This window comes from Rhizobium sp. CECT 9324 (assembly GCF_918741265.1).
Lineage (GTDB): Bacteria > Pseudomonadota > Alphaproteobacteria > Rhizobiales > Rhizobiaceae > Allorhizobium.
Genome location: NZ_CAKKMZ010000002.1, coordinates 1 through 57,236, shown reverse-complemented (window position 1 = coordinate 57,236; position 57,236 = coordinate 1). Strand labels below are relative to the sequence as shown.

At 60.1% G+C, this 57,236-nt stretch carries 55 protein-coding genes (1 of these 55 running past the window's edge); 27 read left to right on the top strand and 28 right to left on the bottom strand.

Annotated features, from left to right (window positions below; genetic code table 11):
- On the bottom strand, positions 1 to 591 hold the 5' portion of the coding sequence (locus LQ231_RS20220; RefSeq protein WP_230173539.1) for a creatininase family protein. It extends 207 nt beyond the left edge of the window; the window shows 591 of its 798 coding nt (coding positions 1-591); its start codon is at positions 589 to 591; its stop codon lies beyond the left edge, outside the window.
- 479 nt (positions 592 to 1,070) lie between these two features.
- On the opposite strand from LQ231_RS20220, the gene LQ231_RS20215 reads away from it, so the two are divergent.
- The 5 genes from LQ231_RS20215 (at position 1,071) to rpiB (ending at position 5,142) form a co-directional block, all read left to right on the top strand.
- On the top strand, positions 1,071 to 1,823 hold the full coding sequence (locus tag LQ231_RS20215; RefSeq protein ID WP_230173538.1) for a FadR/GntR family transcriptional regulator: 753 nt from the start codon (positions 1,071 to 1,073) through the stop codon (positions 1,821 to 1,823).
- Between the two features lie 36 nt (positions 1,824 to 1,859).
- Positions 1,860 to 2,852 (top strand): TRAP transporter substrate-binding protein, encoded by a 993-nt coding sequence (locus LQ231_RS20210; protein WP_230173537.1) that lies wholly within the window; start codon positions 1,860 to 1,862, stop codon positions 2,850 to 2,852.
- Between the two features lie 73 nt (positions 2,853 to 2,925).
- Positions 2,926 to 3,393: a TRAP transporter small permease gene (locus LQ231_RS20205; protein ID WP_113139682.1), complete on the top strand. Its 468-nt coding sequence runs from the start codon at positions 2,926 to 2,928 to the stop codon at positions 3,391 to 3,393.
- Positions 3,394 to 3,402: 9 nt separating this feature from the next.
- Entirely contained in the window at positions 3,403 to 4,680 is a 1,278-nt protein-coding gene (locus tag LQ231_RS20200) for a TRAP transporter large permease (protein ID WP_230173536.1), read from the top strand.
- A gap of 15 nt (positions 4,681 to 4,695) precedes the next feature.
- On the top strand, positions 4,696 to 5,142 hold the full coding sequence (gene rpiB / locus LQ231_RS20195) for a ribose 5-phosphate isomerase B (RefSeq protein ID WP_230173535.1): 447 nt from the start codon (positions 4,696 to 4,698) through the stop codon (positions 5,140 to 5,142).
- Positions 5,143 to 5,583: 441 nt separating this feature from the next.
- Here the strand turns inward: rpiB and LQ231_RS20190 are convergent, their stop codons facing one another.
- The 7 genes from LQ231_RS20190 to LQ231_RS20160 form a co-directional block, all read right to left on the bottom strand.
- Positions 5,584 to 7,092, bottom strand: coding sequence for a sugar ABC transporter ATP-binding protein (locus LQ231_RS20190; RefSeq protein WP_230173534.1), 1,509 nt, complete (start codon positions 7,090 to 7,092; stop codon positions 5,584 to 5,586).
- Positions 7,089 to 8,141 carry a hypothetical protein gene (locus LQ231_RS20185; protein ID WP_230173533.1) on the bottom strand — a complete coding sequence of 351 codons (1,053 nt, stop codon included), beginning with the start codon at positions 8,139 to 8,141 and terminating at the stop codon, positions 7,089 to 7,091. Before LQ231_RS20185 ends, LQ231_RS20190 begins: the two co-directional genes overlap by 4 nt.
- Entirely contained in the window at positions 8,138 to 10,267 is a 2,130-nt protein-coding gene (locus LQ231_RS20180) for an SMP-30/gluconolactonase/LRE family protein (RefSeq protein WP_230173532.1), read from the bottom strand. The genes LQ231_RS20185 and LQ231_RS20180 overlap by 4 nt, the downstream gene beginning before the upstream one ends.
- Before the next feature lie 72 nt (positions 10,268 to 10,339).
- Complete coding sequence (locus tag LQ231_RS20175) at positions 10,340 to 11,323, bottom strand: sugar ABC transporter substrate-binding protein (RefSeq protein ID WP_230173531.1); 984 nt, start codon at positions 11,321 to 11,323, stop codon at positions 10,340 to 10,342.
- Between the two features lie 30 nt (positions 11,324 to 11,353).
- Complete coding sequence (locus LQ231_RS20170; RefSeq protein ID WP_230173530.1) at positions 11,354 to 12,313, bottom strand: ABC transporter permease; 960 nt, start codon at positions 12,311 to 12,313, stop codon at positions 11,354 to 11,356.
- 40 nt (positions 12,314 to 12,353) lie between these two features.
- On the bottom strand, positions 12,354 to 13,304 hold the full coding sequence (locus LQ231_RS20165; RefSeq protein WP_290371378.1) for a 3-keto-5-aminohexanoate cleavage protein: 951 nt from the start codon (positions 13,302 to 13,304) through the stop codon (positions 12,354 to 12,356).
- Between the two features lie 16 nt (positions 13,305 to 13,320).
- Positions 13,321 to 14,112 carry an SDR family oxidoreductase gene (locus tag LQ231_RS20160; protein WP_230173528.1) on the bottom strand — a complete coding sequence of 264 codons (792 nt, stop codon included), beginning with the start codon at positions 14,110 to 14,112 and terminating at the stop codon, positions 13,321 to 13,323.
- 330 nt (positions 14,113 to 14,442) lie between these two features.
- On the opposite strand from LQ231_RS20160, the gene LQ231_RS20155 reads away from it, so the two are divergent.
- From LQ231_RS20155 to LQ231_RS20115, 9 genes are all read left to right on the top strand, one after another.
- Positions 14,443 to 16,035, top strand: coding sequence for an AMP-binding protein (locus LQ231_RS20155; RefSeq protein WP_230173526.1), 1,593 nt, complete (start codon positions 14,443 to 14,445; stop codon positions 16,033 to 16,035).
- Positions 16,036 to 16,060: 25 nt separating this feature from the next.
- The gene (locus LQ231_RS20150) at positions 16,061 to 17,248 is read left to right on the top strand and encodes an acetyl-CoA C-acyltransferase (protein WP_230173524.1); all 1,188 of its coding nucleotides are present in this window, start codon (positions 16,061 to 16,063) and stop codon (positions 17,246 to 17,248) included.
- Between the two features lie 221 nt (positions 17,249 to 17,469).
- Positions 17,470 to 18,183, top strand: coding sequence for a TetR/AcrR family transcriptional regulator (locus LQ231_RS20145; RefSeq protein ID WP_230173522.1), 714 nt, complete (start codon positions 17,470 to 17,472; stop codon positions 18,181 to 18,183).
- 111 nt (positions 18,184 to 18,294) lie between these two features.
- Positions 18,295 to 19,188: an SDR family NAD(P)-dependent oxidoreductase gene (locus LQ231_RS20140; protein ID WP_230173520.1), complete on the top strand. Its 894-nt coding sequence runs from the start codon at positions 18,295 to 18,297 to the stop codon at positions 19,186 to 19,188.
- 118 nt (positions 19,189 to 19,306) lie between these two features.
- Positions 19,307 to 20,557, top strand: coding sequence for a branched-chain amino acid ABC transporter substrate-binding protein (locus tag LQ231_RS20135; protein ID WP_230173518.1), 1,251 nt, complete (start codon positions 19,307 to 19,309; stop codon positions 20,555 to 20,557).
- 102 nt (positions 20,558 to 20,659) lie between these two features.
- The gene (locus LQ231_RS20130; RefSeq protein ID WP_230173516.1) at positions 20,660 to 21,610 is read left to right on the top strand and encodes a branched-chain amino acid ABC transporter permease; all 951 of its coding nucleotides are present in this window, start codon (positions 20,660 to 20,662) and stop codon (positions 21,608 to 21,610) included.
- A gap of 2 nt (positions 21,611 to 21,612) precedes the next feature.
- Positions 21,613 to 22,896 (top strand): branched-chain amino acid ABC transporter permease, encoded by a 1,284-nt coding sequence (locus LQ231_RS20125; RefSeq protein WP_230173514.1) that lies wholly within the window; start codon positions 21,613 to 21,615, stop codon positions 22,894 to 22,896.
- Positions 22,896 to 23,657 carry an ABC transporter ATP-binding protein gene (locus LQ231_RS20120; RefSeq protein ID WP_230174984.1) on the top strand — a complete coding sequence of 254 codons (762 nt, stop codon included), beginning with the start codon at positions 22,896 to 22,898 and terminating at the stop codon, positions 23,655 to 23,657. Before LQ231_RS20125 ends, LQ231_RS20120 begins: the two co-directional genes overlap by 1 nt.
- Complete coding sequence (locus LQ231_RS20115) at positions 23,657 to 24,352, top strand: ABC transporter ATP-binding protein (RefSeq protein ID WP_230174982.1); 696 nt, start codon at positions 23,657 to 23,659, stop codon at positions 24,350 to 24,352. The genes LQ231_RS20120 and LQ231_RS20115 overlap by 1 nt, the downstream gene beginning before the upstream one ends.
- Before the next feature lie 276 nt (positions 24,353 to 24,628).
- Here the strand turns inward: LQ231_RS20115 and LQ231_RS20110 are convergent, their stop codons facing one another.
- From LQ231_RS20110 to LQ231_RS20080, 7 genes are read right to left on the bottom strand one after another with little or no spacing between them, the layout of a single operon-like run.
- Complete coding sequence (locus tag LQ231_RS20110; RefSeq protein ID WP_230173512.1) at positions 24,629 to 25,447, bottom strand: bifunctional allantoicase/(S)-ureidoglycine aminohydrolase; 819 nt, start codon at positions 25,445 to 25,447, stop codon at positions 24,629 to 24,631.
- Positions 25,444 to 26,106: a flavin reductase family protein gene (locus tag LQ231_RS20105; protein WP_230173510.1), complete on the bottom strand. Its 663-nt coding sequence runs from the start codon at positions 26,104 to 26,106 to the stop codon at positions 25,444 to 25,446. The genes LQ231_RS20110 and LQ231_RS20105 overlap by 4 nt, the downstream gene beginning before the upstream one ends.
- A 1-nt stretch (position 26,107) precedes the next feature.
- The gene (locus tag LQ231_RS20100) at positions 26,108 to 27,532 is read right to left on the bottom strand and encodes a Xaa-Pro peptidase family protein (RefSeq protein ID WP_230173507.1); all 1,425 of its coding nucleotides are present in this window, start codon (positions 27,530 to 27,532) and stop codon (positions 26,108 to 26,110) included.
- 33 nt (positions 27,533 to 27,565) lie between these two features.
- Positions 27,566 to 28,387 (bottom strand): ABC transporter permease, encoded by an 822-nt coding sequence (locus LQ231_RS20095; protein WP_230173505.1) that lies wholly within the window; start codon positions 28,385 to 28,387, stop codon positions 27,566 to 27,568.
- Positions 28,380 to 29,207 carry an ABC transporter permease gene (locus LQ231_RS20090; RefSeq protein WP_230173503.1) on the bottom strand — a complete coding sequence of 276 codons (828 nt, stop codon included), beginning with the start codon at positions 29,205 to 29,207 and terminating at the stop codon, positions 28,380 to 28,382. Before LQ231_RS20090 ends, LQ231_RS20095 begins: the two co-directional genes overlap by 8 nt.
- A 10-nt stretch (positions 29,208 to 29,217) precedes the next feature.
- The gene (locus tag LQ231_RS20085; RefSeq protein WP_230174980.1) at positions 29,218 to 30,258 is read right to left on the bottom strand and encodes an extracellular solute-binding protein; all 1,041 of its coding nucleotides are present in this window, start codon (positions 30,256 to 30,258) and stop codon (positions 29,218 to 29,220) included.
- 20 nt (positions 30,259 to 30,278) lie between these two features.
- Complete coding sequence (locus LQ231_RS20080) at positions 30,279 to 31,394, bottom strand: ABC transporter ATP-binding protein (protein WP_230173501.1); 1,116 nt, start codon at positions 31,392 to 31,394, stop codon at positions 30,279 to 30,281.
- A 628-nt stretch (positions 31,395 to 32,022) separates the two neighbouring features.
- Here LQ231_RS20080 and LQ231_RS20075 point away from each other — a divergent pair.
- The 4 genes from LQ231_RS20075 (at position 32,023) to LQ231_RS20060 (ending at position 35,939) form a co-directional block, all read left to right on the top strand.
- On the top strand, positions 32,023 to 32,955 hold the full coding sequence (locus tag LQ231_RS20075) for an ABC transporter substrate-binding protein (protein ID WP_230173499.1): 933 nt from the start codon (positions 32,023 to 32,025) through the stop codon (positions 32,953 to 32,955).
- Positions 32,956 to 32,958: 3 nt separating this feature from the next.
- On the top strand, positions 32,959 to 33,831 hold the full coding sequence (locus LQ231_RS20070; protein ID WP_230173498.1) for an amino acid ABC transporter permease: 873 nt from the start codon (positions 32,959 to 32,961) through the stop codon (positions 33,829 to 33,831).
- Between the two features lie 79 nt (positions 33,832 to 33,910).
- Complete coding sequence (locus LQ231_RS20065; RefSeq protein ID WP_230173497.1) at positions 33,911 to 35,041, top strand: sugar phosphate isomerase/epimerase family protein; 1,131 nt, start codon at positions 33,911 to 33,913, stop codon at positions 35,039 to 35,041.
- Between the two features lie 145 nt (positions 35,042 to 35,186).
- Entirely contained in the window at positions 35,187 to 35,939 is a 753-nt protein-coding gene (locus LQ231_RS20060; RefSeq protein WP_230173496.1) for a GntR family transcriptional regulator, read from the top strand.
- Positions 35,940 to 36,560: 621 nt separating this feature from the next.
- Here the strand turns inward: LQ231_RS20060 and LQ231_RS20055 are convergent.
- The 10 genes from LQ231_RS20055 to LQ231_RS20010 all read right to left on the bottom strand — a co-directional run bounded on the left by LQ231_RS20055 (position 36,561) and on the right by LQ231_RS20010 (position 46,104).
- Entirely contained in the window at positions 36,561 to 37,496 is a 936-nt protein-coding gene (locus LQ231_RS20055; protein ID WP_230173495.1) for an ABC transporter ATP-binding protein, read from the bottom strand.
- A 21-nt stretch (positions 37,497 to 37,517) separates the two neighbouring features.
- On the bottom strand, positions 37,518 to 38,156 hold the full coding sequence (locus tag LQ231_RS20050) for an ABC transporter permease (protein ID WP_230173494.1): 639 nt from the start codon (positions 38,154 to 38,156) through the stop codon (positions 37,518 to 37,520).
- Complete coding sequence (locus tag LQ231_RS20045; protein ID WP_230173493.1) at positions 38,156 to 38,785, bottom strand: ABC transporter permease; 630 nt, start codon at positions 38,783 to 38,785, stop codon at positions 38,156 to 38,158. The genes LQ231_RS20050 and LQ231_RS20045 overlap by 1 nt, the downstream gene beginning before the upstream one ends.
- Positions 38,786 to 38,864: 79 nt before the next feature.
- The gene (locus LQ231_RS20040; protein ID WP_230173492.1) at positions 38,865 to 39,680 is read right to left on the bottom strand and encodes a PhnD/SsuA/transferrin family substrate-binding protein; all 816 of its coding nucleotides are present in this window, start codon (positions 39,678 to 39,680) and stop codon (positions 38,865 to 38,867) included.
- A 6-nt stretch (positions 39,681 to 39,686) separates the two neighbouring features.
- Positions 39,687 to 40,691: an ornithine cyclodeaminase family protein gene (locus LQ231_RS20035; protein ID WP_230173491.1), complete on the bottom strand. Its 1,005-nt coding sequence runs from the start codon at positions 40,689 to 40,691 to the stop codon at positions 39,687 to 39,689.
- 185 nt (positions 40,692 to 40,876) lie between these two features.
- The gene (locus LQ231_RS20030; RefSeq protein WP_230173489.1) at positions 40,877 to 41,764 is read right to left on the bottom strand and encodes a glycine betaine ABC transporter substrate-binding protein; all 888 of its coding nucleotides are present in this window, start codon (positions 41,762 to 41,764) and stop codon (positions 40,877 to 40,879) included.
- Between the two features lie 88 nt (positions 41,765 to 41,852).
- Positions 41,853 to 43,397 (bottom strand): histidine ammonia-lyase, encoded by a 1,545-nt coding sequence (hutH, locus tag LQ231_RS20025; RefSeq protein ID WP_230173487.1) that lies wholly within the window; start codon positions 43,395 to 43,397, stop codon positions 41,853 to 41,855.
- Positions 43,394 to 43,573 carry a hypothetical protein gene (locus tag LQ231_RS20020; protein WP_230173485.1) on the bottom strand — a complete coding sequence of 60 codons (180 nt, stop codon included), beginning with the start codon at positions 43,571 to 43,573 and terminating at the stop codon, positions 43,394 to 43,396. Before LQ231_RS20020 ends, hutH begins: the two co-directional genes overlap by 4 nt.
- Before the next feature lie 255 nt (positions 43,574 to 43,828).
- The gene (locus tag LQ231_RS20015) at positions 43,829 to 45,031 is read right to left on the bottom strand and encodes a LysR family transcriptional regulator (RefSeq protein ID WP_230173483.1); all 1,203 of its coding nucleotides are present in this window, start codon (positions 45,029 to 45,031) and stop codon (positions 43,829 to 43,831) included.
- A gap of 62 nt (positions 45,032 to 45,093) precedes the next feature.
- Positions 45,094 to 46,104: a putative sulfate exporter family transporter gene (locus LQ231_RS20010; RefSeq protein ID WP_230173481.1), complete on the bottom strand. Its 1,011-nt coding sequence runs from the start codon at positions 46,102 to 46,104 to the stop codon at positions 45,094 to 45,096.
- Positions 46,105 to 46,205: 101 nt separating this feature from the next.
- Between LQ231_RS20010 and LQ231_RS20005 the strand changes: the two genes are divergently transcribed.
- Complete coding sequence (locus LQ231_RS20005; RefSeq protein ID WP_230173480.1) at positions 46,206 to 47,111, top strand: LysR family transcriptional regulator; 906 nt, start codon at positions 46,206 to 46,208, stop codon at positions 47,109 to 47,111.
- A 77-nt stretch (positions 47,112 to 47,188) separates the two neighbouring features.
- Here the strand turns inward: LQ231_RS20005 and vapC are convergent, their stop codons facing one another.
- Positions 47,189 to 47,590, bottom strand: coding sequence for a tRNA(fMet)-specific endonuclease VapC (gene vapC / locus LQ231_RS20000; RefSeq protein WP_230173479.1), 402 nt, complete (start codon positions 47,588 to 47,590; stop codon positions 47,189 to 47,191).
- Complete coding sequence (vapB, locus tag LQ231_RS19995) at positions 47,590 to 47,820, bottom strand: type II toxin-antitoxin system VapB family antitoxin (protein WP_230173478.1); 231 nt, start codon at positions 47,818 to 47,820, stop codon at positions 47,590 to 47,592. The genes vapC and vapB overlap by 1 nt, the downstream gene beginning before the upstream one ends.
- 90 nt (positions 47,821 to 47,910) lie before the next feature.
- Between vapB and LQ231_RS19990 the strand changes: the two genes are divergently transcribed.
- The 5 genes from LQ231_RS19990 to LQ231_RS19975 all read left to right on the top strand — a co-directional run bounded on the left by LQ231_RS19990 (position 47,911) and on the right by LQ231_RS19975 (position 53,067).
- Positions 47,911 to 49,959, top strand: a complete 2,049-nt coding sequence (locus tag LQ231_RS19990) for a chloride channel protein (RefSeq protein ID WP_230173477.1) — start codon at positions 47,911 to 47,913, stop codon at positions 49,957 to 49,959.
- Between the two features lie 245 nt (positions 49,960 to 50,204).
- Complete coding sequence (locus LQ231_RS19985) at positions 50,205 to 50,897, top strand: sigma-70 family RNA polymerase sigma factor (protein ID WP_230173476.1); 693 nt, start codon at positions 50,205 to 50,207, stop codon at positions 50,895 to 50,897.
- A gap of 66 nt (positions 50,898 to 50,963) precedes the next feature.
- On the top strand, positions 50,964 to 51,215 hold the full coding sequence (locus LQ231_RS27310; RefSeq protein ID WP_356636973.1) for a zf-HC2 domain-containing protein: 252 nt from the start codon (positions 50,964 to 50,966) through the stop codon (positions 51,213 to 51,215).
- Positions 51,212 to 52,528: a tetratricopeptide repeat protein gene (locus tag LQ231_RS19980; RefSeq protein WP_230173475.1), complete on the top strand. Its 1,317-nt coding sequence runs from the start codon at positions 51,212 to 51,214 to the stop codon at positions 52,526 to 52,528. Before LQ231_RS27310 ends, LQ231_RS19980 begins: the two co-directional genes overlap by 4 nt.
- Before the next feature lie 53 nt (positions 52,529 to 52,581).
- Entirely contained in the window at positions 52,582 to 53,067 is a 486-nt protein-coding gene (locus LQ231_RS19975) for a hypothetical protein (RefSeq protein WP_230174979.1), read from the top strand.
- Positions 53,068 to 53,129: 62 nt separating this feature from the next.
- Here LQ231_RS19975 and LQ231_RS19970 read toward each other — a convergent pair whose 3' ends face one another.
- On the bottom strand, positions 53,130 to 53,930 hold the full coding sequence (locus LQ231_RS19970; RefSeq protein ID WP_230173473.1) for a poly(3-hydroxybutyrate) depolymerase: 801 nt from the start codon (positions 53,928 to 53,930) through the stop codon (positions 53,130 to 53,132).
- A 100-nt stretch (positions 53,931 to 54,030) separates the two neighbouring features.
- Between LQ231_RS19970 and LQ231_RS19965 the strand changes: the two genes are divergently transcribed.
- The 3 genes from LQ231_RS19965 to LQ231_RS19955 all read left to right on the top strand — a co-directional run.
- Positions 54,031 to 55,665: a thiamine pyrophosphate-binding protein gene (locus tag LQ231_RS19965; protein WP_230173471.1), complete on the top strand. Its 1,635-nt coding sequence runs from the start codon at positions 54,031 to 54,033 to the stop codon at positions 55,663 to 55,665.
- 25 nt (positions 55,666 to 55,690) lie between these two features.
- On the top strand, positions 55,691 to 56,803 hold the full coding sequence (locus tag LQ231_RS19960) for an OpgC domain-containing protein (RefSeq protein ID WP_230173470.1): 1,113 nt from the start codon (positions 55,691 to 55,693) through the stop codon (positions 56,801 to 56,803).
- Between the two features lie 30 nt (positions 56,804 to 56,833).
- A partial coding sequence (locus LQ231_RS19955; RefSeq protein WP_230173469.1) for a CoA transferase occupies positions 56,834 to 57,236 on the top strand: 403 nt, incomplete at its 3' end.

The window sequence follows — 57,236 nt, the reverse complement described above, 5'->3', positions numbered from 1 at the left end:
CATCCATTCTGCTTTGGAGGCGAAGTTTTCGGCTTTGTCCATATGAACCAGATCCGGGCGGAAATGCAGCATCATGGACGTTTCCATGTCGCCGCCGTGGATGCCGAACTTCTGCTCGTGTTCGCTGATCAGGCCTTCCGGGCTGCCGAAACGTGACCACTGGGTAGCAACAACCGCCATGGAAAAGCGCACCCTCAATTCGCGGGCGACGATATTCATGATGTCGAGGTTGCCGCCGTGAGAGTTGACGATCACCATCTTTCGCACGCCTGCTTCGGCGACCTTGGCACCGATCGCTGTCCAGGTCGGAATGAGGAGCTCTGCGCCAAGCGACAGGGTCCCGGGTCCGTAGATATGCTCGTTGGCTTTGCCAATCTCCTGCGTCGGGAGGACGAGCACATCCAGGGTTTCAGGCAGCTTGTTTCGTACCTCTGCCAGCATGCCGTTGGCGATGGTGACGTCGGTGGAGATCGGCAGATGCGGACCGTGTTGCTCGGTCGAGGCGATCGGCAGGATGGCAATGGTTCGGTCGACCGGCAACTGGGCAAAGTCGGCAGTGTTCAACTCGTTCCAGAAAAAGGGTCTTCCCATGGCCTCGTCTCCTTTTTTATCACCGTAGGCGAGGAATACGAGAATAGTATGCGCAACGAAAAGCATCAATTTGCGTCCGGCACGATGCCTTTTTGCGTTCGGATTTTATCGATGTCGGTGGCATCAGCATCGCGATGGCGGCAAGCAGGCACGCCAGGAATACGCGATATGCAAGGAAAGCCACGGAAAAATAACCGCAGGAGCCTCCGTCTCGCGAGCAGACGAGAGAAGCGCGAACGGATGCGCCAGACCGGGCGTGTGCCTTGATACGATCCAACCGGCGCAGGTGAAGTCACCTTCTCAAGATGAGGTTTCTTAACGGCTGTACATTGGCGCCTGGGATCCAGGAATTCGCGTTGGGAGTACCGAGGATACTGCCCATAAATTCGACGCGCGCTACGCCTGCCCGTTAAACAAAGCCGAGCTACTTGACCTTTGCTAAACTGGTGTAGTAGTGGTCATACCAGTGGAGGCCAGTTGTGAATTCAGTCGTAGTCGATGAAGAGGCAGAAGTTGCAGGCACGGAAAAGGTGCTCGCGTTCTTTCGTGAGCAACTGCTGGCCGGAGTATTGAAAGAGGGAGATCGGCTTCTCGGAGAACGGGAACTCTCACTTACGCTGGGTGTGTCGCGACCTGTGCTGCGCGAGGCGCTACGCTCACTGGCAAACCTCGGTTTTCTCGACATCCGACATGGCAAGGGCGCATATGTGCGCAAGGCGGACATGGCCGTTCTCGGCGACTTCCTGACTTTCTGTCTGGCTCAGCAGCCCGATATGATGGACGACATCATGCAGGCACGTATCGCCATAGAATGCCAGGCGATCCGACTTGCCTGCCTTCGCGCAACCGACGGTGATCTCTCTCGTATCGGAAGCCTGCTTGCGCACCTGATGGATACGCTGGGCGACGCCGAAGAAGGAGGCGCGGCCGATTTTGCCTTCCATCTGGCACTCGTCGAAGCCAGCCGAAGTCCAGCCCTTATCACGATCTACCAGTCCATTGCGACATTGCTCAAACGCAGTCACGTCAATCGGCGCGTGGAGACACACGATACCAGTGGAATCCACGATTATCTCGTGGAGGCCCATCGCGAAATCTATCTCTGCCTTTTGTCGCGCGATCCCGATGCGTCGGAAGACAAGCTTAGACAGCATTTTGCCATCGGCGACGAGCTCCGACGCAAGAGCTACATCGCCGCGTTCACGAAGAAGGATCTGCCGAAAGAGGAGTGACGCAGATCAGTCTTTTATCCAAGGAGGAGGAAGAACATGCTTAACTTACTGAAGCTCGGTGCCGCGACCCTGGTCGCGCTGGGGACATCGCTTGCGGCGGGCACTGCGTCAGCGGCCGATTTACGCTACGCGCATGTCGGCGCGGAAGGCGATATCCAGACCGTCTACGCCGCGCAAGCCGCAGAGGGGATCAAAACCGCGACCAACGGCAGCGTCGCGGTCACTGTCTATCCAGCCAGCCAGCTTGGCGGTGTTGCCGAGATGGTTGATGGCGTTCGCATGGGGTCGATCTCCATGGGGCATCATGACTTCGCCTCGCTTGCCCGCTTGGTCCCGGAGGTCGCAGTCTTTAACGCGCCATTCATCTACCGCGACGGGGCACATGCACTGGCTGCAACCGATCCGCAAACATCGCCGGCCCTTCAGGCGGTCAATGAGAAATTGATCGCACAAGGTGTGCGCATCATCGGCCGCATCTATCGCGGCGACCGGCATATCTCGTCCAACTTCGCGGTGAAGACGCCAGCCGATCTCGCTGGCAAGCCGTTCCGTGCCGTGCCGCTCGAACTGTGGGTCTCCATGGTGAAGGGTTTTGGAGCCATTCCAACCCCCGTCGAAGTCGCTGAACTTCCCACCGCACTTATGACTGGCGTTGTCGTCGGCCAGGAAAACCCGTTGACGATGATCGCGTCCAACAACCTCAACGAGGTGCAGTCGCATCTGGCCATGACGGGTCACATGCGGGCGGTGCTTGCAGTCTTCGTCAATGAGGAAATCTGGCAGGGCATGAGCGAAGAACAGCGTTCGGCGATTACCAAGGTGCTTGATGACGAAGCCAAGAAATCGCTTCAGATGGCAACAGAGTCCGAAGCTAAGCTTGTTGAGGATCTCAAGGGCCGTGGAATGACTGTCATCACGGAGGCTGAGGGACTTGATATTGGCGCTTTCCGTGAAAAGGTAAGTGCTCAGGTGAAACAGGATTTTCCTGACTTCGATCCGCTGATGGCCCAGATCGAGGCCATTAAGTAACGATCGAAAATGCAGGGGCGGCATAACGGCGCCCCTGCGACAGATCCCTTTTCCCGTCAACGGAGTTTGCAAGATGCGTCTCCCTGAACGCGTCCTGACGGCAATCGTCGCCCTGTTTGTCGCCGGACTTGTACTCGTGCCTACTGCGCAGATCGTCATGCGCAACCTCTTTACCCTTCCGTTTATCGGCGCCGAGGAATTGACGCGCTTTTTGCTGATCTGTCTTGTGTTCTGCGCCTACCCTCTCGTCGTGCAGAACGGCGAAAATATTGTCATGGGAGAAATCAAGGCTGCCCTGCCCGCCCGCCTACGCGCCATCATCAATGTCAGCATTTCGCTATCCGGCATCGCTGTGACCGGCTTTATCGGATGGGTGACGGCAATGAACGTCTCCAGAAACCTTGCAAATGCCACGCCCACACTCGGCATTCCATTCTGGATCTTCCTGGGAGCGGCACTGTTCGGCTTCACCGGTGCTGCCGTCGTTCATCTGATCCATCTGCGCAAACCGCCGCAGGCGGATAAAAACATCGCAGTCTGAGGAGCACCCATGGGTTTTCTGGTCGTCATCGCCTTTCTAGGGCTTTTCATCCTCGGTTTTCCGGTCGTCTATGCCATCCTGTTGCCATCCATTGCCTATGTGCTGATAGAAGGCCTGCCCCTTGGATTGCTGGCGCAGCGGATTACCTACGCGCTGGATTCATTTCCCCTCGTTGCCGTGCCTCTGTTCATTTTCGTCGGCAACCTGATGAACCTTTCCGGCATCACGGACCGGATTTTCCGCTTCGCCTATACCCTGGTTGGCCGGATCCCCGGTGGCCTGGCGCAGGTAAACGTCTTTGGCAGCCTGGTATTTTCAGGCATGTCTGGTGCCGCGCTTGCCGATATCGGCGGCCTTGGTCGCATCGAGATCGACGCGATGAAGAAGCGTGGATTCAACCCTGCCTTCGCGGGTGCCGTCACCGCAGCCTCCGCCACGCTGGGGCCGATCTTTCCGCCCTCAATTCCACTGATCGTCTATGGATCGGTGACCAGCGTTTCGATCGTCCAGCTTCTGGTCGCAGGCATTATGCCGGCCATTGTCTGCACAATCCTGTTGATGCTGACCGTCCTGATCGTGGCCATTCGGCATGGCCATCCCCGCGCGGAGCGCTGGCCAACACTCGGTGAAATCGCCGCCACCTTTATGCCCGCCCTTCCCGCGATGGTGGCGCCGATCCTGATGGTCGGAGGAATGATCGCCGGCGCGTTCACTCCAACGGAAGCAGCTGCGATGACGGCCGTGTACGTGATCTTCATCAGCTCCGTCGTTTACCGCGAGTTGACCCTCGCTCATCTTTGGCACTCAGCCGTGCTAACGGCCCGTAGTTCCAGCGCCATCCTCATCATCGTTGCGTCTGCGGCTCTGTTCGGATGGATTCTGGCCGTTGAGCAGGTCCCCCAGACCTTCGCATCGGCACTACTGGGTCTGTCGGACGATCCATTGATGCTGCTGATCATTGCCAATCTGATCTTCTTCGTCGCTGGCATGTTTCTCGATTCGACAACAGCCACCCTGCTCCTGGTTCCAATCATCGCCCCACCGCTGGTACTGGCCGGTGTCGATCCGGTTCAGCTCGGCATTGTCGCAGTTTTCAACTTGATGCTGGGTCTGTTGACACCACCCATGGGACTGTCGCTCTTTCTCGTGTCTGACATTGCCAAAGTGTCAGTCCGCCAACTGCTAAGGGCTCTTCTTCCCTTCTATATACCGCTTCTGTCCACACTGATGATCCTGACCTTTGCAAAGGATTTCACACTGTGGCTGCCTCGCATGATTGCTCAATAACTGGAGAAACCAACAATGCGCATCGTCATCGGTTCTGACCACGCCGGCTTTCCTCTCAAGTCCACGATTGTGGACCATATCAAGTCACTGGGCCACGACGTGGTGGATGTGGGTTCCTACAATCCTGATCCCGTCGATTTTCCCGACGTGGCAAAAAATGTAACGGCTTCGATAATAGCAGGAACTGCCGAGCGCGGCTTGCTGGTCTGCGGTACTGGCGTCGGTGCATCGATCGCTGCAAACAAGGTCAAGGGCATCCGCGCGGCCGTTTGCCATGACGTTCATTCTGCCCATCAGTCGGTGGAACACGACGATGTAAACGTTATGTGCATCGGCGCTCAGATCGTCGGTGCATGGCTTGCAACCGATCTCGTCGATGCGTATCTCAAGGCGGAATTTTCATCTGATGAAGACTTCCGGCGCCGTGTTCGCAAGCTCGCCGAGATGGACGATCAGCGCTAAATTGAGCCAGGTCGACGCGGTCACATTCGTCGTTTTCCGCAACGATTGCCACCCACTCATGGGCTAACAGGAAACGCTGACCGCTCGCCACCCGGCGGACGTGCCCAGGTCGTTCGTCGTTCATGATGTCTATGGCCAAGACACCGTGAATATTGTCGCCTGTTGAGCCAGACCCGCTACCGTATCCCTGACAGGCACAACACTGATTTAAAGGATGTGCAATGGTGACCTAACGCAGCCGCTGATGAGGCTCTCCATCGGGCAACGCACGCTGGCCACCGCCGGGCTATCGCTGCGCAAGATCCCATTGAAGTAACTGCGCTTCCTAAGATGAAAATACTGGTCCGCATAAAGTGAAATCGCAGTCGTCCGATAGAGTGCAGATTACCGCATGATCAATTGATGGAACCGCCCCCACCACCTTCCGCCATTGCCCGCACATCAGTGGATTGCCGCGTTCAAAATTGCAGTCGCGGTCGCGTCCTCCCGGGAAAATTCCGCTGCGATCGTGCCCCCTTTGGCAACCAGGATGCGATCGGAAAGATCGAGTATCTCCGGCAGATATGACGAGATCAGGATGACGCCCGCGCCTCCCTCGGCAAAATCGCGGATTATCTTTCGGATTTCCGCGATCGCGCCGACATCGACGCCGCGCGTTGGCTCATCAAAGATGACCAACCGCGGCTTCTGAGCAAGCGACTTGGCGATGACGACCTTCTGCTGGTTACCGCCGGAGAGATGCAGAACGGACTGGTTCTCGCCGATGCTGCGGATCGAAAGTCGCTCCGACCAGATTCGGGTGAGATCCCGCAGCTTGCCAAGTGGAACGACAAATTTACCGCGACCGAATTTGGCAAGCCAGCCAAGCTCGATGTTCTGGCGGATGCTCATGGTCTCAAAGAAGCCATCCAGCTTGCGGTCTTCGCTGACATAGGCAATGCCGTCGGCGATGGCCTGGGCCGGCAGCGTGTAGCGGACCTCGCGGCCATCCAGCCAGATCCTGCCGCCGCCGAAATTGCGCTTGGTATGACCCATGACGACCTTGGCCATCTCGCTTCGGCCCGAGCCGATCAAGCCGGCTATGCCGGTAATTTCACCCGGGAAGACCGAGAAGGACATGTTGTTCACCATGCTACCCATCCTGAGGTTTTCGACACGCAGCACCGGCAGAGCGGAACCCGGGCGTTGCCGGGACGATGACGGAGGCCCGGGAATATCCAACAGATCCTCGCCGACCATGTGGTGAATGAGCCGCGGCCGGTCGAAATCGGTCGCAGGCCCCGAGGCGACCAACCGTCCGTTGCGCAGTACCGATATCCGGTCGGCATGGGTCAGTGCTTCCTCAAGGGCGTGGGAAATGAAGATCATCGCCACGCCGCGCTTCTTCAAGGAGCCCATCAGTTCGAACAGATGTTCGGTTTCCTCAGGCGTTAGGGCGGCCGTCGGCTCGTCGAGAATGATGATGCGTGCATCGTTGAGCACGGCACGGGCAATTTCGACCATCTGGCGCTTGGCGGCCGACAGTGAGCCCGCCAATTGGGTGGGGTCCACATTGAAATTAAGCCGTTGCAACACTTGCCGTGCAGCGTTGCGAACCTTGCGGACGGAATTGAAGGTGCGCTCGCGGCCAAGGACAATGTTTTGGGCGACCGTCAGTTGCGGAACGAGGCTGGTTTCCTGGTAGACCATCGAAATGCCGCGACGGCTGGCATCCTTGGGTGCAGAGAAATTTACCGCCTCGCCATCGACCCAAAGCTGCCCATCCGACGGCGTGACGACGCCGGCAATCAGCTTGCAAAGGGTCGATTTTCCCGCGCCGTTTTCGCCGGCGAGCGCATGGATCTCACCTGGATATAATTCAAAGCTGACGCCATCCAGGGCGGCGATACCGCCATACCGTTTGGTTGCATTTTCCAGAAAGACAATGGGTTTTGGCTGAAGATCCGTCATGTCAGAGGCCCCAGGTTGAGGATTTCGCCGCTCGCCTGGCTGACTGCGATCACGTCGCCGTTCCAGATGACTGCATCGCTGATGGCGTGCCGACGACCATTGGCACGCGATTGCATCGAGCCCATCGGCATAAAGTTCTCATCCAGCGTGATCAGCAGTCCGTAGGAAAACGAGGGCGCCCAAGGTTTGATCTCGCCAAACAGACGTGTTGCCCCGAGTTCGATGGGGAAATCATGGCTGAAATCCGGGCTGGCGCGCGGAGAGATCCAGTGCCTCGGATCGATCGTTTCCTTCATTTCCTCGACAAAGCTGCGCTCCGTCCGCAGAAATTCGATCAGCGGGTCACGCCTCGACAAACAGGCGAGCAGATAGCCCTGCTGCGTTTTGCGGAGACGGCCGAGATAGGCCGGAAAGCCGCCGCGATGGACCTGGCCGGATACATCGACAACACGAGCGGTATCAAGCTCGGTCAGAGCGATTTCCCCGCGTCCATCCCGGCAGATGCCCATTGGGCAACTGAGGTTACGGGCGATGACCCGCGTGGCGCCGTCCCTGGCATATCCGGTGACAGTGCCTGCCTGTCCAGCCTCCCACGGTGCCATGGCCAAGGCCTCTTGGGCGCTGGCATAGCCATTCCTGACGACAGCGATTTCGTCTTCAGAGAGGAACATGCAATCGCTGACTGCACCGGCACCGGATCCGGGTCCACCCGCTGGAGCCGGCCATGCCAGCGGCTGGCCCCGTCGGTCATGAACCCGAACCTCGCCGCTTTCCAAGCCGACTGCGACAAGTCCGCCCGGGCTTGTCGCAAGCGCCGTGACGGTTTGGTCCAACGCGATCCAGGGGCTCGTAGCATCTGCCCAGCGATCGGCCACCAAGACCGACGTTCCCGAGGAGATCAGCAGACGCCCATCAGTTGAAACCACCAGCGCATCGGGTCGGGCGACGGCAATGGCAAGGGCCTCGTCGAGGCGACTGTTGGGGCCGAGAATGCCCTCCAGCGTCATCGCCGGAGGCTCCGAGACACGCGATTTGAAGAAAAAACTCATGATTTGCCCCAATAGCTTTCAGGCCCATTCCAGTCCGGATTGGCGTGACCAAGCACCAGCCGGCCGATCTTGTTGTTGGTAACACCGCCCAGATAGAGAGCGCCCTCATGCTCACGCATGGAGGTAATCATGTAGAGCGGCCCGCTCGCCTCATCCCAGAGTGCATCGACAACCCGGCCGGTGCCGTCGATCTTCAGCACACCGCCAATGTTGAGATTGCCGAACAGCCAGTTGGTCGGGGGCACAAGCTTGGTCATGCGCCGCCGAAGTCCGGGGTGTTTCATGGCAAGGTCGATCACCGGATTGCGCATGCCGGCCAGCGCGATCCAGTAGCCGCCATCGGATGCGCGGTTGATGTTGTCGGGATAGCCTGGCAGTCCGTCGAGAAAGACCCTCGGCCCAGCCTTCATATCGGTGAGGTCGAATGCGAGGATGGCGCAGTCCCAGGTGCTGGCGACGAGGAGATGACGGCCATCATGCGTGAGGCAGACGCCATTGGGGAAGACCAGGTTGTCGCACACGGTGCGCGTCTTTCCGGTCGACGGATCATAGCTCAGCAGACGTCCGTTGGGACGCCCCTCCAGGAGGTCGAGACCCCAGTTCTCGATATCGTAACGTTTCGTAGCGTCCGTGAAGTAGACGACACCATCCGGTGCGATATCGAGGTCGTCGGCCATGCGGATGACTGTATCGTCCTGGACGCTGAACAGCGAGCGCTCGGTCTGGTCCGTCAGCAGTTCGACCGTGCCGTCCATGCCGACGCGAACGAGGCCCATGCCGGCGACACAGGCGACAATCCTGCCGTCGCGGTCAAAGGCGAGGCCAAGCGGTCGGCCGCCAATCTTGGCGAGCGGCTCGGCGCGCGCGCCGCCACCCGCCGCCAACCGCATGATATAGCCGTCGCGCGTGCCACAGTAGAGATTGCCGTTCCGGTCGAGGATGACGTCTTCCGGACCGTCCACTTCGCCAACGGCCAGAAGCGTTGCATGGGTAAGCTTTGGCGCAATTTCATGGGGCATCAGGCCGGCCATGCCCTTGACCGCTTCAACGCTCAGTCTCACCGGATCGAGATAGGCGGAGGCGAGCAGGCGGTGACGGTTTTTGCGGAACCGCACATCGATTGCGAGGATCGTTACCAAGATTGCGCCCATGCAGAACTGGACAAAATCCCCGCGCAGGCCAGCATTGATAAGGGCGTTGTTCAGGATGTAAACGGTCAGAAAGCCGATCAGCACCGAAACGACGGCGCCCCGGCCTGGCACGAAACCTCCCAGTCCGACAACGAGGGCTGTCAGCGCGAAGAATTCCATGCCGATACCGGTGTCGGAGCCAATGCTATTCTGGCGGGCGGCGAAAAGGAAGCCGGCCATTCCGACGATCAGGCCGGCCAGAACATAGGCGAGGAAAATGGTTAGCTTGACATGGATACCGCCATGACGGGCGGCCTTGCGATTGCCGCCGACCGCCAGCACATGCCAGCCGAAACGCAGCTGGCGAAACATTACGAAAATGGCGACAGCGACAACAAGCAGTACCCAGAAGCCGACCGGCATGGTCAGCAGTTTTTCAAAGCCGATGAAGTCCCAGGCATCGTCGATGCGGGCGCTTGTCGATATTTCCACCAGGCTGGCCTGCGAGGCGAGCGTGTAGAGGCCGCGTACGGTGATCATCGTGCCGAGCGTCGTCAACAGCGCGCCACAGCCGACGATGCCGGCGAGCAGCCCGTTGACGGCACCGATCACAGCGCCGCAGACGAGACTGAGCCCGAGAACCGCCGGCACGGGCAGTCCCAGGATGTGAAAGCCATACAACGCCACGAAGGCCGACATGGCGAAGTTCGAGCCGACCGAAAGGTCAATGCCTCCGACGGCCACGACGACCAGAAGCGCCAGCACGATCAGGCCGCCGTCTGCTGCATACTGGGCGAGATTGCGCAGGTTCGATGCGACGAAGTAGTCCTGGGTACTGAGCAGGACGCCGATGAGGACGCACACAAACGCTGAAAAGGGTATCGCGCTCTCGACCCATCCCTTTGACAAGAGGTCAGAGATGATCCGCCGGGACGAGAGCACGACAAGCGGCACCTGTCGCTTCGGCAACCGTTTGAAATCGATCGTTGCAGTCATTACAGGGTCCGTGACTATGGAGGATGCGGGATGGGCCGGCCCTGAATGGGGCCGGTCGGTTGGTCAGATGCGTTACATCTTCCAGCACAGGTCGGGCGAATAACCCTCGCCGGCCTTGATGATCTTCATCGGCGACTCGATCGACAGCATGGCGCCAGGGCCATTCGCGCCCTGCAGAAGCAGGTCGATGATCGTGCCTGCATCACGCCCCTGACCGTCGGCGTCATAGCTCCAAATGCGATCAAGCACCTTCTCCTCTACCGCCTTGCAGGCGACCGAATCACCACCGCCGGTCGCATAGACGAGCACTTTGTCCTCAAGTCCGGCATCCTTGACTGCATTGCCGGCACCCATTGTGTGCACGTCCCAATGGCCGAAGATGGCGCAGAGGTCTGCATGCTGCTGCAGGACAGTTGCGGTGATCTGGCGGGCCTTTTCCGGCTCCCAGTCGGAGGCCTGGTTGGAGACAACCGAAATTTCCGGATGTTGCTCGAAAACCTTGAAGGCGGCCTCGTTCATGATGACGCTGTCGGCGGCGGTCAATTGTCCGGGTATGATTGCCACCTTGCCGGACTTGCCGCTGTCCTTGCCGCATTCCTTGACGATATCTTCTGCAATTTCCCGGCCGATCCGCTCCCAATTGGCCCCGACGAAGGCTGCCGACGGTTGATTGGACTGCAGGTTGATCTGCAAAACCTTGATGCCGTCAGCTTCGGCCTGCTTGATTTGACGTGACAACAGTTGCACGGTCGGATTGTGCACGACGAGCAGATCCGGCTTTTCGCTGATGGCCTTGGCGAGCAATTCGGCCATCACGCCGGTGTTGAAGGCCGCGTCTCGAACGTCGATCGTATAGCCATAGATTGCCGCATGTTCCTTCATGCGGCGAACCCATCCCTCGGTCAGCGATACGCCCATCGAAATCGGCACGAAGATGACCTTCTTGCCGGCGATGCTGCTCTCGGCCTGGGCCAATCCGCCGCTTGCCAGCGCAGCACAGGCGCCAATCAGCATCGCCGACAGGCTCCTGCGAAATGTGTGTCCCAATTTTTTCAACTTAGTCTCCTCCTTGGTTGAATGGTATTGTCAGAGATCTCCGACGGTATCCGTCTCCGTGTCGCGGGGGTTGAGATACCGGTCAGCAACGATGGCCGTGATCAGGACGAGGCCTTTCAGCACGTCCTGTGTCTGGGTCGAAAAATCGAGAAGCGTCATGGCATTGCGCAGCACCGCGATCAGCGCGACACCGATCAGGATGCTGCTCACCCCGCCGCGCCCTCCGCGCAGCGGTATACCGCCGAGGACGACGACGAGGATGACTTCGAACAGCAGGCTGCCATTGGTGACTGTGCGAAAATCGACAGTGCCACTGGCCGAGGCGACCACCAGCCCCGCAATCAACGCCGTCAGCGCGGCGAAGACATAGATCATCAGCGTCGTGGTGCGGACCGGCAGTCCGGTCAGGCGCGCTGCCTGGAAATTGTCACCCATCGCATAGATCGTGCGTCCGGGAATGGAGTAACGCAGCAGCAGCCATGTGGTGGCCAGCGTCATGGCCATCAGCATCACCGGCACCGTCAGGCCGGGCAACACACTGGCCGACAGGAACGCCACGGCGGGATTGCTCTTGGGCAGCAGAAGCAGGTATTCGCCGCGAAGGATGCCGAAACGAAAGAACCCGGTGATCAGCATCGCGGACGCAAGCGTGGCCAGTATCGCCGGGATTTCGGCATAGGCTGTCAGCCAACCGTTGACGAGCCCGACCAGCGCCATGACGAACACGGTCAGCGCAAACGCACCCGGGCCGCTCAGTCCGACATTGATCAGAATGCTGAAGGTGGCGGCGCCCGCGACCATCTGAGCAATCAAGGACAGATCGAGGCCGCGCGAGATGATGACGACGGCCATGCCGCAGCTGAGAATCACCAGGGAGGCGGAGTTGGAAAGGACCACGCGCAGATTGCCGAGCGTGGCAAAGCCATCGATCGTCGCGGCAAAGACAAGGACCAACAGCACGGTCGCCACCAGCACGACCGTGCCAAGCATATTTGTCCTGTTCGTGCCGCGTCCGACTAACATACGCAGATCAACCATTGAAACTCACCTTGTCAGCACCTTTGGTGGTAAGAATCGCGCGTGCCTCTTCGGGCGTAGCAATTTCCAGCGACAGTTCTTCTAAAATCCGCCGGATCTTGAGAACCTGTGCCGCGCAGGATGGCGCAAGCACGCCGGGACCGAGGAACAGACTGTCCTCCAGCCCGACGCGCACATGCCCACCCATGATTGCGCCCATGGTGATCAACGACATCTGATGGCGACCGGCACCCAGCACGGAGAATTCGTAGTTCTGTCGCCCGAACAGCCGATCGGCTGTCGAGCGCATCAGCATCAGGTTTTCCGGATCGGCATTGAGGCCGCCAAGTATACCCAGCACACATTGCAGAAAGATCGGCCCGCGCACGAGACCCTCGTCAACAAAATGGGCGAGGTTATAGAGATGGCCAACGTCATAGCATTCGAACTCGAAACGCGTGCCGTGCTCGTCGCCCAGGAGGCGCAGGATATGGCCGATATCTGCGAATGTATTGCGGAAGATCAGCGCCTCGGAACCTTCGACATAGGGCTGTTCCCAGGCATGCTTCCAGCTGGTGATGCCGCGGGCCGCGCGATGGAAGGAAAAATTCATCGAGCCCATGTTCAGCGAGCAGAGCTCCGGCTTTGCCGCCATGGGGTAGGCCAGCCGCTCTTCGAGCGTCATGCGGGTGCTGCCGCCGGTGGTGATATTGATGATGGCATCGGTCGCCTCGGCAATGCGCGGTACGAACCGATCAAAGATCGCCGGGCTCGGAGTCGGGCTGCCATCTACGGGATTGCGCGCATGCAGATGCAACACGGCGGCACCGGCCTGCGCCGCTTCGATCGCCTGCTCGGCAATCTGGTCGGGCGTGACCGGCAGATACTCGGACATCGTCGGCGTGTGAACCGACCCCGTGACGGCGCAGGTGATGATGACCTTGTTCTTTCCGCTCGCTCTCACTGCTTTTCCCTTCCGTTCACAGATACTCAACATTGCCGTCGACGCTGATGGCCTGACCGCTGATGTTGCGCGCCAGTGGCGATGACAGAAACAATGCGAGGTTGGCCACATCCTCGGCATCGACCATGCGGCGCAAGGAAATGCGTTCGAGATAGGCCTGGCGCATCTGCTCAATGCCGATGCCGAGAATGATGGCACGTTCTGCGATAACGTCTTCCATGCGAGGGCCACTGACGACGCCGGGGAGGATCGCGTTAACGCGGATTCCATCGGGTCCAAGTTCCGGCGCGAGCGATTTTACCATTCCGACAATCGCCCATTTCGTGGCTGCATATGGCGCGCGATACGGATAGCCGAGCCGTCCTGCGACCGAGCTCAGCGCAAGGATTGACGGTGTCGGGGATGCTTTCAGCAGAGGCACGCAACGTTTGGCAAAATAGAAATGGGACTTCAGATTGACGTCGATCGTCCGGTCAACGTCTTCATCTGCATAGGCGGCCACAGGTCCCGTCGGGCCGGCAATGCCAACATTGCTGATCAGAACGTCGAGCCCGTCCCATTTGCCACCGACATCCGTGATGGCCCGGTCGACATCAGCTGCATTCGATGCGTCGCCGACGCTCGCGGATAGTCGTGTGTCCTCAGACAAGGCGCGCTGAATGGCCGCCTCGTCGATGTCCGTGATATGAACGAGGCTGCCCGCCTCTGCGAACGCGCCGGCGATTGCGCGGCCGATACCGCTTGCGCCGGCAGTCACCAGGACACGCAAGTCGCACACGTCCATGACGCGCCGCTCGTCGCTCTTCATAAGGCTTTCCCCCTCTTGCGGTCTCCCCACCGCATCGTCCTCGTCAACGAGGTCTTTACTCCGTCACGCTGCGGCAACAACGCCCCTCCAGGCTTGCAGCGCTCCGACCAGACACATGGTTGCACACTTTTCACTCACCCACAAGAGAGTGAATATTGACTTGGCGACTGACCTGGCTCATCTATCGTCAGAATGGCCGCATCATGGGAAGGCGGTCGGGAAGGAATTCATGTATCCCCTCATTGGCAAGTTTCATCCGCTCGGGCCGGACCTTTGCAACGCATATGCAATTCCGTCGCGGCGTACCGCCTTCATCGTCGGAGCCAGATGATGACCGACGGCAGAATGCAGTCTTTTTCGCTGACACTCGACAAGTTTCTCGTTCACGGCGCCAAATGGCATGACAAGGCAGACGTGGTCACTGCACAGGAAAATGGCGAGGTGCAGCGGGTCACCTATGGAGCGCTGATGAACCGCGCCCGACACCTTTCCGCCTTGCTGCAGAGACGCTCAATCCAAGCTGGTGATCGCGTCGCGACCCTTGCATGGAACACGGCAGCGCATGTCGAGGCATGGTATGGCATCATGGGCATGGGGGCGGTATGCCACACACTCAACCCGCGCCTTGCTACCGCAGACATTGCCGCCATGCTGCGGCAATCGCAGGCGCGCATCCTGATCGCAAGCGCCGATCTTCTGGGTCTCGCCGAGGCGGTGGCGGATGCTGCCCCTGACGTCACCACAATCCTGACGATCGATGGGGACACACCGCACGATGCCGGCAAGGGCCGGATCCGACCCGAGGCCCTGGAGCCGCAACTCTTCGACAATGACGGCGCTTCGGTCGAGTGGGGCTGTTTTGACGAGATCGCGCCAAGCGGTCTTTGTTTTACCTCGGGAACGACGGGAGCGCCCAAGGGAGTCACCTATACACATCGGTCCAGCTATCTTCATACCCTGAGGCTGCTGCAGGCAGATGTCTGCGCCATCAGTGTCAGGGACACGATCCTGGCGTGTGTGCCGATGTTCCATGCCAATGCCTGGGGACTACCGTTTGCAGCACCCGCTGTCGGCGCAAGGCTTGTGCTTCCCGGTCGCCGTGCCGATGGCCAGAGCCTCGCCAGGTTGATCAACCAGGAGGGTGTCACCCTTGCAGTTGGGGTGCCGACGGTCTGGCTCGGCCTGGTCGAACACCTGGAGACCCACGGCGGAGAGGTTCCGTCCCTGCAACGCATCCTGGTCGGCGGCGCGCCCCTTCCCCCCGCGTTGATGGAGCGGATCGAAGCCCGTCTCGGCGTCATCATCCAGACGAGCTGGGGCATGACGGAGCTCTCGCCCTCTGGCACGGTTGCCCATCCCCATGCCGAGCGGCGCGATGCTGCCCTCTCCGGCAAACCGGCGATCGGCCTGGATCTGCTGCTGACCGACACCGAGGGACATCCGCTGCCTGAACAACGCAATGTCGAGGGTCACCTGCGCGTACGCGGCGCCGCCGTGGTCGAACGCTATTTCGGCCAGGACACGGCCGCCACCGACGCCGATGGCTGGTTTGTCACCGGCGACCTTGCCCGCATCGATACCGACGGACAGTTGATCATCACCGGTCGATCCAAGGACCTCATCAAGTCCGGCGGGGAATGGATCAATCCGGCCGAAATCGAAGCCATTGTCGGCGCCTTGCCGCAGGTGTCGCTCGCTGCCGTCATCGGCTGCATGGATTTGAAATGGGGGGAACGTCCTCTACTACTGGTTGAGATGCGCCGCGACGAGGATGCCTCGGACGCGGAACTGCTCGCCTCGCTGAAGGGACGCGTCGCGTCCTGGTGGATCCCGGACCGCGTCGTCCGCTTGAGCGCCATGCCGCGGGCAGCGACCGGCAAGATCGACAAGATGCAATTGAGAAATCAGTATGGCAACGCCTGAGGGCCGGGCCACGGGGAGCGAGATCATGAGAGAAGCCGTCATCGTCAGCACAGCCCGCACAGGCATAGGCAAGGCCTATCGCGGTGCATTGAATGCCACCAAATCGCCCAGCCTGACCGGCCACGTTCTCGAAAAGGCGATCCAGCGGGCGGGCATCGAGAGCAGCGAGATTGAAGATTTCGTTCTCGGCACGGTGCTGTCGGCGGGTACCGCCGGGATGAACCTTGCCCGCAACGGCTTGTTTGCTGCGGGCTGCCCGGCATCTGTTTCCGGCCAGACCATGGATCGCCAATGCGCCTCTGGCCTGATGGCGATTGCGACGGCTGCCAAGCAGGTCATTGTCGACGGCATGGACGTGGTCGCGGCCGGTGGTCAGGAAAACATCTCCGCCGTGCAGGATAGCTATTTCTCCTGGGGGCTGAAGGAAGCCGACCCGGCGGTCATCGCCCGGGTTCCCCACGCCTATATGCCGATGCTACAGACGGCGGAATTCGTCGCGCGGAAATACGGCATCAGTCGCGAGGCGCAGGATGCCTATGCGCTGCAGTCACAGCAGCGCACCGCAGCAGCTCAGGCTGCCGGACGTTTCGATGCCGAGATCGTCCCATTCTCCACCACCATGCTGGTGAAGGACAAGGTCACGGGAGACAGTGCCGAGCGCGCCGTGAACCTCGACCGCGATGAAGGCAACCGGCCAGAGACGACGGCCGATGGTCTGGCCGGCCTCAAGCCGGCCGTCGAGGGTGGCGTCATCACCGCGGGCAATGCCAGCCAGTTGTCCGACGGGGCCTCGGCGTCGATCCTGATGGATGCGAAACTGGCGGAGCGACGCGGCCTCGAGCCGCTCGGCATCTATCGCGGCATGGCTGTCGCCGGCTGCGCGCCGGAGGAAATGGGCATCGGCCCGATCTACGCCATTCCGAAGCTGCTCAAGCGGCACGGACTGAAGGTGCGCGACATCGGTTTGTGGGAGCTGAACGAAGCCTTTGCCGTACAGGCTCTCTACTGCCGCGACTTTCTGGAAATCGACCCGGATATCTACAACGTCAACGGCGGCGGCATCTCGATCGGTCATCCCTACGGCATGACCGGTGCACGGCTCGTCGGCCATGCGCTGATCGAGGGCCGGCGACGCGGTGTGCGCTACGTGGTGGTCAGCATGTGTGTCGGCGGGGGCATGGGCGCTGCCGGACTGTTCGAGGTCAACTCCTGACGGACACGAGCCCTGCACGGCGGACAATGTGCGGTGGAGATTGACCTGCCCGATCCACCGCGCCATTAATCGACGCGGACAAATCGCGCACGCGGTCACGCCTGCCCGCAGGATGGCCCGGTCCTGGCCAGGGCACGCGAGGCGAAGTCCCGCAGGGGCTGGGCCCAGCCTTTGTCCGATCGTCATTGCCCACCCGGCAGTCCTAGCAGAGAGGTCTTTTCTTGCCCGTTGAACGCAAACCCACGCCGAAGAAGTCCGTCCGGGCCGAACGGCGCGCTGAAATGATCGAGCAGATCCTCGACACGGCAGAGAGCCTGTTTTCCAGGCACGGGCTTCACGGCGTCACCCTCAAGGATGTCGCCAAGAGCATCGGCGTGCACCACACGCTGATCAACTACTATTTCGATGACAAGAAACAGCTCTTCGACGCCGTCTTTTCCCGCCGTGCCTCGGTAACCAGCGAACGACGCATGATGATGCTCGACGCATACGATGCGAACACGAAAGGCAAGCCGACCGTTGAGGGTGCTCTGCGCGCCTTCCTCGATACTGACCTGGATCTCTACATTGAAGGCGGCGAGAACTGGAAGAATTATGCGGCTTTGGGCGCCCAGGTCGCCAACACGCCCGAATGGGGGGCGGAGATGATGGACAAGCATTTCGACCCCGTGGTGCTTCGCCTGATCGGCATTCTCAAAAAAGCTCTGCCGGACTGTGCGGAGGAGGACATCTTCTGGGGCTATCACTTTGTCACTGGCGCACTGATGCTGACCCTCGCGCGCACGGGCCGCATCGATAAGCTTTCAGGCGGCCTGTGTCGCTCTGACGATCTTCCTGCCGTGAAATTGCGCATGGCGACCTTCATGGCGGCTGGGTTCAATGCAATCTGCCACCCGCGCCACGAGACCGACGCAGCCCCTTCCTCAAAGGCCTGATTCCGTTGAAAACCGGCCGCGGGAGATCGCAGCCCTAAAGAACCGCTTGCAAATATTTCATTAATTCACTAGTGAGTGAATGTAATGAACCATAGGAGCGGGAGGAATGGCATGAAGCTCAAGGGCCGTACGGCGATCGTCACCGGCGCTGGGGGAGGGCTCGGCCGTTGCCATGCTCTGCAGTTGGCCCAGCTGGGCGCCAGCGTCGTCGTCAACGATCTCAGCCAAGCGGCAGCCCAGGCGGTGGCAGACGAGATCATCGCCAGCGGTGGCGACGCGATCGCCTTCGCCGCATCCGTAACCGACGAAACCGGGGTGGCGGACATGGTCCGGGTGACGATGGATCGCTGGGGACGCATCGACATCCTCGTCAACAATGCCGGCATCCTGCGCGACAAGAGCTTCGCCAAGATGGACATGGCGGATTTCCGTCTTGTGATCGAAGTCCACCTCATGGGCGCTGCGGTGTGTTCCAAGGCGGTCTGGGAGATCATGCGCCAGCTGCAATACGGCCGTATCGTCATGACCACATCGTCTTCGGGCCTTTACGGCAATTTTGGTCAGTCGAACTACGGTGCCGCGAAGATGGCGCTGGTCGGGCTGATGCAGACCCTGGCCATCGAGGGTGAAAAACACAATATCCGCGTCAATTCGCTGGCCCCGACCGCCGCGACATCGATGACCGAAGGCCTCTTGTCGGCCGAGGCCCTGGCACTTCTCGGCCCGGAGCGGGTCAGCCTCGGACTGCTGGCGCTGGTTGGCGAAGACGCGCCGACACGGGCCATCCTGTGCGCGGGCGCCGGACATTTCGCTGCGGCCAACATCACACTGACGGCGGGCGTGCAGGTCGCTGACGGCCCTCAGGCCGCGGATGATGTCGTCGCATCCTGGAGCAGGATCAGCGATCGCAAGGGAGAAGTCGTGCCGGCCTACGGCTTCACCCAGGCAGAGCGCGAACTCGAGAGTGCCGGACGCTCGATACCAATACTCGCCGCACGCGGTTGAAATCTGCCGCTCTGGAGGGAGCGGAAGATGCCTCGAAAGTCCATGGAAACCATGGGCCACCGGGGCGCAGTCAGAACTATCAGGAGGCGGGCATCGGGCCCGATTGGAGGAGGAAGTAATGAAGCATTATCTCGCGAAGACGGCGCTTGCCCTCTCGCTCTGCAGCGTTTTGTCTGGCGGGGCTGCGGCTGAGGACACCATCAAGATCGGCTATGTCGACCCATTGTCCGGAGGCGCTGCCAGCGTCGGTCAGATCGGGCTGAACCACCTGAAATTCATTGCCGACACCGTCAATGCCAAGGGCGGCGTCATCGGCCAGAAGGTCGAAGTGATCGGCTACGACAATCAGGTGAACCCCCAGGTGAGCCTGGTGCAGGTGCAAAAGGCGATCGACGAGGGTGTGCGCATCATCGTTCAGGGCAACGGTTCGTCGGTCGGCGTGGCGATCGAGGAGTTTGTCGAAAAATACAATCGGCGCAACCCCGACAATCACGTCGTCTATCTGAACTACGCCGCAATCGACCCGGTTATGACCAACGAGAAGTGCAGCTACTGGCACGTCTCCTTCGATGCCAATGTCAACGTGAAGATGGCGGCACTGACGAACTTCATTCAGGAACAGGCAGACATCAAGAAGGTTTACCTGATCAATCAGGACTATTCCTTTGGCCATGCCGTCGCGAATACGGCCGTCGCGATGCTCAAGGAAAAGCGTCCCGATATCGAAGTCGTAGGCAAAGAACTTCCCCCATTGGTCAAGATCACCGACTTTGCTCCGTATGTCGCCAAGATCCAGGCCTCGGGCGCCGATGCCGTCGTCACTGGCAACTGGGGTCAGGACTTTTCCCTCCTGCTAAAGGCAGCCGGCCAGTCGGGCCTCAAGGTCAAGTGGTTCACCTACTATGCCGGTGCTGCCGGCGGCCCAACAGCCGTCAAGCAGGCAGGTCTCGACGGTCAGGTCTTCCAGATCAGCGAAGGCATCAACAATCTCGGCTACGCTGAAGCTGACGCCACGATCGATGCCTATGTCGCACGCTACAAAGACGCCCCGGTGATCTTTCCGCGTATCTTCAACACCGCCGGCCTGCTTTTCAAGGCGATTGAAGAAGCCAAGTCTGCCAATCCAGACGACTTCGTGCCTAAATTCGAGGGCATGACCTACAAAGCCTTCTCCAACGGCGGAGACGCCTTCCTGCGCGCCGACGACCATCAACTGTTCCAGCCTCTCTTCATTTCAAGCTTTGGCCCTCTCAAGGACGGCCAGCGCTTCGATGAAGAAAACACAGGTTGGGGCTGGACGAAGGTCGGCGAGATTGCGGCCGACAAGACAGTGGTTCCGACTACATGCGAGATGAAGCGTCCGGGCTAACAACGAGTAGCAAGGCGCCGCGACCATTCTCGCGGCGCCTATTCGTCACAGGGAAAGCGGTCGCGCCCGGTGCAAGGGGTTGCAGAGCCAGGATGTAGCAAAGTGCTCGAAATCATTTTCGTTTCAACCATCAATGGCGTGCTGTTCGGCATGCTCCTGTTTCTCATGGCGAGCGGCCTGACCGTCATCTTCTCGATGATGGGCGTGCTCAATCTTGCCCATGCCAGTTTTTACATGCTTGGTGCCTTCTTCGGTTTCGCCATCAGCCGCCATATCGGCTTCTGGCCGGCATTGATCATCGCGCCGCTGCTCGTGGCTTGCATCGGCATGGTGGTCGAACGCTACGGCCTGCGTCGGGTGCATCGCTTCGGCCATGTGGCGGAACTGCTGTTCACCTTCGGCCTGACCTTCGTCATCCAGCAGTTGGTTGAGATGGTGTGGGGACGGCTGCCGGTCGACTTCCAGGTCCCGCCGCTGCTCAATTTTCCCGCCTTCACCATCTTCTCGACCCAGTATCCGGCGTTCAAGGTGTTCCAGTTGCTGACCGCAGTCGCCATCTTCCTGGCCCTGCTGCTGGTGATCAAGCGCACCCGCATCGGCCTGATCGTGCAGGCGTCCCTGACCCATCCCGACATGGTGGCGGCCCTCGGGCACAACGTCGACCGCATCTTCATGCTCGTCTTCGGTGTCGGCGTGGCACTGGCCGCCGCCGCAGGCGTGATTGCCGGCCCGGCGCTGGTAACGCAGTCGAACATGGCCGGCCTGCTCGGGCCGATCCTGTTCGTGGTTGTCGTGGTGGGTGGTCTCGGCTCTCTGCCAGGGGCGTTCTTTGCCTCGCTGCTGATCGGCCTCGTCCAGACCTTCGCCGTCGCCTTCAACCTATCGCTTGCCGATCTGTTCGGCCCGCTCGAGCACGATGGCGTGCTGGGCGCCCACCTCAACGACATCTGGACCGTCACAATCGCCCAGGTCGCGCCTATCCTGCCTTATCTGCTGATGGTGCTGATCCTGATCGTGCGACCGCGCGGCCTCCTGGGAATGCGGGATACATGAACATGTCCACTCACACCGCCCCTCCCCCGCCCTCGCGGTCCGACAGAACAGTCACCCTTGCACGCACCGGCATCTGGGTGGCGGCGGGCCTCGTTCTCGTTCTTCTGCCGCAGGTGTTCTCGTCGGGTCTCGCCATCTCCACCCTGTGTCACATGGGCACGATGATCATTTTCGCTTTGTCCTACAACATGCTGCTTGGGCAGACCGGCCTGCTGTCTTTCGGCCATGCGGTGTTTCTCGGGCTCGGCGGGTTCCTTGCCGTGCACGCCATCAACAGCGGCGCGGATGGTCATGTCCCGCTGATGCTGATGCCGTTGGTCGGCGGTGCAGCGGGCCTGGTGTTCGGCATGCTGTTCGGTGCGGTTGCGACCCGCCGGGCCGGCACCGCCTTTGCCATGATCACCCTCGGCATCGGCGAACTCGTTGCCTCCAGCGCACTGATCCTGCGCCACGCCTTTGGCGGCGAGGAAGGCATCAGCATCGACAGGACCGAGCTTCCGCAACCCTTCGGCATCATGTTCGGTGCACAGATCGAGGTTTATTACCTGATCGCCTTCTGGTGCCTGGTATCGATGATCGCCATGTATGCCCTGACCTGCACGCCGTTCGGCCGCATGTGCAACGCAGTCCGGGACAATCCGGTGCGGGTCAGCTTCATCGGCTACAATACTACGATGATCCGCTTCATGGCCTTCAGCCTTTCGGGCCTGTTTGCCGGTATCGCCGGCAGCCTGACGGCGATCAATTTCGAGCTGATGAACGCGATCCAGATGGGGGCGGCCGAGTCCGGCACGGTCATCCTGATGGCATTCATCGGCGGGACCGGCTTCTTCATTGGCCCGATCATCGGCGCGATCCTGGTGACCTATCTGCAGCTCATGCTGAGCGACGTCACCGATGTCTGGCAGCTCTATTTCGGCCTGATGTTCATCGGCATCGTCATGTATGCGCCGAAAGGCATCGCCGGGCTGCTCTTTGCCCAGAAGCCGCTTCTTGCGCAGGGACGCCTTATACGGCTTTTGCCCCACTACGTGCTGACGCTCATTCCGGCACTGGCCGCCTTTGCCGGCCTGACGATGGTGATCGAGATGACTGCGCAGCTGTCGGTCAGCGCGTCAGAGGGCACATCGATGAGCCTGATGGGCATCTCATTCGAGGCGAATGCCGTGTCGGCCTGGGTGATCGCCATGCTTGTCGCCGGTCTTGGCATCTTTGCGTTCATGCGCTCCACCGTCATAACCCGCAATGCCTACGACCTTGCCGTGGCACAAAAGAGGGCCCCATGATGTCTCTCACGCCTCCGCCTGCCCTCAAGCTGCAGGGCCTGACGAAATCCTTCGGACCGATCCGCATCATTCGCGGCATCGACCTCACCATTCCAGTCGGCGAGCGTCACGCGGTGATCGGTCCGAACGGGGCTGGCAAGTCCACGCTTTTCCACCTGATCAGCGGCCATTACCGTCCTTCGGGCGGCACAATCCAGCTGAACGGCGAACAGATCGCCGGAATGGCGCCCGAACAGATCAACCGTCGTGGCCTGTCGCGTAGTTTCCAGATTACCAATATCTTTCCGCAGCTGAGCGTTTGGGAAAACATCCGCTGCGCCACGCTGTGGTCGATGGGATACCGATACGCTTTTTGGCGCAATATCGACCGGCTCGAAGACGTGCGGGAAAAGACCGAGCGCATCCTGACCGAGATCAACCTGCTGCACCGCTGGAATGTCCAGGCCGACGAACTGGCCTATGCCGAGCAGCGGGCGCTGGAGGTGGGACTTGCCATTGCCGGCAATGCCGATGTGCTGTTGCTCGACGAGCCGATGGCGGGCATGAGCCATGCCGAGACCGAACACATGGTGGAGCTGATCCGGCGGGTCAGCGAGGGACGGACGCTGTTGATGATCGAACATGACATGAGCGTGGTTTTCGGCCTCGCCGACAAGATCTCCGTGCTCGTCTACGGCGAGTTGCTGGCCTCGGACGCCCCCGACAAGATCAAGGCCAATGCGGCCGTCCAGCGGGCCTATCTCGGCGTGGAGGCGGCATGATGCTCCAAGTTCGCGATCTGCACGCCTATTACGGCAAGAGCCATATCCTCCAGGGCGTGTCGCTCGACGTCGGCCGTGACGAAGTTGTCAGCATCCTCGGCCGCAATGGCGTCGGTCGCTCGACCACGCTGAAGGCGATCATGGGCAGTCCGCATCCCAAGGGCCATGTGCGTTTCAAGGATCGGGACATCGCCGGTTGCCCGCCGCATGTCGTCAGCCAGTCCGGCATCGGCTACGTGCCGGAGGAACGGGCGATTTTCCCGACATTGACGGTGGAGCAGAACCTCATCCTCGGGATGAAATCGCAAAGCGGCAAGGCGCGCTGGAGTATCGAGGATACCTGGACAATGTTTCCGCAACTGCGTGAACGGGCCAATGCGCCCGGCGGCGTGCTATCGGGCGGCGAACAGCAGATGCTGACCATCTGCCGGACGCTGATGGGCAATCCCGACCTGATCATGATCGATGAGCCGACAGAAGGATTGTCGCCGCAGATGGTCGAGCGCACGGGAGAACTGCTCGCCGAAATCGCCAGCCGCGGCATTTCCATCCTGCTTGTGGAACAGCGCCTGGTCCTCGCCATGCGCATGTCGCAACGCGTCTATGTCATGGGGCACGGGCGGATGGTCTTCACCGGCACACCGGCCGAGTTGATGGACAACGCCGCGGTTCGCCATGAGTGGTTGGAAGTATAGCCGCCGGCAAGGGCAATGCGCATCTGCGTCGACCTCAATTGCGTATCGTGCCGTTGACTGCCAACCTCATCTAGATCATGCGGGAGCCGCGCTGGCGCGCGACATCTGCAAATGTATTGCTCCGCTTCGCGCATCCCATGTGAGATTTCGGCTGTTCTGTGTCCACCCAGAGAAACAGGTACTCATGACAGATCCTCCCGCCATCGGTGAAGCGAAACAACGTCAAAGTGGGAAACCCCTTAATTGATGGGAACTGAACCTAGCCTTACCCCCGCGCTATAAATCCGGATGGCGGTTGACGTCTTTGTAGAGCAGGTAGCGGAAGCGTCCCGGGCCGCCGGCATAGCAGGCCTGGGGGCAGTAGGCGCGCAGCCACATATAGTCACCGGCCTCGACCTCGACCCAGTCCTCGTTCAACCGATAGACCGCCTTGCCCTCGAGCACATAGAGCCCATGCTCCATGATATGTGTTTCCATGAAGGGGATGATGGCGCCCGGTTCGAAGGTGACAATGTTGAGGTGCATATCGTAGCGCACATCCGACGGATCGATGAAACGGGTCGTCGCCCAGCGCCCCTCGGTATCGGGCATGGCGTGCATCTTGCAATCGTCTTCATGCGTGAAGATCGCCGGCGGCGTTTCCAGGCCGTCCACGACCTTGAAGGCCTTGCGGACCCAGTGAAACCGGATCGGTGCAGCACTGTTGTTGCGGAAAGCCCATTGTGCGCCGGCGGGCAGATAGGCGAACGAACCGGCACGCAGGGGACGGTCCTGGCCGTCATGGGTGATCGTGCCCTCGCCCTCGACGACGAAGATCGCCGCAGAGGCCCGTGCATCCGGCTCCGGCCTGACGCTGCCGCCACCGGGCTTCACCTCCATAATGTACTGGGCAAACGTCTCGGCAAAGCCGCTCAGCGGCCGCGCGATGATCCAGGCCCTGGTTTCCTCCCAATGCGGCAAGACGCTGGTGACGATGTCGCTCATCACCGTCTTCGGGATCACCGCATAGGCTGTCTTGAAGACGGCCTTGCTGGAGAGGGTCTGGGTCTGTGGCGGAAGGCCGCCGACCTGGGAAAAATATTTATTTCTGCTCATTCTGCCACCAACGTCTCAACTGCCCTGCGATTCTCCCATTCCTGCGGCGTCAGCGTCTTGATGTCAAACTGATCTCGTGTTCGGGCATAGGTGTGCCCGCCCATACGGCCGACGGCGTCCATCAACCGCTGGTTAATGTGTAGGTTCGCAATATTGACCGCATCGCTACGGACAAAAACGCCAACGACTTCGCCGAGAATGATCTCGCGGGCAGGACCAACCTGAAGCGTGGTGTGGCGACGGCATTCGAGAGCAGCGGGGGCCGCCAAGATACGGGGGCTTTTCACCATCCGGCCAGGAACCGTCGCAAGACCTGCCTCTTCCATCTCGTCCACCTCGGGGCCAAACTTGATGGCGCAGACCTCCATCTGGTCGACCATGGCGTTGTCGCAGATGTGGACCGTGAACTCGCCGGTCTCCCGGATATTGCGGGCCGTATCCTTGAAACGCATGTCGGAATAGTTCTCGACGCCGATCGCGACGATCGCCGGATCATGGGTCAGGACATTGAAGAAGCTGAAGGGGCCGGCATTCGGCTGGCCATCCTTGCTCACTGTCGTCACCAGGGCGATCGGGCGCGGGATCACTGTTCCGATGAGGATCTTGTACCGCTCCCGCTCATTGAGCTTGGCGAAGTCGAAATGGGTATGCTCGGTCATGTCAGGCCTCGACTGCGATGCGGTGGGTCTCAAGCGGGGTATGGCGGGAGAGGTTCTCGAAGCCGTCCCTGGTGACGACATACATGTCGCCCACATTGCAGCCGGCCGACAGGGGCTCAAGCCATTGCGTGTGCAGCACGAAGACCATCCCCTCCTCCATCCGGTCGTAATTGTGCGAGGAGATGTTGAAGCTGTTCTGTCCGCCCGCCATGCCGACGGAATGGCCGAGATTCGGGTTATGCGGCCCATGGGTGGCAGGGTAGACATGCATCAGTGTGCGCCCCTGCGCTTCCCAGTCGATATTCTTGACGTACTGGCGCGGGATCAGCCGCGCGCTGCCATCGTCCATCGGCGCCCAGTTGTAAGGCATGGTGCGCGCTTCGGGCGACGACAGCATGCCGCGCTCGATCATCGGCTCGAAGGCCGCGTTGTTGACGTCACGCATCAGGGCACCGGGCCGGATCAGCTTTTCGGCGCGCTTGACGCCCTCGGTACAGGCGGCGAGCACCTCTTCCTGCCGCCTGGTGATCTCGCCGATCGCAATCATGCGGGCGGTCTGGGCCGTGTAGCCCCGATAGGTGATGTTAGAGACGTAGAGGTTGATGAGATCGCCCGAGCGCACGACATGGCCGTAGGGCTTGCCGCAATGGGTCCCGAACTCGTTGATGCCGATCTGATAGCCGTCGCCGGTCTCGCCGCCGAAGGAGAGCTGTGCTTGCGTGAAGGCAGCTAAGATCTCATGGTCCGTCACGCCCGGTTTCGCTACATGGTAGGCCGCCTGGGTGGCGATGCTGACGAGTTGGGCGGCTGCCCGGAACATCTCGATCTCCCGAGGCGAGCGCACTTTCTGCATCCGGTCGAGAATGGCATTGTCGGCGACGAACTTTGTCTTTGGCATAAGCTCGTCGAGAGCTGCCCAGAAGGTCAGTGATGTGCGATCACCGATCCGGCCGATCTGCGCCTTCGCCAGGCCCATGCCGAACAGAAGTTCGGCGCATTTTTCCGCTGTCTTGATGACGCTGTCACCCGGACGGTCGGCATATTCGCGACCGATCGGGCCGATCTGCCAGATATCCTCGACCAGCACAGGCTCGCCCCCCGGCGGAAGGAGCACGGATTGGGTGAAGAAGGACAGCAGCGTCAGCGGCTTGTCGGCATCCGTCGGGATGATCAGCACGCCTTCGCGCATCCAGTCGCAGACGTAGCGCAGATAGGCGTTCGATGTGTGGAACCAGCCGACGCCACCGGCATGCACGATCAGTGCATCATGCCCGGCCTCGACGGCCTGGCGACGAATGCGGCGCAGGCGGTCCTCGAACTCCTCGACCGGCAGCGGCAAGGGTGCTGCGAAATCGAAATCCGGCTGGAAATCGGCGAGCAGCGATCCGATGCGGTAGGCTCCTGCCCTGGTGGGATGTATGGTCATGGGTATTCCTTCCAGAAGTATTTTTTCTAAGGGTCAGGCTTGCCGGGAGGGCGCCAGCACCCGCCGTGCAACCAGCATCACCACCAGGGTCAGTCCGATCAGAATGCCGGACATCGCCGCCACCCGGACATCGAGCGATTCCTCGATCAGCGCGAACATGCGAAGCGGCAGAACGGTCGTCTGCGCGTCGGCGAGGAAGAGGGAGACGGACACGTTGTCGAGCGACTGAATGAAGACGAGGAAGGCACCGGCAAGGATGCCGGGAGCCAGCAGCGGCAGGATCACGCGCCGAAGCGTTGTGTACCAGGTCGCGCCCATAACGGTGGAGGCTTCCGCCAGCGAGGGGTTGATACCTTGCGCGACGACCGATGCGGCTCGGTACATCAGCGGCCCGAAGACGACGACATGGCCGATGACCGTGAGCCAGAGCGACGGCTGGAAACCGACGAAGTTCGCCACGATCAGCGCCGCCAGACCGTAAACGAGGCTCGGGAGGACAAGTGGCGCCAGAAGAAACGGCTCCAGCGAATTGACCGTGCTGCGGCGCATCCGCGCCATACCGATCGTGGCCGGCACGGCAAACAGCAGCGATCCAAGCACCGCAAGGGCTGCGATCTTCAGCGAATTGCCGGCTGCGATATGTTCGGTTCCGGAGCGGACGGGATCGAGGAGCGCCTCGTACCAGCGGAGCGAAAATCCCTCTGGCGGATATTTGAGCGTCTGGCCCGCCGTAAACGACATGGTGATCGCGATGACGATCGGCGCCACCAGATAGATCAGGCTGAGGCCACCTAAGCCAAAGACGAAGGCCTTGTAGAGAAAGACGGGAAACGGATTTTCGCGGGGACTATGCATGGCCGACAAGCCTCCTGTGGCGGGAAATCATGGTCATGGCGACGAGAAGGATGCCGGTCGACAACAGCAGGACAACGGCGATGGCGGAAGCCATCGGCCAGTCGAACAGCGTGCCGACCTCGCGATAGATGAGCTGCGGCACATAGACATTGCGCGCACCACCGATGACAGCCTGGGTGACGAAGGAAGCGCTGGTGCTGGCAAAGACGAGGATCCAGCCGGCGAGCAGCCCCGGCAACATCATCGGCAAGAGAACGGTCACGAGAATCCGCCACGGACCGGCACCCGAGACCTGTGCCGCTTCGGTAAACTGGACCGGCGTGCGCGACAAGATAGCGATCAGCGGAAGAATGATCAGCGGCAGGTCGATCTGGCACATGGCCAAAACGAGGCCGAGTTCGGTGGACATCAGCGTGAACGGGCGCTCCGCAAGCCCGAGCGCCACGAAGGTCTCGCTGATCGGTCCCTGCCGTCCGAGAATGACGATCCAGGCAAAGGTGCGCACCACATTGCTGGTGAGCATCGGGATGAGCGTCAGGAAGATGATGACCTGTCGCGCGCTCTTGCCACTGTGCCAATAGAGAAGTGCAATCGGAATACCGAGCAGAGTCGTGCTGGCGATGGTCTGCAGACCGAGCGTGGCGGTGTTGACCAGAACGCGGTAATTGAACGCATCGCCCAGAAAGCGCGCGTAGTTGTGGAGGGACGGGCCGTCGGGGCCGATGAAGCTGAACCCGACGAGAACGGCGAGCGGCGTCGCAAAGAACGCCACCGACAGCGCAAGCATCGGGAGAACGTATGGGAAGCCGCTCGCTTTCATTTTATGACCCTCAACCGGCGACGAGAGCGTCGAACTGGCGGATCCATTCCGCACGGTTCTTGTTGATCGCCGCCCAGTCCGGATAGACCAGAGACGCAAGCTGTTCGCGCTTCACATAGGCCTCGATGCCGGGCGTCAGCTCGACCTCCCTGTTGGTTGGGAACATCTCGGTCGGCGGCATTTTCAGCTTGTCCTGCGCGGCCTTGGAGATGGCGGCATCCATATAGGCGTAGGCTGCAACCGGGTTCTTCGCGCCCTTGGTCAGGTGGATATTGACCGGAGCTGCCGGAGAGCCTGTTTCGGGCTGGACGAACTCGGCCTTTAGGCCCAGTGCTTTCAGCTTCGCGACATTGCCGGTGGAGCACATGAAGACGGCGATCTCGCCCTGCTGGAACAGTGTCATCTGGTGGTTGGTGCTGGCGACAACACCTTTCAGATGCTCTGGATGATCCTTGAACAGCTTAAACACGGCATCCATGTCGGTCGGGCCGGAGCCGAAGATCTTGGCGATCTCGGAATAGGCCATGACGCCCGTATTGGAGGCAAAGCCTGTCCAGGAGACGAGGCCCTCATAGGCCGGATTTTCGAACAGGTCGCGATAGCCCTTCGGTGCCGGCACCAGATCCGGGTTATAGGCGATCCCGTTGACTTCGACGGTCACGGTCGGGCCGTACTCGCCCTGAAATGCCGGATCGAGCAGGCTCCAGTTCTTCAGCTTCGACGGATCGATCTTTTCGATCAGGTCATTCTCGATGGCGACCGCCATCTGGCCGGGCGACATAAGCAGCGTGTCATAGGGCGGGTTGCCGGGGCTCGCCATGACCTTGGCAAGCTGATCCTGCGCCATAGCGGGCGCGACCGTGAGGTCGAAACCCGCTTCCTTGACGAGTGGGGTCAACGTGGTGCGATAGGCATCTTCCCAGTTGCCGGGGAAGGTCGCAGCGACGGCCGTGCCACCAGCGGCACGGGCTGCGAAGGGCAGTGTCGCGGCTGCGGCCGCACCGGCGGCGAGCAGTCCGAAACGACGACGTGTAATGTTGAAATCCTGCATCTGTTCACCTCTGTTGTTGTTCATTCACTGGATGCTTCCGGTTCGCTCGGAAAGGCGTGACACCTTGTGGTGTCAATCTCGGCAAAGAGCTGAGCTCCCGGCTCGGGAATGAAGGTGGAGGGTCCGCGGACCTGCGACGCGCGCAGGCCCGTGCCGTCCTCAAGAAGAAGATCATGGACGAGCGTCGGCCCAAGGGGGACGGACACGGTCAACCGTGCTGGCAATGAAAAGCCACTCGGGGACGTTGAGAGACTGACGTCCTCCGGACGGAACGTGATGGTGACCTTGGAACCAACAGTAAAATTCAAGCGGCGCGGCAGAACGACCGTGTTGCCATTCGAGAGTGCGATCGTCGTTGCCTCGGCATCCAACCGCTCCACCGTCCCGTGCAGCACATTGGCCTGGCCGATGAAGGTGTTGACGAACAGTGTCTTCGGCCGGTCATAGACGGCCATTGGCGTGTCGATCTGCTCGACATTGCCCTTGTTCATCAGCACAAGCCGACCAGCGAGGCTCTGGGCCTCTTCCTGGTCATGGGTGACGATCAGCGTCGTAATGCCAAGCGTCTTCTGCAAATGCAGGAGCTCGACCTGCAGATCGAAACGCAGCGCCCGGTCGAGCGCTCCGAACGGCTCGTCGAGCAGCAGCAGCGAGGGCCGGCCGGCAATGGCGCGGGCAACGGCCACGCGTTGCTGCTGGCCGCCGGAGAGTTCACGCGGCAGCCGATTACCATAGCTCTTCAACTGCACGAGCGAGAGCATTTCCTCCACCCGTTCCCTGCGCTCAGCCCGCGGCAAGTGCTGGCAGGCCAGCGGATAGGCGATGTTCTCAGCGACGGTCAGATGCGGAAACAGGGCGTAGTTCTGGAACACCATGCCGATGCCACGGGACCTTGCAGACACATTGGCGAGATCCTGGCCACCGAGCTGGATCACGCCGCTCTTCGGCTGGATCAGCCCGGCGATGGCGCGCAGGACGGTGGACTTGCCACAGCCGCTTGGCCCCAGAAGGGCGACGATCTCGCCAGCCTCGACCTCGAACGTGATGTCGCTGATCGCGTTCTGACCGCCATAACTGTGGGTCAGACCCCGGACGCTGAGCAGCTTGCCGTCTCCTGCCTTCGAGGCCCCTGCCATGAATATCCCCTTCGGTTGCGCCGTAACGTCAAAAAGCTTAGCGCCTGGCTGCACCAGGCAGAGATGCGGTCGTTCGACGATGCTGAGTTTAGTGTGGGTCATAGCAATGGAGCAGCAAGCGGTGTGCCAGTTTGCGATTTCGAACCGAAAGAAATATCTAAGCCACGGAAATTACGAATTTATACTGGCTTTCTCTAGTTTCGCACATTCTGTATAATCTTATAAATTCATTTGTGTCGAATCTAAAAAATGTGCAACGTTCGTGGGCGAAGATCATATATTGAGCAGCATTCCCGGCTTAGATTGGGATCTATTGGTGATTTTTTCGGCTTGAATCGCCGCCTATCACGGTCCCCAACAATGGAAATTCAGAGAAATATCGAGCCAAAGCAAAAACTTAGTCGATCGATCGTCAATTCGCAAACCGTGACTGATGCCGGAGCCAATTCTTTAATCAGTTAGTTTTCGAACATTCGTGCGAATCTTTGTGCGGAGACGTAAAAATTTGCTGCGGCGGAAAAATACTCGTTTAAAAACAGTCATCTAAGAAAATTCAGATCAGAATGGCACGCCGATTGCATCGAACATTGCGTAAATTCACGTCGACAAAAAGCGACAAGGGGATCACATGCGCAGCTTCAAGAAGAGTCTCAAAGGCGGCCTGGCCGGCATCGCATTCGCACTGCTCTCGACTTTGGCTCACGCCGCAGAAGGTACTGCCATCAAGATGGTGCCGGATGCAGACGTCGCCAAACTGCCTGGCGTCGCGCTCAACCAGACACTGGCGGACCGCCTGCCGTCTGAGATCAAGGACAAGAAGATACTGAAAGTGGCGACGGACCTGACGCCGCCGATCAGCTTCCAGGATGAAGGTGGCAAGCTCATTGGCATCGATGCCGATATTGCCGCAGCCCTGGGTGTCATCCTCGGCATCGATGTTCAGATGACCAATGTCGGCGCCGGCGCCGCGATCGTGCCGGCCGTGCTCTCCAAGCGTTTCGACATGACCATTTCCGGCATCAACGATGATGTGGAGCTGGAAAAGCAGGTCGATGTCATCGACTACATGTTCGACGCCACGACGATCATGACCATCAAAGGCAATCCGCTCGGCATCAAGAGCATGGAAGACCTCTGCGGCAAGAAGGTCGCCGTGCCCGTCGGCACGTTCCAGGCGCGCCTAGTGGAAGCCGCATCGGCAAAATGCGCAACGCCAATGAATATCATGTCGATCCCGAAAATGCCTGACGTGCTGCAGGCCGTCCGTACTGGCCGCGCCGATGCCACCGTCAACGGTTATGCGACGAGCGTCTACACGACGGAAAACCAGACCGGCAAGGGAGTCGGCCTGCAGGCTCTTCCCGAGGTCCGCCTCGCCGTGGGTTATCTCGGCATGCTGACGTCGAAGGACAATCCGGAGCTGCGGGACGCGGTCATCGCCTCCCTGCAGCACATGGTCGACAGCGGCGCCTACAAGGCGATCATGGAGAAGTGGGGCCTCGGACCGCTCGCCGTGACGACCGTCAAGTTCAACGACGCCGCCAGCATGCCGGTGAACTGAGCCATGGCGTTTTTTGCTCACCCCGTCAGCATGGCCATCGCACCGCCACTCGGCAAGCCGATCCGGTGGGGGCAGATCACAACAGGTACCAGCGCGATCGTCGCGCTGGTGTTCTTCGTCACCACAATTGCACGAAACCAGACCGTTCAGTGGGGCGAAATACCCCGCTATATGGTGGATCCGGTCATCCTCGACGGCGTTGGTCTCACCTTGCAACTGACGGCCGGCGCGATGGTGTTCGGGATCGCCTTCGGCTGCATCATTGCGATCATGGCAACCAGCCAGAACATCGTCTTGAAGGCTTTCGCCGTCGCCTTCGTCTGGTGGTTCCGCGGCGTGCCGCTCATCGTCCAGATCTTCTTCTGGTTCAACATCGCGCTGTTCATTCCGATGGTGGGTGTCGGCCACTATTCCATCTCGATCAACGAACTCGTCACCCCAGCGCTGGCCGGCTTCCTGGCGCTTGGCCTGCATGAAGCCGCGAACATGAGCGAGATCATTCGCGGCGGATTGACGGCTGTTGATCGTGGTCAACGCGAAGCTGCCTCGTCACTGGGCTTGCGCCCACTGCAGACCCTTCGAACCGTCGTACTGCCCCAGGCGATCCGGCTGATCGTGCCGCCAACCGGCAACCAGGCGATCGGCATGCTGAAGGCAAGCGCCATCGTCTCCGTTATCGGCATGCAGGACCTACTGACCCAGGCCCAGGCCATCTACGCGCGCAACTTCCTTGTCATCGAGCTGCTGTGCGTTGCCTCGCTCTGGTACCTGCTCATCACAACCATCGCATCGATCGGCCAGCATTTTCTGGAGAAGCACCTCGCCCCGAAAGGCCGGACCGCCGGCACACAGAAAGGCCCGCCCAGACGGGCCTGAGACGTCACCAGTTCAATCCATCAAGCAACCAGGATCGCCATTGCAGCGCATCCGACCAGGAAACATCAAGGAGCAGATCATGAGACTAGGCATTGACGGACAGAAGCTGCCCGAAGCCAGGAAGCGCGGGCCACTCAAAAGCCTGGACCACGTCAAGGAACTGGGTCTCGGCGGCATCTTTTTCAGCACGATCCTCGACATGAGCGAGACGCTGGACAAGGGAGAATTGGCCGAGATCCGTGCCAAGGCCGACGAGCTCGGCCTTTATCTCGAAGCAGGTGTTGGCAAGATCAATCCCTATTGCAGCGCCGAGGCACCCGAATTCCGAGCCATCGGCGATGGCGACGTTGTCCTTGGCTTCACCCGCATGATCGAAGCGAGTGCGGCCATCGGCTGCCGTGAGCTCTGGGTGTCGCCCGGAAACTTCAAATCGGAATATCGCGGGCGACTGGCCAATGATCGCTTCCGCACCGACGTCACCTGGGACGAGCAATTGCTGGCCATCGAAAAGGTACTGTTGAAGCTCGCCCCCGTGGCGCGTACCCACGGCATCCATCTCAACATGGAGACCCATGACGAGATAACCTCCTTCGAAATCCTTCGCCTGATAGAAAAGATGGGCGAAGATTGCATGGGTGTCGTTTTTGATACCGCCAACGGACTGCAACGTGCGGAACATCCGGTCTTTGCCGCAAAACGCGTGGCCCCCTATGTCCGCCAGACCCATATCAAGGATGCCTATGTCGGCCATGCTGAAGGCGGCCTAGATTTCCAGACGAGGCCCGTTGGGCGCGGTATTGTCGATTTCGCCACGATCATCCCAATCCTTGCCAAAGCCAATCCCGACCTGAACCTCTCCCTTGAGGTTGCAGCTTCCGTCGAGGACAAACCGCGCAAAGCCAATCCTCGCCAGTGCATCGAGATCAATGATCCGATCTGGCGCGCCGGCCACCCCGACCTGACGGCGGAAGAACTCGAGGCATATCTCGCCTCGGTGGATGCGTTCGAAAAGCGGGTGGCCACCGGTGAGATCCCGGACTGGGAGGCCTATGAGGCCAGTCAGTATGGATACCCGACCTATGAGAATCAGTCCTATGGCTACAACGAAGCAGTGACGTTTATAAAAAATTCGGCGCGCCATATCGAGGAGGTCTGCGTAGCGAGTGGAATTTCACTCTCGACCGCGCCCACAAAGCAGCGAGCCGCCTGACAGGCTACAGATTCAGCACCGGCAACAAATGTCGCCGGTGCTCCTTAAAACATTGGGAAGATCTCGACTTTTGGCACCGAGCGCATATACGCAGGAATATTCTCATGGAAATAATTAGGTCGCTTGATCGGAGCTGGAGAGGGAAATGAAGAGGACGACACGACGTCAAGGCGCCAAGACCGCAGCAAAGGCCAACGGCTCGGTCGATGCGGCAGAACACGCCCAAGACGACGTGACTGAACGCATCCGGATCACACTTGCAACAGCGATCGGTGAAGGGGCCCTCAAACCCGGCGTCAAGATCCTCGAGGACGCAATCGCCGACCACTTCGGCGTGAGCCGCACGGTCGTCCGTGGCGCACTAGGCGTGTTGGAAAGTGACCATCTCCTGGAACGCAAGAAAAACCGCGGTACCTTCGTCGCCGAACCGGGCATCGAAGAGGCCAAGGCCTTGTTCGAGGCCCGTCGCAAGCTCGAGCACGTCATCCTGGAGCTTGTCCTGGACCACGCGACTGCCGATCAGTTGGACGCACTTGAAAAGCTGACCGACGAGGAAGAACACATCCATCACCATGGTGACGAGAAGTCGAAGACGGTGCTGTCAGGCAAGTTCCATGTCGTTCTGGCAGAGCTTGGTGGAAATGCCGTTCTAACGGAAGTGTTGTCGAAGATCGTCGCGCGCCTCTCGCTCGTCATGTCTCTGTACGAGGAGGAGCGGAAAGACGACTGCGGCGCCGACCACCATCGCCAGATCGTCAGCGCCCTGAAAGCCAAGGACCTGTCAAAAGCGCAACAGTTGATGGATCATCATCTGGCCGACATCGAGGGCCGCGTTCGACTGACCGAGGGACAGGGCGACCGGCACACATTCCTGGCCGTGTTGGAGAATTTCTCTTGACCGGCGGCCTAAAGCGAACACAAAACCTCAATTATCAAACACTGATTTGAAAAACCCTGTTGATGTGATGATCATTCCCTCTCCCAGCTCCTCCAAAGGTGCGTTTCAATACAACCTTCAGCGCTTGAGTAAATGCCCTCATTTTCGTAGGTAGCAGCTGAAATGGGCGCAGTAGGCAGACCGGCGAAGGCTCGCGCGGCGTCCGTGTCGCGACCTCGGGCCATATGCGGCCCGGTCTCTCCCCTATGCCCTGGTTACTCGAACTGTCCTACCTGATGAGCGACGACTTTCCGCGCAGAGCTGCGAGACCCCGCGCTCGCCCGCAAGGACAACAAGACCCCGCTGAAGACCTGGAGGGTCGGCGATGCGCACCGTACCGGCCAATCTGCCGCCACAGGCAGCAATCGCCGTAGGTGGAAGCTTCCAACCAGCTCCCTTAGTCGGAACCCTACACCAGGGCTGCAGATCGGCATAGTCGAAGGCACCGCCAACGGCATCACGGACATTATTCGATGAGGTTCCCGGACGCCGGCCTCAATTACCCGATCGCAGACGACCACAGCTGGTGGCGGTTCGCACATAGATCACCGTCGGCGGTTCTCAGACTGCTACCCCTGATCGTCAAGGTGCCGAGAGTATCGCGTTCCTGTCCAGGTAACCGACGAGCGTGCCGTCCCCGGTCTTCACATCCAGCCCCCCACAGTCGTGTTCCATGACGCGAGCGAGCGCCACGTGAAGGTTGGCGTCCGGCGAAACTGACGGACCGTCGGCCGATGCGCGTGCCTGCGTCATGACACTCGCTACGCGAATGAGGCTCAATCTCTTGATCGTTCTGTCCGGGCCGAGGAAGTTCTTGACGAACTCATCGGCAGGCTTTGCCAGAAGCGCCTCTGGGGTATCGTATTGCAACAGGCCGCCGTCGCGCATGATTGCGACCTTGTCGCCCATCTTGATGGCCTCGTCGATATCGTGGGTGACGATGACCACTGTCTTGCTGACCTTCTTCAGGATCTGGCGGAACTCGTCCTGCAGCTTGATGCGCGTGATGGGATCAATCGCCCCGAAGGGTTCGTCCATCAACATGATCTCGGGATCGGCCGCAAGCGCGCGGGCGAAGCCGACACGCTGGCGCTGGCCACCCGACAATTCGTGCGGCAAGCGGTTGCGCATGAGCGCCGGATCGAGGCTTACGAGCTCCAGGAGTTCGTCGATACGCTTGTCGGTCTTCGCCTTGTCCCAGCCGAGGAGACGCGGCACGGTGGCAATGTTGCGCGCGATCGTCATATGCGGGAACAGGCCGACCTGCTGGATGACGTAGCCGATGCTGCGGCGAAGCTGGCGGGGATCGGTTTCAGCGACATCCCTGCCCTGCACCAGAACGCGCCCGCTGGTCGGCGTTTCCAGCCGGTTGATCATGCGCATGGTCGTCGTCTTGCCGCAGCCCGACGGTCCAATCATCGCAACGGTCATTCCTGCCTCTATTTCGAGGTTAAGATTGGCGACGGCAACGTGATCGCTGCCGGGGAAGGTCTTGGTGACATGTTCAAGTCTGATCATCTTTTTGTCCTTTGTCTTGCGTCAGCGTCGGTAGGAGAAGCTGCGTTGCAGCCAGCCAAAGGCGAACTCCGCAAAAATTGCGAGGACGGCGATCGGGATCGCACCCACGAGAAGGCGGCTCATGTCCATCATGGCGATCCCTGCGTTGATGAAGTCGCCCAGACCGCCACCGCCGATGAAGGAGGCAAGGGCAGCACCGCCGATCACCTGGATGGCCGCAGTACGGATGCCTGAAAGGATGGACGGGACCGCAAGCGGAAGCTCTATCTGCCAGAGGATATCGCCTCGTCCCATGCCCATGCCGTTGGCGGCATCGAGAACGGATTGGTCGACTTCTCGGATTCCGATCACTGTGTTGAGCAGCAGCGGCGGAACAGCGAGTACGACGAGCGCGATCAGCGAAGGGTAGAGACCAATCCCGAGCAGCGGCATGGCGGCAGCGAGGATGGCCAGGCTCGGAATGGACCGGGCTGCACCGGCGATATTGATCGCAACGAAGGAGGCACGCGGCGCTCTCGCGACGACAATGCCGACGGGGATCGAAACGAGCGCGGCTATACCCAGGGAGATCAGGCAGAGCATCAGATGTCTGTTGAATGCTCCGAAGAAGGAGGTTGGGTTGCCGAGGATCCACTCCAGGGCGTTGTAAAAATTCGCCATCAGGATGCCCTCCCCACTTTGCGGCGCAGGAACTTTTCGACCGAGGCCAGAAGATAGTCGGCGGCCAGCGCCAGCGCCGAGGTGAGCAGGCCGCCTGCGATGATCTTTTCCGGGAACCGCTGGTCGATCCCCTGAAAGATGATTTCGCCAAGGCCACCCGCGTTGATATAGGCGGCGACCGTGGCGATACCGATGACAGTCACCACCGCAATACGGATGCCCCCGACGATGTAGGGCAGTGCTAGCGGCAACTCGACTTCCCAGGTGCGGCGGAAAGGGCCGTATCCCATGCCATGGGCGGCTTCCATTACCTCATGCGGGATCGACTGGAAGCCGGTACCAATGTTGCGGATCAGGATCATCAACGAATAGGCCGCCAGCCCGGTGATCGCTGGCGTAGTTCCAATACCCATCATCGGAATGAGCAGGGCGAAGAGCGCAAGACTTGGGATCGCGAATAGCACGCCGGTGACCAGGATGATCGTGGCGAAGGCCCGCGGACGTCGCGCGGCCCATATGCCAAAGGTCAGCGATATCACCAGAGCTATTCCAACCGATGTGAACACCAGATGGAGATGCTCCAGCAAAGCCTCGAAAAGGCGTGGAATGTTATTGGGAACCCACTTCATCTTGTTGCTCCTAACCGGATGGCGTCACCTGTCTCGCGAGTCACCTTCACCAAACCTCCCGTTTTTCCTGTCCGTGTCCTCACCATTGAGGGATGCGCAGGTTGGTCGCGTCCGCGAGCTCCGGGAGAACGCGATAGTCCGAGGCATCCGGCAACTCGAACCGTGCCAGTGCCAGCGGATCGAGCACGGCGCGTCCTCCCGCACGTTCATGTGCCTGCAGCAGCGCTTCCCGGAGCGCCGAAACCCGTCTGGCTGGCGCGGCGCGCGCCGCAACCAACATGGGACAGGGCATCGGCTCTGTCGTCGCGATGATCTTCAATCCGGTCAGGATGTCGGGTTCATGCAACGACAACAACTCGTAGGCATAGGCATCGATCGCTCCCACATCGATGCGTCCTGCATGCAGGGCTTCGAGAATGCCTGTGGGATTGACCAGCGGCCCGACTGTTCGCATCACCGCCGGATTCTCACGAGCCCTCCCGGCGAGGAAGGCGCGTGGCGCGTGATAACCTGACTGGGAATCCCTCACCGTCCAGCCCCAGACCGCCCTGCCCATACCAGTCGACGAACAGGCCGGTCCGTCGGCCGTGACCACAATATGGCTTGCATATCGCGGCCGGTCACCGGACCACGAGGCCTTGCAGACGGGTGCAGCGAGAATGACCGGCCGTTTATCTTCCGGCAGCCGCGAAAACGGGTAACCACACATGAAGACTGCGCCCATGTCCGGTCTTGCCCAGAGTTCAGGCAGAGGCGCGGGAACCGCATGGGCGATGATTTCCAGCGCCACCCCAGCCTGATCGCTCGCCCATGTGAACAGATCATCCCAGCGGGCGCGTATGGCTGGACTGACATTGTACATGCGCGAGCATGCGATGAGTGGGGTGTCATTCATAGAGGATCACGCAAACCGAAGCTTCTGGCCGATATTATTGCGTTTTGCCTTGTCCACGATCGCAGCGCCAAGTGCGACGTCGGTGCTGCTGAGGCCACGGTGCCAGAACAGGATGGTCTCATCATCATTTTCGCGACCCGGCTTCGCGCCACAGACGATATCACCCAGTTCCGCGTGCAGGTTTTCCCGCGTCACCTTGCCCTCGTCGACATGGCGGCGCAACGCGCCATAGGGGCGGCCTGGCCCACATTGGCCCCAGTCGTCGACGACGACCTTGCTCATGATGTCGGTAAGGTCAAATTCGAGAGCGCTCATCGTGCCATAAGGCACCACAAATGCGCCCTTCTTCACCCAGCTCGTCTTGAACAGCGGCGTGGGTTCCGGCAGGCGGCTCGCCTCGACCATGATATCGGCATCCTTCAGGCAGTCTTCCCAATTGTCGGTGACGACGATTTTCTTGCCGAGATCCTCCGTCAGGCGGGCTGCGAATGCTTCGCGGCTTTCCGGGCGGCGGGAGTGGACACGAATTTCGTCGAAGTCGAAAAGGTGGTCGAGCAGGCGAATATTCCAGTAGGAGGTTCCCCGCGCGCCGATATGGCCGAGAACCTTGCTGTCCTTGCGCGCCAGATGGCGGGCGCCGATCGCGGTCATGGCGCCAGTACGCATGTCGGTGATCGCGGTCGCGTCGATGATTGCCTTCGGCACGCCGGTACGCGGATCGAAAAGGTTCAGCACGGCGAGTTCGGAGGGAAGCCCGACCTTGTAGTTATCAACGAAGTCGCCGACTATCTTGACGCCGGCATAGTCGAGCGGCTTCACATAACCGCGCAGCACATTGAAGTGGCCCTTGTCGGAGCTTTCCGGGACGAGGTGGACACGTGGCTCGATCACGGTCTCGCCGCGCCCCTGGGCTTCCAGTGCGGTCGAAACCGCTGCCAGGATTTCCTCGTTTGTCAGGGCAAGCGCCTTGGTGTCCACGGCGTTCAGATAGTCGATCCAGATTTCTTGCATGTCATGTCTCTCCAGACTTCAGTTTGAATGGAACGCGGGTTCCTGTCCCCCCTTGTGGTTCTGGGGAGTTCGGTCAGATCAGTCGTGTTGGCGGGTGGAGAAAAGGAGGGCCTAAGGTCCTGGCCCTCCCCTGCTTCCGGTGGCGGCATCGGGCCGGGATGGCTCCGGCCGGAACGTGGCGGCTGCTACTTCAGCAGCCCCTTTTCCTTCAAGAAGGAGACAGCAACGTCGGCCGCTTCCTCATGATCATTCTCGACGCGGGCGTTGAGCGTACGCATCGTGGCATTGTCGAGATGGCTGCCGAGGCTTTCGAGAAGTTCGGCGACAGCGGGGTTAGCGTCGAGCACCTGCTGGCGAACAATCGGCGCCACATAGTAGGGTGGGAACAGACCCTTGTCGTCTTCGAGCGCGACGAGGTTCTGCAGTGCGATCTGCGAGTCTGTCGCCGCCCCGTTTACCACCTCGATCTCCTTCTGGATGAGCGCGTCGTAGCGAAGGGCAAGCTTCGGAAACTGCTTGAACTCCTTGAACTCCGCATCATAGACGCGCTTCAGGCCGGGCAGGCCGTCCTGGCGTTCAGGGAACTCTGGACCACCGCCGAATACCAGCGTGCCGGAAACCTTGGCGAGGTCGGACAAGGTCTTGAGGCCGTGCTCCTCTGCCGTGTCGCCGCGCACGACAATGACATAGCCATTGTTGATGCCGGTCGGCTTGAGCCAGGTCAGGTTGAATTCCTTGGCGTAGAAGTCCTTGACCTCGTTGTAGACCTTGTCGGCATCGGTCGACGGTGCGCCCTTGACCACGGCTGAAAGCGCCGTGCCGGTGTATTCCGGATAGAGGTCGATCTCACCGGCTTTCAGTGCCTCATGCGCAATCAGGGTGCCGCCGAGATTGATCTTGCGCTCGACCACGAGGCCGGCGTTTTCCAGCAGCGCTGCGTACATTTCGGCGAGGATGTACTGCTCGGTGAAGTTCTTGCTGCCGACCTTGATCGGTTCGGCTGCGGCAGGCTGCAGCGTCGCCGCGGCGATTGTGATCATTGCGACGACAGTCTTGATGGTCCAGTTCTTCATATTTTATGTTCCCTTTTTCTTTTTAAGGCTTATCAGTCTGTGCTTGTGGCTTGGCGTGGCTGGGGGATCACGTCTCCTTTTTCTAAACTCACGTCCTCCTCCCACCGCGTGGCGATGGGCCTCCTTCAACCTCCAGAACCGCGCCATCGATCGCGTTGGCCAGCCGCATGAAATCGGGGCCTTGGGCTCTATCCTCGGTCAGCGCTGCGACATGCTGGCGCACGAAACGGTAGGTCGCATCCGTGCCTCGGCCGAGTTCGCCAGCAACGCCGCGAAGGTCGACGGCCTGGACCGAGGCAACAAGTTCGATTGCAACGAGGTAGCGAAGCCGACTGATGATGTCGGCTGTCTTGGCGAGCACGCGCGGCGCCATCGACGCCTGGTCCTCGACGCCGTCTGCGACCGGGATCGGTGTCAGCGAGCACGGCGCCGCCAGATGACGGATGTCGCTCTCGAGCGCCGAGACTGTTTTCTGCACGGTGGCAAAACCGGTGCGGTTCTGGCCCATCGGAGTCAGAAAGCGCGGCAGATCGGACATGCCGGGCGACATGATCTTCATGGTGCGATAGGCGGTACCAGCAGCGCAATGCGCCATGGCCTGGCCGAGCCGCTCCCACGACAGCACGAAGGCCGTCAGGTCGAAATTGGCATGCGACAGGATCAGACCTTCCGAAGCCAGCACGACCGGATTGTCGCTGGAACTGTTCAGTTCTATCGATGTCGCTTCCTCGGCTTCGGCCATGGCATGCGACAGCGCACCCCAGACCTGTGGCACGCAGCGGTAGCTCAGCGGATCCTGCAGGCGCCGTGCCGCGCCGTCAGCGAACAGGGAGCTGCCTGACAAAATGGTCCGTAGCCGCTCCGCAACGGCGCGTTGACCGAAGGCAGGCCGCACTGCCAGTGCGCGGTCGTCAAGCGCCGTCACATTCGCGCGAAACGCTTCGAAGTCGAGCGCAACTGCCCGTAGCGACCAGTCGAATAGCCGCTTGAGGTCATGGACAAGCAGGCATGCCTGAGCGACGGACAAGCTGTTGGCGACCACCAGGGCGTGGCCATCCTTGGGGCCCAGTTCGAGGGGCAGAAGGCCTGCTGCACTCAACGCTTCATCGGCCGGCAGCACCTTGCCGCCGAATTCCGCCGTTCCGATGCCAAGCAAGGCACTTGCCATCTGCGCCAGCGGCGCAAGGTCGGCTGCACCGATGGAGCCGAGCGTTGGGACAACCGGGTGGAAACCGGCATTGATGGCATCGATCAAACTCTTGAAGACACGGGGCGAGACACCGGAACCGCCTGCGGCCATGCCAGCCGCTCTCACCGCCATCATCGCCCTGACGATTTCGCGGGGCAACGGTTCACCCACTCCAACCGCGCGGGCCAGGGGAACCCGGATCTGGAAAGCGACGAGATCATCGGCAGCAAGGCGTGTGTCCGCACCAGCGCCAAGCCCGGTTGTCAGGCCATAGGCGGGAATATCCTGCGCCGCGTAGCGATCGACGACGGCGCGCGCTGCGATGATACCCTGCTCGACAGCCGGGGAAACCTCGATCCGCGCGTCATGACGCGCTACCGCCACGATGTCCTCGATCGTCACGGAGGACGGCTGCAGCGTTACTGTTTGAGCAGAACCGGTCATGCAAACCTCCCCGAGCGGTTGTTCAGGATGGCTCCCTCACGTCGGGACGCGAAAGCGCGGAAGCGGCTGGTGATCGCAATGGCGTTCGAAAAGACGAAGCGGCAATATCTGGAAGCAGAAGTTGTCACCCCATTGCGCAGCCGAGCAACAGCCATCCTGGCGGTCAAAACGCTCATTTTTTCCCCTGTGCTTATTTTGTTATCAGCAGACAAACACACGCATCAGCCCTTTAGAAGGGCCTATGATGTCGGCTCCGGGTGTATATATTTTGGGATATCCCACATTTGCGGGCGCGTAATATTGTATGCGCGCCTCACACTCGGTAAGTAAATAAAGCCTTCTAAATCAACATTTTAAAGAGTATTGTCATTCGCGAAAAAGCGGATGACAACACGATTTCCTGCCGCAAGCCAGGTTTACTGCCCGGCTGGTCAAACCTCGGACCGAGCATTCTTTTCTCCGTAACCCAGTTTCTCAAGCACTGTCAGCACCGCCCTGGCGGTCTGCCGGCTCGCGTCGTTCTTTGCATGAACCAGCCAATGCGGCAGGTTGTATTCGGGCGGCAACGGGATTTGAGAGAGGCCGGAGGGCAGGTTGGCGACCGATTCCGATGGCATGATCGAAACGATGCCGTGCCGCAGCACGAGATTGAGAATGACCGGCATCGAATCCACATCGGTGATGTTCAGGGCGTCGCGGGCGTCCTCATTTATCACCGCCTCCATCAGTCCGTTGATGACCTGGCGCAGGCCACTCTTGGGGCTCGGAAACGCGACGGTATTTTCGCACAGCACGCGCACGATGCCGTCGATACCCCGGGCGGATCCGACAATGTCGGACCGGCCTATGAGAGACAGAGGTGACCGGGCGATCAGGTGCGACTCGAATTCAGCAGAAATGCGCACGCTGTTGAGCAGTACCGAGTTGAACTTGCCACTCTTCAGACCGGTAATAAGTTCCTCAGTGGTGTTGCTGGCGATAAACAGCGGATGAAGCGGCTGGTCATCGATCCAGGCGGCGATCAGCGAGGCGAGCAGGGTCGCGACGAAGCTGTCATGTCCCATCGGGATAATGGAGCCAAGCCGGATAGTCGCCGCTTCGCGACGTGAGCGTCCGGCTGCCGCATGGGCAAGCTCGTGCCACGACGTCTCCAGTTCACGAACGACCTCTGCCAGCCGGCGTCCGGCCGGCGTAACGGTAGAGCCGTTGACCGTGCGGTTGAGCAGCTTGCAGCCGAGCGTGGTCTCGATGTGGATGACCTGGCGCGCCAACTGCGGCTGACCGATGCCGAGATGCATGGCAGCACGCCGGATGCTGCCGATCTCAGCGACCTGGGTGAAGCGATGAAGCGCGGCAAGGCTGAGCGAGACATCTTGGCTTCGCTGGTTGCCGACCGCGACGATCCGCTCAACCTGCTCGGCCAGAAGTCCGATCGCGGGCGACAAACGTTCCGCCTCCAGCGTCAGCACGATGCCGTTGCCAGCCTTGCGGATAAGAGGCACCGAAATCTCAGCTTCCATCCGCTCGACCGCCGCTGCGATGCTGGGGACGGGCTTTTCCATAAGACGCGCGGTGCCGCGTATGCTGCGGCCGGTCAGGACCTTGTGGGTGATCAGAAGTGTCGATGTATCCATCGTTGTCAGTCTAACACTTCACCGAGACGCGCCGCAAACGCCGGATGGCGGTCCGCACCACGTCACAGGGCGGGTATGAACAGCAATGCGATGGCGCTCAGGCAAGCCAGCGCCAGTATCGACAGGAAGCCAGCCGCCAGCACGCGGCCACCGGAGGCGAAGACCGTGCGCAGGTTCACCGATAGTCCGAGCGCGGCCATCGATATCCCGGTCAGGATCGTCGAGGCGTCCTTGGCGGGCTCGTGGAGGGTTTCCGGAACCAAGTCGAACGTGCGGGCCAGCATCAGGCAGAAGAAACCGGCGATGAACCACGGGATCATCTGCATGACGGAGAACCGGCTTCGGCGGCGCATGCCGCTCCTCAGGCTAAGCGTGAAGATGACGGGACCCAGCATCAGCACGCGCATCAGCTTGACGATCGTGCCTATCTGGGCGCTGACCACACCGATCGGCGCGGTGGCAACGAGGACCTGCGGTACCGCATAGACCGTCATGCCGGCAATCACGCCGTATTGCCATTGCGTCAGGTGAAAGGCCGTGAACGCCAGCGGCAGCATGAGCACGACCAGCACACCGAGCGCCGCCGTGAAAGCGATCGCCGATGCGACATCCTCCGGCTTCGCGTCGATGACTGGGGCCGCGGCAACGATCGCCGAGTTGCCGCATATCGAATTGCCGCAAGCGACCAGCATGGCGAGCCGGTCGGTCAGACCGAGCGCTCTCGCAATGCCATAGCTGGCCAGCAGAGACAGCGGGACCGCGGCCGCAACAATGCCGATCATCGTCGTGCCGACGCTGGCGATGGTCGCCAGATTGATCGTCACGCCGAGCAGCACGATCGCCAATTCCAGGATGAACTTGGAGGAAAAATCTATACCGTCCTGGAGGATCGACGGCAATCCGAACATGGTGTTTGCCAATGTGCCGAGTATGACCGCGAGCACGAGGCTGTCGAGCCAGACGAAGCCATTGGCTTTCATTTCCATGGCAGCGAGAAAATGCGCGAGAACTGATATGGCGATGCTCGCGAGAAGTCCGGGCAAAATCCGCTTCAAAACGCTCAAGCAAAACATGAAATACTCCCGAATATCTAAATCAGGGAATATTCTTCCGTTTAGTTCGAATCAATCGCATAATAATTGACATTTCATGCAGTTCAATTTCATGATTTGGCATGACCTTCGAACAGCTCTCCATTTTCATCGCCGTAGCCGAGCGCGAGCATCTCACCAAGGCGGCCGGCTTTCTCGGTCTCACGCCGTCCGCCGTCAGCGCCTCGATCAGGGCGCTGGAGGCGCATTACAACGTCAGGCTCTTCGACCGCGTCGGCAGGGGTATCGAACTGACCCGAGACGGGGAGGTATTTCTGCGCGAGGCCCGCGAGACCGTCGCACGGGCGAAAGCTGCCCAGTCTGTGCTTGCCGAACTCGGTGGCTTGAAGACCGGCAAGCTCGACGTTCAGGCGAGCCAGACGATCGCCAACTACTGGCTGCCCCATCGCTTGCTGAGCTTCAAGAACGAATATCCCGGCATCGACGTGCATCTGAAAGATGGAAACACGGCAACCGTCGCGGCTGCCGTGCTGGAAGGTGCCGCAGAACTCGGCTTCATAGAGGGCAATATCGATGAGCCGGCACTCAGCTCCGCCTCGGTCGCCATCGACAGGCTGGTCATTGCCGCCGCCACCGGATCAAAGGCGGCCATGGACCGGGATGCGTCCCCAGAGTTGGACCTCACCCGGCTGAAATGGATTCTTCGCGAGCCGGGCTCCGGCACCCGCGCGGTTTTCGAACGCGAACTCAGGTCGCGTTCGATCGATCCCGCCCGCTTGGATGTCCTGCTGATCCTGCCATCGAACGAAGGTGTTTTAAATGCGGTTCGCGGCAGCGAGGCGGTCACGGCGATTTCGGGATCTGTGGCAGCGCCGTTTGTGGAACAGGGACAACTCGTCCTGCTCGACGCTGAAGTGACTTCACGCCAGTTCACCATCCTTCGGCACAAGGAGCGCCGTCTCTCCGCAGCGGCCAAGGCGTTCGAGGTGCTGTGCCGGAGCCCTGCAGAGCAGTTTTCTTCGCCGTAAGATTTGGCTTGGCCGCGGACAGGCATCCTCTGGCAAAAGCGCGGCGACACTCAGCGGTCGAAGGTCTAGGCTCGACGCTAAACGGTCCAGTCTTCGACCCGCAAACCGGGCACCCGGTCAAATTCACGACGATTATTTGTGACAACAATGAGCCCCCGCGAGCGGGCGTGTCCTGCGATCAACTGGTCATAGGGTCCGATCGGAGTTCCACTGCGGGCTAATTCGGCGCGCAATTGACCTGTATGGCTGGCTGCCATTTCTTCGTACGGCAGCACCTCGAGGCGCGCGGCAAAGCCCTCCACAACGGGAAGATTTTTTTCCGGACTGGCTGACTTTTCCGCCCCGTAAATCAACTCCATCAAGCTGATCGAGCTGATGCACAGCTGACCGTGATGTCTGTTAAACGCATCGCGCACCTGCTGGGGCCGGTTCTTGATCGTAAAAATGCAAATGTTGGTGTCCAACATGTACTTCAGCATCAGAATGCCTCGCGCTCCTGAGACACTGGCTGATCACGCTCACTCATAAAGTCGGATGTCACCGTCGCTCCTTCAAACCAGCTGTCCCAGACCTCGCCAGCAGGTGCGATGATACGTGTGCGTCCCACGGCAACAATATCAACGCGCTTTACATCATCCGGTAGAGCGACCGCCTTGGGCAAACGGATAGCTTGGCTTCGGTTGCTTTGGAATACTGATCCCTGCTCCATCTGCGTCCCTTTTGCAGGTTTACACCACGATCCCACATAACCTCCGGATTGGGATATGTCAATGGGATATACAATCAGTCGAGCCGAGTTATGAACTTCCGATATGTTGGAATTCGCAACCTTACCTTGAACCAATATGGTGCTGCGGCGCGCCCTTTATGGAACCGTCCATTGCATGCGCAGTTCCTCTGCGGTCTTGGCTTTTTTCTCACCAATTCTTTGTTCGCCACATCGGTCAGCTTCTTCAGTTGCACCGCCGCTCTCCCAGGGGTACCTGATGACCACTTGTCAGAAATTTGCCGTTCGCATGAAGAAGTAAAAATCGTGAACCCCAGCCCCAAGTCCCGCAAGTTCTTTCGTTTGAAGCTTCCGCGGTTTCGGTTGATCAGACGACCGTTCGACCCGGCTGCCTGGCAAGCGCTAGCGAGAAGGACCGAACTTGGTCTCTCTATAGCTGGCGCGATCGTGGGTGCGGCTGCCGGCATCGCCGTTGTTCTTATGAGTTACATCGCGAGCGAGATGCATAGACTGATCTTTAGGATTGATGGCTCGGCCAGGCTCAGCTCCTCAACAATTGGCGATCATTTCCTGCTTCTGATCGCCCCCATAGGCGGTGGAGTCATTCTGGGGATAATCTTATTTGGTCTGGCACGGTATCGTAAACGCCCGCTCGTCGATCCGATCGAGGCCAACGCGCTCCATGGCGGTCGTCTCTCTCTGACCGATAGCCTGATAGTCGTAGTCCAGAACCTTGTTTCAAATGGATTCGGGGCATCTGTTGGTCTGGAAGCGGGTTATACCCAGATTGCGGCTGGCGTTGCCTCGAAACTCGGCCTGAAGCTGAAACTTCGCCGCTCCGATTTGAGAGTGCTTGTCGGTTGTGGCGCTGCGGGTGCAATAGCCGCGGCTTTCAACGCGCCATTGACGGGCGCATTCTACGCATTCGAGCTGATCATCGGCGCCTACACGATCTTGTCGCTGACACCTGTTGTTGTCTCCGCGCTGGTGGCGACGCTGGTCGCTCGAATGTTGGCGGGCAGCGAATTCACCATCGACGTGGATCAGTTCGGTGCAGTTTTGCCTGCCGACTACATTCCCGCAATCCTGCTTGGCATACTCTGCGCCGGTGTCGGTATTCTCTTGATGCAGGCAGTCTCTTTTGTTGAGGAAACTGCCCGCAAAAGTTCAATATCGCTGCCTTTCCGTCCGGCCTTGGGCGGGATAGCGGTTGGCTTGCTGGCCTTCGTATCGCCACAGATTCTTTCCGGTGGGCATGGTGCGCTGCATTTGAATTTGGCTAGCGACGTCGCCGTTTCTTCTCTCTTGGCCCTGTTCTTTTTGAAGGCGGTGGCGTCGGCTGTTTCGATCGGCTCCGGCTTTCGCGGAGGCCTCTTCTTCGCTTCACTTTTTATGGGAGCGCTAGTCGGGAAAATGTTCGCCTATGCCGCGCCTTACTTCTGGGACGCCACGCTGACGCCCGTGATCTATGCTGTGGTCGGCATGAGTTCACTTGCCGTTGCGGTAATCGGCGGCCCCTTGACGATGACCTTTCTCGCTCTTGAGATCACAGGCGACTTTCCGATCACTGCGCTTGTCCTTGCGGCCGTCATTACTTCTTCGTTCGTTGTTAGATCGACATTCGGCTACTCGTTCGCCACCTGGCGGTTTCACCTTCGGGGTGAAAGCATTCGTAGTGCCCATGATGTCGGCTGGATCCGCAACCTGACCGTCGACAAGTTGATGCGCGCAGATGTGAAGACGGCCAGGGCCGACGTGATGGTCGACGAGTTCAAAAAGGCATTTCCAATCGGCTCAGCCCAGCGGGTTGTTCTCGTTGAGGAGACGGGAAAATACGCGGGACTGATACTCGTTCCGGAAGTCTACTCCGGCTTAACCGAGCAGGAAGATCAACCGCGTTTCGTAAGGGATCTGGCACATTTTCAATCGGATGTTCTGCTGCCACAGATGAATGCCAAGCAGGCCGCGGCCCTCTTCGAGAGAACGCAATCTGAAGCACTCGCTGTTGTCAGCGACTTGATTGAACGAAAAGTCGTGGGTCAGCTTAGCGAGAGCCATACTCTGAGACGATATAGCGAAGAACTGGATCGCCAGCGAAGGGAAGTTTCAGGCGAGTTCTAGCTTCGACGTTACAGGCTTTGTGGCTGCTTGATATAATCAACTCAATTTGGAGGCGGCTCTGGCCGCGCGCCGCCATCATCCATCGACGCCGGCAAAGCCGGAGCCAGTCTCTTTATGCTTGACTTTGAACAGGCGGAGATCGTTCAATTTTCCGAGACGCAGTTTTCGCCACCTTTACTTTTCTGTCTTTAAAGACGCTTATTGACCCGAAGGCGCTCCGGTAGCGTGCACTTGGCGGAGTAAAAATGAGCTTTACATTCTTCGTTGCCGCAATCGGCTTCGGCCTGCGCATTCATGCGGATGGACTGTTTCTCGATCAGCTTCGGAGTTGCGATCCAGAGGCTCTGCGCCTTCTCGTCGAGCGTCACCATGCTGCCCTGGTCGGCTTGGCACAGACCATTGTGAAGAACCGGGCGACAGCTGAAGATGTGGCTCAGGAGACCTGGCTTTCGGTGGTTGCAAACATCTCCAGGTTTGAAGGCAAGGCGGCCCTGTCGACCTGGATCATCGCTATTCTGCTCAACAAGGCCAAGACCTTTGCCAAGCGAGAAGGACGTTATGCCCCGCTCGCTCAGGAAGACGATCATGGCGACGAGACCGATGCTATGTCGCCATCACGTTTCGATGCGACAGGGCACTGGACGGACGCACCTCGCTCTTTTGACGGCCTGAACCCGGAGAGGATTTTTGCCGGGCGACAGTTGTGGAACCATGTTCGCGAGATGATCGATCGACTTCCGCAGGCGCAGAAGGCGGTTCTCATCATGCGGGATGTCGAGGGTCACGATGCGGCGAAAACCTGCGAGCTTCTTGAGCTCAGCCCGGAGAACCAGCGCGTCATGCTCCACCGCGCCCGCACCCGTATCCGCAATGAGATCGAAACCTTGCTTCTGGGAAAGAATGTGGGGCATCACGCAAGCGTGAAAGGAATGCTGTAACGTTCCCGGCAAAGCCAAGTCTTACGGGCAGAACCCGACCGGGTTTAGACCAAGAGGTGAACGGCATTGCTAAGTTGCAGAGAAATTCCAGACATTGCCAGCGATTACATCAATCGCGAGGGTTCGACGCGGACCCGGATGATGATGTCGGTTCATCTGGCGCAATGCAAAGACTGCAGGACCTATGTTCGCGGCCTGAAAATTACCAGGAGCCTGATCTCCGAGAGTATTCGGGAGCCCGTGGCCGACGAACTCCTGCAACAGCTTGGTCTCACAAATCCGGATCGTGATGGTTCTTTCAAGGAGCCGAACGAATGAGATTAGATGCCTATAATTTTTCGACGAGCACGGTGAGCTCTGAAGCTGAAACGGCTTTCGAGGCGGCGGTCCATGGTCTTGCCGCCCATAGCCCAAACACGGGGGTGGCACTCCAGTCGACCCTCTCGGCAGATCCCGACCATGTGGCAGCGCTGGCGCTCAAGGGATTTGCGAACCTCATTCTCGCGCGTTCCGAACTGGCAACACCGGCGGCAGAAGCACTGGCCACAGCGCGAAGGGCCATGGCCTATCGAGACGGTGGAACACGGGACGAGCAGGTTCTGGTGCATGCGTTGGCGGCGGCCGTGGACGGCTCGTTTGCGAAAGCCGCCCACCGGCTCGACGAAGGCTTTGCCGAGCGGCCGGCGACCTTCCTCCCGTTCAAGATATCGCATGCCCTGCGCTTCATGCTGGGTGATGCCAAGGGAATGCTCTCGGCGAGCAACCGGGTGATGGAAGTCTGGAGCGAAGAACTGCCCGCTGCCGGCTTCCTGCTCGGCTGTCATGCATTCGCGCTCGAGGAGCATGGCTTCTACGAGGCAGCCGAAGCAGCCGGACAGCGCGCCGTGCGCCTGCAGCCGGATGATGCCTGGGGCCTGCATGCCGTTTCCCATGTCCACGAGATGCGCGGCGATACCACGGCCGGCATAGCCTGGCTCGAAGAGGGACGCAGTTCCTGGTCGCGCTGCAACAACTTTGCCTTCCACATGGCCTGGCACCTTGCGCTGTTGCATCTGGAGCGCGGCGATCACGAACAGGTCCTGAAGATCTACGACGAGGAAGTGCGCCCGCAGCAGACGGACGATTTCCGTGACATGGCGAACGCCGTCTCGCTCCTGTGGCGCCTCAACCAGACGGGTGTGGACGTGGGATCCCGATGGGCGGACCTTGCAGAGATTGCGCTGAAGAGGCGGCACGATACGACGCTGGTATTTGCCTCGCTGCATACACTGGCCGCTCTTGTTGCCATCGGCGAGTACACCGGGGTGCGTGATATCCTCAGCGGGCTGGAGCGCAAGGCCGCCGGCAACGGCGATCAGGCTCAGGTTGCCGCCCAGGTTGGACTGCCTCTTGCCCGCATCATCGCGGGCATGAGCACGGCGGCTGATCGGCAGATGCTGGATCAGCTCGTTCTCAACATCCCGATGATCGGTGGCAGCAATGCGCAGCGTGATTTCTTCCTTCTCGCGGTGGCCAAGGCTGCGGGGACGAATGGTGACAGCGCGGGGCTCTCTCGGATCCGCGCCGTGCGCGGCCTGCTGCGTGCCGAAGATCGACTGCTCGGGTCGATCGAAATGCAAACGGCACTGTGACTTTTCCAATTTGCACCCTATCGACGTTCAAACCAAGGGGAACGAAAATGACCATGATCGAGACACACCACGCGCCTATTCTTCCACGCATCTCGGGAAGGCTGCTGGCCACCATCGTCATCGCGGGACTGGCTGCAGACATCACCTGGGAATTCTGGGCAAGAGGGATCACGCCGCTCCTCGTCGGCGGCCCGCTCGAACCGGCCGGGCTCGTCCAGAGCGTGTTCGGTTTCCAGAACCTGTTCCTGGCTGAAGTGATCCACGCCATTGTCGGGATCATCTTTTATCCGATCGGCTATCTGTTCATCGCAAGGCCGCTGCAGCGGTTGATTTTCCCCCGACTGCCCCTGTTCCTGACCGGGCTCGGCTTCGGGGTCGGCCTATGGATCTTCGCGCTCTATGTGATGGCCCACCTGATCGCCGGCTTTCCAGCTTTCCTAGGCTTCATTCCTCTGACCTGGGCATCGCTTGTCGGCCATCTGCTGTTCGGACTTGTTGTCGCCTATGTGGTCTGGTTTCGCGAGCGTTCACTCGCGTGAAGCCTCTCCGACATGAAGCAGGACGTTGCGCAAATCCCTCAAATGGTGTGCGCAACGTCGCCTCAGAAACCGAGGTCCCTAAGAGCGGCGTCCAGATGATCAGGACGGACCTGATGGCCGCCGTCATGAATGCACAGTGCGACTTCACCGCGATTACAGTCGGGTGTGACGTCGCAGGAAACACCGCCGATGACCTTCTGGACGACCGTCTCAGGCTTGCAGGTCTTTTGCTGGCGGATGATGGCGATACTCTCGAATGTATCACCCTGGTGGAAGTCCGAGCCAATGGCGCGGCCACTCAGGGGAAACGTCTTGTCCGCCGAGCCGTGGATCTGCACCATCGGCGGCATGTCCGCGACACAATCCTTTGGCTCCGGCAGCGGATTCCAGAATACACCGGAGAAGGTCACGGCACCTGCAAGGCGATTTCCCTGCTGGCAAAGCGTGTACCAGGCCATCGACGCGCCCTGGGAGAACCCGCCGACAAGCGTGTTTTTCGCGTTGAAACCGAAACGCGTCACGAGATCATCAAGCACGTGACCGACGAAGCGTTTCTCGTCGCGGTATCGTCCAGGCGCGTTGGGGTGCGACCAGGTTCCGTTGAGGCCATCGACGGCGGCAAAGGCCAGCCCGTGCGCATGCGCGACTTCAACGAGCGCCCGATGCTTCATCTGCAGTTCGGCCGAACTCTTATATCCGTGAAAAAACACCAGCACTCCCTTTGCAGCGCCAGACACGGGCATTTCTATCCGGTAGGAACCGTCTTCGACGACGCAAGGCACCTCCGCGCCGCAGTCATCGGCATGAGCCGCAGCAGGCGCCAGAAGACCAGCCGCGATCAGCAGAACCTTACGAAATGTCACCGTGTCGCCTCCTGCCCCAAACCTTCATTTCCACGTACAGTCTTTGTTGGGGCGCCGCAATTTAGCGGCACTTCACGATATTGAGAGAGGCCTTTGCCCAATGCCAGATGCCATCGAAACCACACCGGCCCGGGTTGTTGAAGCCGTTGCGGCCACGCTGCATGCCCACGGGGTCCGCCACGCCTTTGGCATGCCGGGCGGCGAGGTCGTGACCTTGATCGACGGTTTGGAAAAGGCCGGGATCACCTTTCATCTCGCTCGCCACGAGACGGCGGCAGCCTCGATGGCGGCGGGTGCCAGCATCACCACCGGCACACCCGGCATGCTCGTCACCACCGTCGGACCAGGCCTCGCCAATGCCGTGAACGGCATTGCGGACGCCGCCCAGGAGCGTGTGCCGCTCATCGTCATCTCCGGCATCGTCGACCGCCCCACGCGCGCCCGCTACACGCATCAGGTCATCGATCACGCCCAGCTCCTGCGGCCTGTGGTCAAGGCAAGTTTCGAGATCGAGTGCGAGAGCGCCGGACCGACCGTCGCCCGCGCGCTGGCGCTTGCCCTCACGGAACCAATGGGCCCGGTTCATCTCGATCTGTCTCCTGCCGTTGCGGCGATGGTCGATCCCAATCCGAGGGTAATCAGCCCGACCAACATCCTTGCGCCTGTAATCGGGGCGGCCGATCCGGCGATCCAGACCCTGGCGCAGCGTCTGTCAAAGGCCGAGCGGCCCCTGATCCTTGCCGGCTTCGAGGCGGCACGGGCGAATGCGGGGACTCCCATCCTGCGTCTGGCCGAAGCGATCGGTGCTCCGGTTCTGACGACCTACAAGGGCAAGGGGGTGGTCCCCGAAACCCATCCTCTCTCTCTCGGCGGAGCAGGTCTTTCGCCGCTGGCCGATGCCATCATGCTTGGCCTGATACGCCGCGCCGATCTGATCCTGATGGTCGGTTACGATCCCATCGAGATGCGTCTCGGCTGGCTGGATCCGGTGATGGATCCCGAGAGGATCGTGGAAATCACGTCCGCCGCGCCAGATCATGCCATGCATCATGCGGCCACCCGGTTCGTTGCCAATACGGCTGACGCAACAGCCGCCCTGGCCGCTGCCGTTGAGCCCAAGAAATCCTGGCCTGATGGCGAGCACATCCGCGCCCGGCAAAAAGTCACGGAGATCTTTGCGACCCGCTCGGACTGGGGTCCCCATGTCATCATCGACCTCATCAATGAGGCCGCCGGCGTGGATAGCCTTGTGACCGTCGACAGCGGCGCGCACCGGATCCTGCTGTCGCAAAAATGGATTGCCCACCGCCCCTTGTCCCTCCTGCAATCCGCCGGTTTCTGCACGATGGCGGCGGCACTGCCTCTCGCGATCGGAGCGAAGGTCGCCGATCCCACACGTCGCGTCTTTGCCGTGATGGGCGATGGCGGGCTGGAGATGGGTATCGGCGAACTGGCGACGCTGCGGGATCTCGGTCATCCCGTCATCGTCGTCGTCTTCCAGGACCGGAGCCTCGCGCTCATCGCATTGAAGCAGGCCTCGGCCGGCCTGACGCCGGCTGGTGTCGCACTTGGCGAAAGCGACTTTGCCACCATTGCAACCGGATTTGGTGGTCACGGCGTTCGCGTCGAAACGTCCGACGATCTCCGCCGCGAGCTTGCGGCCGCTGAAGGCCGGGCAATGTTTACTCTGATCTCATGCAGCTTTGACGCCGATGCTTACAAAAACGCCTTCTGAACCGGCCGCAAGGTCCGACGTCCCCGTGCGTGTCAAACGCCCTCGCGATCCGCGCCTCGACGTGTTTCGCGGGATCGGGATGCTGATCATTCTTCTGGCGCATGTGCCGAACGACCACTGGGCCCTGTGGATTCCGGCGCGGTTCGGTTTCTCGGATGCCACCGAGATGTTCGTCTTCCTGTCGGGCATGGCATCAGCGATTGCCTTCGGTCGCCTGTTTGACCGGGTGGGGATCGTGATGCTGTCGGCACGCGTGGTGCAGCGCATCTGGCAGATCTACTGGTCGCATATCTGCGTGTTCCTCGTCATTGCAACGCTGATGGCCGTTGCCGGCAACAAGCCCGATGGAACCTCCTATATCCAGAGCCTCAACTTCGTCCGGCTGTTTAGCGAGCCCGCCCCCCTTCTCATCGGATTGTTGACCCTCACCTATGTGCCGAACTATTTCGACATCCTGCCGATGTACATGGTGATCCTGGCTCTGATGCCGGTCATGCTGCTGGCCGAGCGCGTGCACCGTTCTCTGCCGATCCTGCTGATGACTGTGCTTTGGCTGTCCGCCCAGTTTGCCCTGGTGCATTTTCCAGCCGAGCCGTGGACCGATCGCTCCTGGTTCTTCGACCCCTTCGGCTGGCAACTCATCTTTTTCCTGGGCTTTTTCCTGATGCGTGGCACGATCGTTTCGCCGCCTAATAAGCGCTGGCTGATGGCTCTGGCCATCGCTGTCGTTCTCGCGACCGTGCCCTTCGCCTGGTACATGGTCCTCGACGCATCCGCCTTCTTCCGGGATGCGGCCAGTGCCATCCGGCCTTTGACCGACAAGACCACGTTCGGCCTGCTGCGGCTCATCCATTTCGTCGCGCTCGCCTATATCGCCTTCCATGCCGTCGGCGTTGGAGGGCAGAGATTGATCCATCCGCGCATCTATCCCGCCACACGCCTGTTGATGAAAATCGGGCAGCAATCCCTCGCCGTCTTCACCACCGGTATGGTCGTCGCACAGATGATCGGCATCTGGCTCGATCACGTGGGGCGCACACCCTTGTGGACGGCGCTTGCCAATCTCACCGGCTTTGCTGTCCTCATCACCACCGCCTATCTGGTCGCCTGGTTCAAGGCCGCTCCCTGGAAGGCATAAGACGACATGACGTCAGAACAGAGTGAAACAATGACCCAGGACGACAGGCAGATGGCAAGCGGCAGTCTGGAGGGATTGCGCATCCTGGACCTGTCACGGATTTTGGCAGGCCCGACGGCAACCCAGCTGATGGCCGATCTTGGCGCAGAGGTCATCAAGGTCGAAAAACCCGAAAGCGGCGATGATACGCGTAGCTGGGGGCCTCCGTTCTTGCCCGATGCCGATGGCAATGACAGTGACCTGAGTGCCTATTTCCTCTGTGCCAACAGGAACAAGAAATCGATTGCAATCGATATCACGAGCGAGGAAGGCGTCGCCCTGCTGCGCCGGCTGGTCGCCATTTCGGACGTGGTGGTCGAAAACTACAAACCCGGCGATCTCTCCCGCCGCGGCATCGGCTATGAGAACCTCAGACAGATCAAGCCGGATATCA

Coding starts and splice junctions, on each gene's coding strand:
- LQ231_RS20060 (WP_230173496.1), top strand. CDS start 35,187: ATGAAGAGGACGACACGACGTCAAGGCGCCAAGACCGCAGCAAAGGCC.
- LQ231_RS20140 (WP_230173520.1), top strand. CDS start 18,295: ATGAAGCTCAAGGGCCGTACGGCGATCGTCACCGGCGCTGGGGGAGGG.
- LQ231_RS20030 (WP_230173489.1), bottom strand. CDS start 41,764: ATGAAGAACTGGACCATCAAGACTGTCGTCGCAATGATCACAATCGCC.
- LQ231_RS20100 (WP_230173507.1), bottom strand. CDS start 27,532: ATGACCATACATCCCACCAGGGCAGGAGCCTACCGCATCGGATCGCTG.
- LQ231_RS20160 (WP_230173528.1), bottom strand. CDS start 14,112: ATGAAGAGCGACGAGCGGCGCGTCATGGACGTGTGCGACTTGCGTGTC.
- LQ231_RS20190 (WP_230173534.1), bottom strand. CDS start 7,092: ATGACGGATCTTCAGCCAAAACCCATTGTCTTTCTGGAAAATGCAACC.
- LQ231_RS19985 (WP_230173476.1), top strand. CDS start 50,205: ATGAGCTTTACATTCTTCGTTGCCGCAATCGGCTTCGGCCTGCGCATT.
- LQ231_RS20090 (WP_230173503.1), bottom strand. CDS start 29,207: ATGAAAGCGAGCGGCTTCCCATACGTTCTCCCGATGCTTGCGCTGTCG.
- LQ231_RS20150 (WP_230173524.1), top strand. CDS start 16,061: ATGAGAGAAGCCGTCATCGTCAGCACAGCCCGCACAGGCATAGGCAAG.
- LQ231_RS20015 (WP_230173483.1), bottom strand. CDS start 45,031: ATGGATACATCGACACTTCTGATCACCCACAAGGTCCTGACCGGCCGC.
- LQ231_RS20120 (WP_230174984.1), top strand. CDS start 22,896: ATGTCTCTCACGCCTCCGCCTGCCCTCAAGCTGCAGGGCCTGACGAAA.
- LQ231_RS20095 (WP_230173505.1), bottom strand. CDS start 28,387: ATGCATAGTCCCCGCGAAAATCCGTTTCCCGTCTTTCTCTACAAGGCC.
- hutH (WP_230173487.1), bottom strand. CDS start 43,397: ATGACCGGTTCTGCTCAAACAGTAACGCTGCAGCCGTCCTCCGTGACG.
- LQ231_RS20135 (WP_230173518.1), top strand. CDS start 19,307: ATGAAGCATTATCTCGCGAAGACGGCGCTTGCCCTCTCGCTCTGCAGC.
- LQ231_RS20020 (WP_230173485.1), bottom strand. CDS start 43,573: ATGAGCGTTTTGACCGCCAGGATGGCTGTTGCTCGGCTGCGCAATGGG.
- LQ231_RS20205 (WP_113139682.1), top strand. CDS start 2,926: ATGCGTCTCCCTGAACGCGTCCTGACGGCAATCGTCGCCCTGTTTGTC.
- LQ231_RS20010 (WP_230173481.1), bottom strand. CDS start 46,104: ATGTTTTGCTTGAGCGTTTTGAAGCGGATTTTGCCCGGACTTCTCGCG.
- LQ231_RS20180 (WP_230173532.1), bottom strand. CDS start 10,267: ATGACTGCAACGATCGATTTCAAACGGTTGCCGAAGCGACAGGTGCCG.
- vapB (WP_230173478.1), bottom strand. CDS start 47,820: ATGGAGCAGGGATCAGTATTCCAAAGCAACCGAAGCCAAGCTATCCGT.
- LQ231_RS19990 (WP_230173477.1), top strand. CDS start 47,911: ATGAACTTCCGATATGTTGGAATTCGCAACCTTACCTTGAACCAATAT.
- LQ231_RS20065 (WP_230173497.1), top strand. CDS start 33,911: ATGAGACTAGGCATTGACGGACAGAAGCTGCCCGAAGCCAGGAAGCGC.
- LQ231_RS20115 (WP_230174982.1), top strand. CDS start 23,657: ATGCTCCAAGTTCGCGATCTGCACGCCTATTACGGCAAGAGCCATATC.
- LQ231_RS20080 (WP_230173501.1), bottom strand. CDS start 31,394: ATGGCAGGGGCCTCGAAGGCAGGAGACGGCAAGCTGCTCAGCGTCCGG.
- LQ231_RS20155 (WP_230173526.1), top strand. CDS start 14,443: ATGACCGACGGCAGAATGCAGTCTTTTTCGCTGACACTCGACAAGTTT.
- LQ231_RS20085 (WP_230174980.1), bottom strand. CDS start 30,258: ATGCAGGATTTCAACATTACACGTCGTCGTTTCGGACTGCTCGCCGCC.
- LQ231_RS19975 (WP_230174979.1), top strand. CDS start 52,582: ATGATCGAGACACACCACGCGCCTATTCTTCCACGCATCTCGGGAAGG.
- LQ231_RS20070 (WP_230173498.1), top strand. CDS start 32,959: ATGGCGTTTTTTGCTCACCCCGTCAGCATGGCCATCGCACCGCCACTC.
- LQ231_RS20105 (WP_230173510.1), bottom strand. CDS start 26,106: ATGACCGAGCATACCCATTTCGACTTCGCCAAGCTCAATGAGCGGGAG.
- LQ231_RS20185 (WP_230173533.1), bottom strand. CDS start 8,141: ATGAGTTTTTTCTTCAAATCGCGTGTCTCGGAGCCTCCGGCGATGACG.
- vapC (WP_230173479.1), bottom strand. CDS start 47,590: ATGCTGAAGTACATGTTGGACACCAACATTTGCATTTTTACGATCAAG.
- LQ231_RS20110 (WP_230173512.1), bottom strand. CDS start 25,447: ATGAGCAGAAATAAATATTTTTCCCAGGTCGGCGGCCTTCCGCCACAG.
- LQ231_RS20035 (WP_230173491.1), bottom strand. CDS start 40,691: ATGCAAGAAATCTGGATCGACTATCTGAACGCCGTGGACACCAAGGCG.
- LQ231_RS20200 (WP_230173536.1), top strand. CDS start 3,403: ATGGGTTTTCTGGTCGTCATCGCCTTTCTAGGGCTTTTCATCCTCGGT.
- LQ231_RS20125 (WP_230173514.1), top strand. CDS start 21,613: ATGTCCACTCACACCGCCCCTCCCCCGCCCTCGCGGTCCGACAGAACA.
- LQ231_RS20210 (WP_230173537.1), top strand. CDS start 1,860: ATGCTTAACTTACTGAAGCTCGGTGCCGCGACCCTGGTCGCGCTGGGG.
- LQ231_RS20170 (WP_230173530.1), bottom strand. CDS start 12,313: ATGCTTGGCACGGTCGTGCTGGTGGCGACCGTGCTGTTGGTCCTTGTC.
- rpiB (WP_230173535.1), top strand. CDS start 4,696: ATGCGCATCGTCATCGGTTCTGACCACGCCGGCTTTCCTCTCAAGTCC.
- LQ231_RS20005 (WP_230173480.1), top strand. CDS start 46,206: ATGACCTTCGAACAGCTCTCCATTTTCATCGCCGTAGCCGAGCGCGAG.
- LQ231_RS20055 (WP_230173495.1), bottom strand. CDS start 37,496: ATGATCAGACTTGAACATGTCACCAAGACCTTCCCCGGCAGCGATCAC.
- LQ231_RS20040 (WP_230173492.1), bottom strand. CDS start 39,680: ATGAATGACACCCCACTCATCGCATGCTCGCGCATGTACAATGTCAGT.
- LQ231_RS20075 (WP_230173499.1), top strand. CDS start 32,023: ATGCGCAGCTTCAAGAAGAGTCTCAAAGGCGGCCTGGCCGGCATCGCA.
- LQ231_RS19980 (WP_230173475.1), top strand. CDS start 51,212: ATGAGATTAGATGCCTATAATTTTTCGACGAGCACGGTGAGCTCTGAA.
- LQ231_RS20045 (WP_230173493.1), bottom strand. CDS start 38,785: ATGAAGTGGGTTCCCAATAACATTCCACGCCTTTTCGAGGCTTTGCTG.
- LQ231_RS20050 (WP_230173494.1), bottom strand. CDS start 38,156: ATGGCGAATTTTTACAACGCCCTGGAGTGGATCCTCGGCAACCCAACC.
- LQ231_RS19965 (WP_230173471.1), top strand. CDS start 54,031: ATGCCAGATGCCATCGAAACCACACCGGCCCGGGTTGTTGAAGCCGTT.